This is a genomic window from Meiothermus sp. QL-1, assembly GCF_003351145.1.
In the GTDB taxonomy this organism is placed as follows: domain Bacteria; phylum Deinococcota; class Deinococci; order Deinococcales; family Thermaceae; genus Meiothermus.
This window is the reverse complement of sequence record NZ_QQSV01000013.1, coordinates 1-54,081: the sequence shown is the minus strand read 5'-3', so window position 1 is coordinate 54,081 and position 54,081 is coordinate 1. Positions and strand designations below refer to the sequence as shown.

At 66.3% G+C, this 54,081-nt stretch carries 59 protein-coding genes and 2 pseudogenes (1 of these 61 only partly in view); 41 read left to right on the top strand and 20 right to left on the bottom strand.

The window, feature by feature from the left end; translation table 11 throughout:
* Positions 1 to 156 carry the 3' end of a glycoside hydrolase family 125 protein gene (locus DV704_RS11445; RefSeq protein WP_114799711.1) on the top strand. 1,536 nt of this gene lie to the left of the window's left edge, so only the last 156 of its 1,692 coding nucleotides appear in the window; its start codon lies beyond the left edge, outside the window; it ends in the stop codon at positions 154 to 156.
* On the opposite strand, the gene meaB is transcribed toward DV704_RS11445, so the two are convergent.
* The 4 genes from meaB to DV704_RS11425 all read right to left on the bottom strand — a co-directional run bounded on the left by meaB (position 153) and on the right by DV704_RS11425 (position 2,678).
* On the bottom strand, positions 153 to 1,076 hold the full coding sequence (meaB, locus tag DV704_RS11440) for a methylmalonyl Co-A mutase-associated GTPase MeaB (RefSeq protein ID WP_114799710.1): 924 nt from the start codon (positions 1,074 to 1,076) through the stop codon (positions 153 to 155). The two genes, DV704_RS11445 and meaB, sit on opposite strands and share 4 nt — an antisense overlap.
* The gene (locus DV704_RS11435) at positions 1,073 to 1,450 is read right to left on the bottom strand and encodes a RidA family protein (RefSeq protein ID WP_114799709.1); all 378 of its coding nucleotides are present in this window, start codon (positions 1,448 to 1,450) and stop codon (positions 1,073 to 1,075) included. Before DV704_RS11435 ends, meaB begins: the two co-directional genes overlap by 4 nt.
* 2 nt (positions 1,451 to 1,452) lie before the next feature.
* Positions 1,453 to 1,887, bottom strand: coding sequence for a hypothetical protein (locus tag DV704_RS11430; protein ID WP_114799708.1), 435 nt, complete (start codon positions 1,885 to 1,887; stop codon positions 1,453 to 1,455).
* A gap of 206 nt (positions 1,888 to 2,093) precedes the next feature.
* Positions 2,094 to 2,678, bottom strand: coding sequence for a GNAT family N-acetyltransferase (locus tag DV704_RS11425; protein ID WP_233498344.1), 585 nt, complete (start codon positions 2,676 to 2,678; stop codon positions 2,094 to 2,096).
* A gap of 63 nt (positions 2,679 to 2,741) precedes the next feature.
* On the opposite strand from DV704_RS11425, the gene DV704_RS11420 reads away from it, so the two are divergent.
* From DV704_RS11420 to DV704_RS11375, 10 genes are all read left to right on the top strand, one after another.
* Complete coding sequence (locus DV704_RS11420; protein ID WP_199489985.1) at positions 2,742 to 3,395, top strand: M23 family metallopeptidase; 654 nt, start codon at positions 2,742 to 2,744, stop codon at positions 3,393 to 3,395.
* Between the two features lie 32 nt (positions 3,396 to 3,427).
* Complete coding sequence (locus DV704_RS11415) at positions 3,428 to 4,870, top strand: NAD-dependent succinate-semialdehyde dehydrogenase (protein ID WP_114799706.1); 1,443 nt, start codon at positions 3,428 to 3,430, stop codon at positions 4,868 to 4,870.
* Between the two features lie 99 nt (positions 4,871 to 4,969).
* Entirely contained in the window at positions 4,970 to 6,943 is a 1,974-nt protein-coding gene (gene tkt / locus DV704_RS11410) for a transketolase (protein ID WP_114799705.1), read from the top strand.
* 9 nt (positions 6,944 to 6,952) lie between these two features.
* Positions 6,953 to 7,651: a 2-phosphosulfolactate phosphatase gene (locus DV704_RS11405; RefSeq protein ID WP_233498343.1), complete on the top strand. Its 699-nt coding sequence runs from the start codon at positions 6,953 to 6,955 to the stop codon at positions 7,649 to 7,651.
* Positions 7,652 to 7,661: 10 nt separating this feature from the next.
* The gene (locus DV704_RS11400) at positions 7,662 to 8,411 is read left to right on the top strand and encodes an HAD family hydrolase (protein ID WP_114799703.1); all 750 of its coding nucleotides are present in this window, start codon (positions 7,662 to 7,664) and stop codon (positions 8,409 to 8,411) included.
* Entirely contained in the window at positions 8,412 to 8,714 is a 303-nt protein-coding gene (locus tag DV704_RS11395; RefSeq protein ID WP_114799702.1) for a Dabb family protein, read from the top strand. It begins immediately after the preceding gene.
* A complete protein-coding gene (locus DV704_RS11390; RefSeq protein ID WP_114799701.1) occupies positions 8,711 to 8,998 on the top strand; it encodes an annexin VII in 288 nt (95 codons plus the stop codon). Before DV704_RS11395 ends, DV704_RS11390 begins: the two co-directional genes overlap by 4 nt.
* 8 nt (positions 8,999 to 9,006) lie before the next feature.
* Positions 9,007 to 9,291, top strand: coding sequence for a hypothetical protein (locus DV704_RS11385; protein WP_114799700.1), 285 nt, complete (start codon positions 9,007 to 9,009; stop codon positions 9,289 to 9,291).
* A 3-nt stretch (positions 9,292 to 9,294) separates the two neighbouring features.
* Entirely contained in the window at positions 9,295 to 10,125 is an 831-nt protein-coding gene (locus DV704_RS11380) for a class I fructose-bisphosphate aldolase (protein WP_114799699.1), read from the top strand.
* Between the two features lie 105 nt (positions 10,126 to 10,230).
* A complete protein-coding gene (locus DV704_RS11375) occupies positions 10,231 to 11,592 on the top strand; it encodes a DUF3422 family protein (RefSeq protein ID WP_114799698.1) in 1,362 nt (453 codons plus the stop codon).
* A gap of 7 nt (positions 11,593 to 11,599) precedes the next feature.
* On the opposite strand, the gene DV704_RS11370 is transcribed toward DV704_RS11375, so the two are convergent.
* Together DV704_RS11370 and DV704_RS11365 are read right to left on the bottom strand one after the other, a co-directional pair.
* A complete protein-coding gene (locus tag DV704_RS11370; RefSeq protein WP_114799697.1) occupies positions 11,600 to 11,803 on the bottom strand; it encodes a DUF2892 domain-containing protein in 204 nt (67 codons plus the stop codon).
* Positions 11,804 to 11,843: 40 nt separating this feature from the next.
* Complete coding sequence (locus tag DV704_RS11365) at positions 11,844 to 12,323, bottom strand: TlpA disulfide reductase family protein (RefSeq protein WP_114799696.1); 480 nt, start codon at positions 12,321 to 12,323, stop codon at positions 11,844 to 11,846.
* A gap of 239 nt (positions 12,324 to 12,562) precedes the next feature.
* Here DV704_RS11365 and DV704_RS11360 point away from each other — a divergent pair, with 239 nt between their 5' ends.
* From DV704_RS11360 to uvrB, 21 genes and pseudogenes are all read left to right on the top strand, one after another.
* A complete protein-coding gene (locus DV704_RS11360; protein WP_114799695.1) occupies positions 12,563 to 13,003 on the top strand; it encodes a thioredoxin fold domain-containing protein in 441 nt (146 codons plus the stop codon).
* Positions 12,996 to 13,460 (top strand): thiosulfate oxidation carrier protein SoxY, encoded by a 465-nt coding sequence (gene soxY / locus DV704_RS11355; RefSeq protein ID WP_114799694.1) that lies wholly within the window; start codon positions 12,996 to 12,998, stop codon positions 13,458 to 13,460. Before DV704_RS11360 ends, soxY begins: the two co-directional genes overlap by 8 nt.
* Before the next feature lie 15 nt (positions 13,461 to 13,475).
* Positions 13,476 to 13,796 (top strand): thiosulfate oxidation carrier complex protein SoxZ, encoded by a 321-nt coding sequence (gene soxZ / locus DV704_RS11350; protein ID WP_233498342.1) that lies wholly within the window; start codon positions 13,476 to 13,478, stop codon positions 13,794 to 13,796.
* A gap of 10 nt (positions 13,797 to 13,806) precedes the next feature.
* Positions 13,807 to 14,595, top strand: coding sequence for a sulfur oxidation c-type cytochrome SoxA (soxA, locus tag DV704_RS11345; protein ID WP_114799692.1), 789 nt, complete (start codon positions 13,807 to 13,809; stop codon positions 14,593 to 14,595).
* Positions 14,596 to 14,604: 9 nt separating this feature from the next.
* The gene (soxX, locus tag DV704_RS11340; protein ID WP_114799691.1) at positions 14,605 to 15,183 is read left to right on the top strand and encodes a sulfur oxidation c-type cytochrome SoxX; all 579 of its coding nucleotides are present in this window, start codon (positions 14,605 to 14,607) and stop codon (positions 15,181 to 15,183) included.
* Positions 15,184 to 15,244: 61 nt separating this feature from the next.
* Positions 15,245 to 16,945 (top strand): annotated as a pseudogene (gene soxB, locus DV704_RS11335) (thiosulfohydrolase SoxB); the annotation flags it as partial.
* Between the two features lie 18 nt (positions 16,946 to 16,963).
* Positions 16,964 to 17,530, top strand: a complete 567-nt coding sequence (gene soxX / locus DV704_RS11330; protein ID WP_114799728.1) for a sulfur oxidation c-type cytochrome SoxX — start codon at positions 16,964 to 16,966, stop codon at positions 17,528 to 17,530.
* A gap of 2 nt (positions 17,531 to 17,532) precedes the next feature.
* Positions 17,533 to 18,333, top strand: coding sequence for a sulfur oxidation c-type cytochrome SoxA (gene soxA / locus DV704_RS11325; protein WP_114799689.1), 801 nt, complete (start codon positions 17,533 to 17,535; stop codon positions 18,331 to 18,333).
* A gap of 11 nt (positions 18,334 to 18,344) precedes the next feature.
* Complete coding sequence (locus DV704_RS11320; RefSeq protein WP_114799688.1) at positions 18,345 to 18,776, top strand: rhodanese-like domain-containing protein; 432 nt, start codon at positions 18,345 to 18,347, stop codon at positions 18,774 to 18,776.
* Between the two features lie 12 nt (positions 18,777 to 18,788).
* On the top strand, positions 18,789 to 19,652 hold the full coding sequence (locus DV704_RS11315) for a translation initiation factor 2 (protein WP_114799687.1): 864 nt from the start codon (positions 18,789 to 18,791) through the stop codon (positions 19,650 to 19,652).
* A 99-nt stretch (positions 19,653 to 19,751) separates the two neighbouring features.
* Complete coding sequence (locus DV704_RS11310) at positions 19,752 to 21,032, top strand: FAD-dependent oxidoreductase (protein WP_114799686.1); 1,281 nt, start codon at positions 19,752 to 19,754, stop codon at positions 21,030 to 21,032.
* Between the two features lie 50 nt (positions 21,033 to 21,082).
* Positions 21,083 to 22,387 carry a sulfite dehydrogenase gene (soxC, locus tag DV704_RS11305; RefSeq protein ID WP_114799685.1) on the top strand — a complete coding sequence of 435 codons (1,305 nt, stop codon included), beginning with the start codon at positions 21,083 to 21,085 and terminating at the stop codon, positions 22,385 to 22,387.
* Positions 22,384 to 22,953, top strand: a complete 570-nt coding sequence (locus tag DV704_RS11300) for a c-type cytochrome (RefSeq protein WP_114799684.1) — start codon at positions 22,384 to 22,386, stop codon at positions 22,951 to 22,953. Before soxC ends, DV704_RS11300 begins: the two co-directional genes overlap by 4 nt.
* A 9-nt stretch (positions 22,954 to 22,962) precedes the next feature.
* Entirely contained in the window at positions 22,963 to 23,688 is a 726-nt protein-coding gene (locus tag DV704_RS11295) for a Rieske (2Fe-2S) protein (RefSeq protein WP_114799683.1), read from the top strand.
* 29 nt (positions 23,689 to 23,717) lie between these two features.
* On the top strand, positions 23,718 to 24,959 hold the full coding sequence (locus DV704_RS11290) for a YncE family protein (RefSeq protein WP_114799682.1): 1,242 nt from the start codon (positions 23,718 to 23,720) through the stop codon (positions 24,957 to 24,959).
* Positions 24,960 to 24,962: 3 nt separating this feature from the next.
* Complete coding sequence (locus tag DV704_RS11285; RefSeq protein ID WP_114799681.1) at positions 24,963 to 25,631, top strand: cytochrome c biogenesis CcdA family protein; 669 nt, start codon at positions 24,963 to 24,965, stop codon at positions 25,629 to 25,631.
* A 109-nt stretch (positions 25,632 to 25,740) separates the two neighbouring features.
* A pseudogene (gene purN, locus DV704_RS11280) lies at positions 25,741 to 26,331 on the top strand (phosphoribosylglycinamide formyltransferase); the annotation flags it as partial.
* An 18-nt stretch (positions 26,332 to 26,349) separates the two neighbouring features.
* Positions 26,350 to 27,456 (top strand): PLP-dependent aspartate aminotransferase family protein, encoded by a 1,107-nt coding sequence (locus DV704_RS11275; RefSeq protein ID WP_114799679.1) that lies wholly within the window; start codon positions 26,350 to 26,352, stop codon positions 27,454 to 27,456.
* 18 nt (positions 27,457 to 27,474) lie between these two features.
* A complete protein-coding gene (locus tag DV704_RS11270; protein WP_233498341.1) occupies positions 27,475 to 28,503 on the top strand; it encodes an agmatine deiminase family protein in 1,029 nt (342 codons plus the stop codon).
* Entirely contained in the window at positions 28,500 to 29,378 is an 879-nt protein-coding gene (gene aguB / locus DV704_RS11265) for an N-carbamoylputrescine amidase (protein ID WP_114799678.1), read from the top strand. The genes DV704_RS11270 and aguB overlap by 4 nt, the downstream gene beginning before the upstream one ends.
* Before the next feature lie 53 nt (positions 29,379 to 29,431).
* Positions 29,432 to 31,444 (top strand): excinuclease ABC subunit UvrB, encoded by a 2,013-nt coding sequence (uvrB, locus tag DV704_RS11260; RefSeq protein ID WP_114799677.1) that lies wholly within the window; start codon positions 29,432 to 29,434, stop codon positions 31,442 to 31,444.
* 10 nt (positions 31,445 to 31,454) lie between these two features.
* Here uvrB and DV704_RS11255 read toward each other — a convergent pair whose 3' ends face one another.
* The 3 genes from DV704_RS11255 to DV704_RS11245 are packed head-to-tail and all read right to left on the bottom strand — an operon-like array spanning position 31,455 to position 32,746.
* On the bottom strand, positions 31,455 to 31,706 hold the full coding sequence (locus DV704_RS11255) for a metal-sensitive transcriptional regulator (RefSeq protein WP_114799676.1): 252 nt from the start codon (positions 31,704 to 31,706) through the stop codon (positions 31,455 to 31,457).
* Positions 31,707 to 31,709: 3 nt separating this feature from the next.
* Positions 31,710 to 32,072 carry a rhodanese-like domain-containing protein gene (locus tag DV704_RS11250; RefSeq protein ID WP_114799675.1) on the bottom strand — a complete coding sequence of 121 codons (363 nt, stop codon included), beginning with the start codon at positions 32,070 to 32,072 and terminating at the stop codon, positions 31,710 to 31,712.
* Positions 32,069 to 32,746 carry a thioredoxin family protein gene (locus DV704_RS11245; protein WP_114799726.1) on the bottom strand — a complete coding sequence of 226 codons (678 nt, stop codon included), beginning with the start codon at positions 32,744 to 32,746 and terminating at the stop codon, positions 32,069 to 32,071. Before DV704_RS11245 ends, DV704_RS11250 begins: the two co-directional genes overlap by 4 nt.
* Before the next feature lie 95 nt (positions 32,747 to 32,841).
* On the opposite strand from DV704_RS11245, the gene DV704_RS11240 reads away from it, so the two are divergent.
* The gene (locus tag DV704_RS11240) at positions 32,842 to 33,201 is read left to right on the top strand and encodes a rhodanese-like domain-containing protein (protein ID WP_114799674.1); all 360 of its coding nucleotides are present in this window, start codon (positions 32,842 to 32,844) and stop codon (positions 33,199 to 33,201) included.
* Between the two features lie 4 nt (positions 33,202 to 33,205).
* Here DV704_RS11240 and DV704_RS11235 read toward each other — a convergent pair whose 3' ends face one another.
* The 4 genes from DV704_RS11235 to DV704_RS11220 form a co-directional block, all read right to left on the bottom strand.
* Entirely contained in the window at positions 33,206 to 33,826 is a 621-nt protein-coding gene (locus DV704_RS11235; RefSeq protein WP_114799673.1) for an MBL fold metallo-hydrolase, read from the bottom strand.
* Positions 33,823 to 35,676, bottom strand: a complete 1,854-nt coding sequence (dxs, locus tag DV704_RS11230) for a 1-deoxy-D-xylulose-5-phosphate synthase (protein WP_114799725.1) — start codon at positions 35,674 to 35,676, stop codon at positions 33,823 to 33,825. Before dxs ends, DV704_RS11235 begins: the two co-directional genes overlap by 4 nt.
* A gap of 72 nt (positions 35,677 to 35,748) precedes the next feature.
* Positions 35,749 to 36,420, bottom strand: a complete 672-nt coding sequence (locus tag DV704_RS11225; protein WP_114799672.1) for a hypothetical protein — start codon at positions 36,418 to 36,420, stop codon at positions 35,749 to 35,751.
* Between the two features lie 29 nt (positions 36,421 to 36,449).
* Positions 36,450 to 37,112 (bottom strand): PspA/IM30 family protein, encoded by a 663-nt coding sequence (locus DV704_RS11220; protein ID WP_114799671.1) that lies wholly within the window; start codon positions 37,110 to 37,112, stop codon positions 36,450 to 36,452.
* A 63-nt stretch (positions 37,113 to 37,175) separates the two neighbouring features.
* Between DV704_RS11220 and DV704_RS11215 the strand changes: the two genes are divergently transcribed.
* Positions 37,176 to 38,186 (top strand): polyprenyl synthetase family protein, encoded by a 1,011-nt coding sequence (locus tag DV704_RS11215; protein ID WP_114799670.1) that lies wholly within the window; start codon positions 37,176 to 37,178, stop codon positions 38,184 to 38,186.
* Here the strand turns inward: DV704_RS11215 and purD are convergent, their stop codons facing one another.
* Genes purD through gatB form a run of 4 tightly spaced genes read right to left on the bottom strand, consistent with a single transcriptional unit; the run spans position 38,187 to position 42,521 of the window.
* On the bottom strand, positions 38,187 to 39,431 hold the full coding sequence (gene purD, locus DV704_RS11210) for a phosphoribosylamine--glycine ligase (RefSeq protein ID WP_114799669.1): 1,245 nt from the start codon (positions 39,429 to 39,431) through the stop codon (positions 38,187 to 38,189).
* Between the two features lie 14 nt (positions 39,432 to 39,445).
* Positions 39,446 to 40,078 (bottom strand): histidine phosphatase family protein, encoded by a 633-nt coding sequence (locus tag DV704_RS11205; RefSeq protein WP_114799668.1) that lies wholly within the window; start codon positions 40,076 to 40,078, stop codon positions 39,446 to 39,448.
* 14 nt (positions 40,079 to 40,092) lie between these two features.
* Positions 40,093 to 41,100 carry a phosphoribosylformylglycinamidine cyclo-ligase gene (gene purM / locus DV704_RS11200; protein WP_114799667.1) on the bottom strand — a complete coding sequence of 336 codons (1,008 nt, stop codon included), beginning with the start codon at positions 41,098 to 41,100 and terminating at the stop codon, positions 40,093 to 40,095.
* Entirely contained in the window at positions 41,097 to 42,521 is a 1,425-nt protein-coding gene (gene gatB / locus DV704_RS11195; protein ID WP_114799666.1) for an Asp-tRNA(Asn)/Glu-tRNA(Gln) amidotransferase subunit GatB, read from the bottom strand. The genes purM and gatB overlap by 4 nt, the downstream gene beginning before the upstream one ends.
* A 42-nt stretch (positions 42,522 to 42,563) precedes the next feature.
* Between gatB and DV704_RS11190 the strand changes: the two genes are divergently transcribed.
* The 7 genes from DV704_RS11190 to DV704_RS11160 all read left to right on the top strand — a co-directional run bounded on the left by DV704_RS11190 (position 42,564) and on the right by DV704_RS11160 (position 50,490).
* Positions 42,564 to 43,127: a cob(I)yrinic acid a,c-diamide adenosyltransferase gene (locus DV704_RS11190; protein ID WP_114799665.1), complete on the top strand. Its 564-nt coding sequence runs from the start codon at positions 42,564 to 42,566 to the stop codon at positions 43,125 to 43,127.
* A 13-nt stretch (positions 43,128 to 43,140) separates the two neighbouring features.
* Positions 43,141 to 45,825, top strand: coding sequence for a PD40 domain-containing protein (locus DV704_RS11185; protein WP_114799664.1), 2,685 nt, complete (start codon positions 43,141 to 43,143; stop codon positions 45,823 to 45,825).
* 42 nt (positions 45,826 to 45,867) lie between these two features.
* Complete coding sequence (locus DV704_RS11180) at positions 45,868 to 46,689, top strand: sugar phosphate isomerase/epimerase (RefSeq protein WP_114799663.1); 822 nt, start codon at positions 45,868 to 45,870, stop codon at positions 46,687 to 46,689.
* Positions 46,690 to 46,885: 196 nt separating this feature from the next.
* Positions 46,886 to 47,701 (top strand): carbohydrate ABC transporter permease, encoded by an 816-nt coding sequence (locus DV704_RS11175; RefSeq protein WP_114799724.1) that lies wholly within the window; start codon positions 46,886 to 46,888, stop codon positions 47,699 to 47,701.
* Positions 47,694 to 48,506 carry a carbohydrate ABC transporter permease gene (locus DV704_RS11170; protein WP_114799662.1) on the top strand — a complete coding sequence of 271 codons (813 nt, stop codon included), beginning with the start codon at positions 47,694 to 47,696 and terminating at the stop codon, positions 48,504 to 48,506. The genes DV704_RS11175 and DV704_RS11170 overlap by 8 nt, the downstream gene beginning before the upstream one ends.
* 20 nt (positions 48,507 to 48,526) lie before the next feature.
* Positions 48,527 to 49,822: an ABC transporter substrate-binding protein gene (locus tag DV704_RS11165; protein ID WP_369911252.1), complete on the top strand. Its 1,296-nt coding sequence runs from the start codon at positions 48,527 to 48,529 to the stop codon at positions 49,820 to 49,822.
* Positions 49,823 to 49,878: 56 nt separating this feature from the next.
* Positions 49,879 to 50,490: a lysophospholipid acyltransferase family protein gene (locus DV704_RS11160; protein ID WP_114799660.1), complete on the top strand. Its 612-nt coding sequence runs from the start codon at positions 49,879 to 49,881 to the stop codon at positions 50,488 to 50,490.
* Here the strand turns inward: DV704_RS11160 and galE are convergent.
* Genes galE through DV704_RS11145 form a run of 3 tightly spaced genes read right to left on the bottom strand, consistent with a single transcriptional unit; the run spans position 50,459 to position 53,833 of the window.
* Positions 50,459 to 51,445, bottom strand: coding sequence for a UDP-glucose 4-epimerase GalE (galE, locus tag DV704_RS11155; protein ID WP_199489984.1), 987 nt, complete (start codon positions 51,443 to 51,445; stop codon positions 50,459 to 50,461). The genes DV704_RS11160 and galE overlap by 32 nt on opposite strands.
* Positions 51,446 to 51,466: 21 nt before the next feature.
* Entirely contained in the window at positions 51,467 to 52,414 is a 948-nt protein-coding gene (locus DV704_RS11150; RefSeq protein ID WP_114799658.1) for a UDP-glucuronic acid decarboxylase family protein, read from the bottom strand.
* A complete protein-coding gene (locus DV704_RS11145) occupies positions 52,415 to 53,833 on the bottom strand; it encodes a UDP-glucose/GDP-mannose dehydrogenase family protein (RefSeq protein ID WP_114799657.1) in 1,419 nt (472 codons plus the stop codon). It abuts the gene before it with no gap.
* Positions 53,834 to 54,081: the final 248 nt, after the last annotated feature.

Below are 54,081 nucleotides of genomic sequence, written 5' to 3'. Positions count from 1 at the left end.
GCGGAGGAGGCCCTTGGGGTGCTGGCCCAGGCCCCCCTGGACCAAGGGTACGTCCCCGAGTCGTTCGACCCCGAGACCGGAGAGGTGCGCACCGGGGCCGGTTTTGCCGCCATGGCGGGGTGGGTCGCCTACGCCCTGGCAGCCAGGCGCCCCTAGGGGATTTTTTGGGAGAGACCCAGGAGCTGCATGGCGGCCTCCTCTGGGCTCAGCTCCCCTCGAGCCACCCGGGCGATGAGCGCCTGGCCCTCTCGGGTCTTGCGCCGGCCCCACTCCTGGATGACGCTTTCCACCTCGAAGCGGGCCCGCTCGAGCCGGTCGGCCTCGAGCAGCCGGTGGGCCACCAGGTGCTGGTGGTGGGCCTCTATGGCCTCAAAAAGCTCGGCGATGCCCTCGGCCCTGGGGGCCACCGCGGTGAGGACGGGGGGCTTCCAGCCGCCTGGGCGGGGCGGGGCCAGCTCCAGGGTGGCCTTCAGCTCCTGCACGACCCGCTCTCCGCCCGGCAGGTCGAACTTGTTCACCACGAAAACATCGGCGATCTCCATCACCCCGGCCTTGAAGGCCTGCACCGCGTCCCCTGCTGCTGGGGTGAGCACCAACACGGTGGTGTCAGCCACCCGGGCGATGTCCACCTCGCTTTGGCCCACCCCCACCGTCTCCGCGAAGATGCGGTCGAAGCCGAAGGCCTCGAGCAGCGCCAGCGCAGCCACAGTGGCCCCTGCCAGCCCCCCCAGGGCCCCCCGGCTGGCCAGCGAGCGGATGAAGACCTTGGGGTCCTGGTGGTGGCGCATCATGCGGATGCGGTCGCCCAGGATGGCCCCTCCGGTGAAGGGGCTGCTGGGGTCCACCGCCAGCACCGCCACCCGCTCGTCCCGCCGGCGGGCCTCCTCGATGAGCCGGTCGGTCAGGCTGCTCTTGCCGGACCCCGGGCTTCCGGTCAGGCCCACCACCCGGGCCTTGCCCCGCCCCCGCAGCCGCTGCAGGAGGGCCTGGCCCTCAGGGTAGCCCGCCTCCACCAGGGTGAGGGCCCGGGCCAAGGCCCGCACGTCCTGGGCCAGAAACCGCTCGTAGAGGTTCATAGCAGGGCGATGCAGGCCACCTCGACCCTCACATCGCGCGGTAAGCGGGCCACCTGCACGGTGGCCCGGGCCGGGTAGGGCTCCTGCACGTACTCGGCGTAGACCCGGTTGAAGGCGGGGAAGTCGTTCATGTCGGCCAGGTAGCAGGTGGTCTGCACCACCTTGGCCCAGGAGGTGCCAGCGGCCTCCAGGACCGCCGTGAGGTTCTGCATCACCTGGCGGGTTTGGGCCTCTACATCGCCGGCAACCAGCTCGCCTGCGGGGTTGAGGGGAATCTGGCCCGAGCAGAACACCATGCCCCCGGCCACGATGGCCTGGCTGTAAGGGCCGATAGCCGGGGGCGCTTTAGGGGTTTGTACCGGTTTCAGGCTCATGCCTAAAGCTTATACCAAAGCCCCGGGCGAGTAGCCGAGCTGGAGGGCGGGGTGGCCTGGGGCAGCTCAACCTCGAGGCCCAGATAGGCCAGGGGGGCGTTGGACTCGAGGTCGGCGGCCATCACCAGGTAGTCCAACTCGGCCAGCGTCCACAGGTGCACGCCCTTGGGTAGGGAGAAGGGGCTTTTCCCTTCCAGCACGAGCAGGATGAAGCGATGTGCGGGGTAGGGGTGGGCTTCCAGCCTCTCCTGCAGGGCTTGAGGGTGGGCGGGGGCCTGGGCCTCGAGCTGAATCCGATAGAGGAGGCCCGAGGGGGAGCGGGCCCTCACACAGGCCTGGTCTGGCACGAGGGCGGCCACCCAGTGGGGGCAGCGGTTCAGAAGGCCCGCCACGTAGCGCAGGAGGCCCTTCTGGAAGCGGGTGGGGTCGTCCGGCATACCGTTCATCCTACTAAGCGACCAGATGGGGCGTGGATGAAAGCTGCCTTCACGTCCCCTTAGCCTCGGCCCCCGCCTTGTGGATAACTCTGTGGATAACCCTGCCGTTCCTGTGGATAACCCTGTGGGCAACCCGGTTCGGGGGGGGTTCGAGGAAGGGGACGTTTCCGTGCCTGTGCAGCTTTTGGTCCTGGGTGGGCGTGAAACTAGAGCTGCTTTACCCAGAAGACCATGGGCTTGAGGCTTTCCTGGGCCTCGCTCAGGTCCTGCCAGGCGAAGTAGGCGCGCAGGTCGGGGCGTCGGGTGTAGCCCCGGCGTTGCCAGAAGCCGTCCAGGGGTACGTAGTCCGGGGGTCTTAGAGGATGGTCGGCCGGCCGCTCCACCGCGCAGAAGGCGACCTGGCGGTAGCCCAGGGCCCGGGCCCGTGCCTCTCGCCGCCTAAAGAACTCCACCCCTATTCCCCGCCCCCGGTAGGCGGGCTCCAGCACCGACTCCCCGAAGTAGTACCAGGCCCCGGGGTCCAGCCCGGCGGCTACAAAGGGGGCTTGGAACTCGGCCTCGGCCTCTCTTAGCGGCAAGGCGGTGGAAGCCCCCACCACCCGCTCGCCGTCGCGCACCACCACCAGGGTGCTTTCGGGCAGGGCCACGAACTTGGCCAGGTAGCGCGATTCGTACTCGAGGCTTCCCTGGTACAGGTAGGGCCATTCGCGGAAAATCGCCATGCGCAGCCGGGCCAGCTCGGGGATGAGGGGCTCGAGCTCGGCGCCTTCTAGCACTTCCACGCGAACCATCCACCCCAGCATAGCGCAGGGGGCCTTTATGCTTTCTTCACGCCGAGCCGGCAGACTAGAGGTATGCTCTTCATGCTCCTTTTCCTCCTCGGCCCTCTGGCCCTGGCCCAGGTCCTCGAAGCTGATAAAGAGCCCGGCCGGACCTGCAATCCCCCACCTCTTCCTGCCCCCCGTACCGAGGCGGAGCGCCAGGAGCGGGCGCGTTGGGCCCACTACCGCGACAAGCTGCAAGGGTACCTGCAGCTTCTGCCCCCTACCCCCGATGCTCGCTTGCTGATGCCGGTGCAGGGGGTGCGGGTGCGGCAGGTGGCCGACACCTTTGGCGCGCCCCGCGAGGGCTGGCGCCGGCACGAGGGCCAGGATATCTTTGCCCCCCGGGGCACCCCGGTCTACTCGGCCACCAGCGGCTTTGTTTGGCGCATCGGGCGGGGGGAGCGGGGTGGGCTCTACGTCTTCGTGGTGGGGCCTGGGGGCAGGCGCTACTACTACGCCCACCTCGAGCGCTACGCCCCTGGCCTGAGGGAGGGGCAGCGGGTGAGCCCGAACACCCTGCTGGGCTTCGTGGGCAACAGCGGCAACGCCCGCTCTACCCCGCCCCACCTGCACTTTGGGGTGTACGCGGGCAGCCGCCGCACCTGCGACTACCAGGTCATCAACCCCCTGCCCCTCCTGACAGACCGAGACTGGGGCCAGATGACCCCAGCCCGCAGGCGCTAGCCCCAGCGGTTATGCGGCGGTATGCTGAAGGCATGGTCAAAGACCTTGCGGTGCCTACCCAGGCCTATTTGGGGGGCCAGTGGTACGCGGCTCCCCGTACCTTTCCGGTTCGCAGCCCCTACAGCGGCGAGGTGCTGGCCGAGGTGGCCGACTGCGGCGAGGCTGAGGCCCGGCTGGCCGCCGACACGGCGGTGGAGGCCTTCAGGACCTGGCGGAAACTCACGGGCTTTGAGCGGGGTCGGATTCTGCGCCGCTGGAACGATTTGCTCATAGCCCACCAGGAGCCGCTGGGCCGCCTAACCGCCCTTGAGATGGGCAAACCCATCACCGAGGCCAAAGGCGAGGTGCTCTACGCCGCGAGTTTCGTGGAATGGTGCGCCGAGGAGGCCCCCCGCATCGGGGGTGAGCTCATCCACCCCCGCTTTTCCCACAAGCGGCAGATGGCGGTCTACGAGCCGGTGGGGCCGGTTTACGCGGTCACCCCCTGGAACTTCCCCACCAGCATGATCACCCGTAAGGCCGCCCCGGCCCTGGCCGCGGGCTGCACCGTCATCGTCAAGCCTGCTGAGCAGGCCCCCCTCTGCGCCTTGTACCTGGCCAAGCTCTGGGAGGAGGCGGGGGGGCCTCCGGGCACCCTGCAGGTGCTGCCGGCCGCCGACCCGGTGCCGGTCTCGCGGGTCCTGATGGAGGACCCGCGCATCCGCAAGATCACCTTCACCGGCTCCACCCCGGTGGGCAAGCTCCTCTACCGCCAGGCTGCCGATACGCTGAAGCGCATCTCTTTGGAGCTGGGGGGCAACGCGCCCTTCATCCTCTTCGAGGACGCCGACATCGAAAAAGCGGTGCAGTTCACCCTGCTCTCCAAGTACCGCAACACCGGCCAGACCTGCATCACCACCAACCGCATCTATGTGCACCGGCGGCTCGAGGCCGACTATGCCCAGGCTCTGGCCGAGGCGGTGAGCCGGCTCAAGGTGGGCGACCCCCTCGACCCCAGCACCCAGATTGGCCCTTTGGTGGAGGAGCAGGGGTTGCAGAAGGTGGTGGCCCATGTGGAGGACGCTTTGGCCAAGGGGGCCCAGGTGGCCACTGGGGGCAGGCCGCTGGGCGGTCTGTTCTACGCCCCTACGGTCCTCACCGGCATAAAGCCCGGCATGCGCATCCTGGAAGAGGAGACCTTTGGCCCGGTGGCCCCCCTGATGCCTTTTGAGGACGAGGAGGAGGTAATTGCCTGGGCCAACAACACCGAGTACGGGCTGGCGGCCTATATCTGGACCCGGGACCTGGGCCGGGCCTTCCGGGTAGCAGAGGCCCTCGAGTATGGCATCGTGGGGGTCAACGACCCCGTGCCGAGCGCCATGGGGGCCAATCTGCCCTTCGGCGGTTATAAGAGTTCGGGCCTGGGCCGCGAGGGGGGGCGCTGGGGGGTGGAGGAGTTCCTCGAGACCAAGCTCATCTCCATCGCGCTGCCTTAGGCATAAGGAACTCTTATAAAAAGGGGGAGAACCCGGCTTGAAGGTTGGGTTTTCCTCCTCCTACACTGGCTTCAAGTTCTGTCTTGTGAAAGGAGACACATGGCGACCACCCTAAGCGCGATCGAGGCCCGGGCCATCACCGCCATACGGATGCTGGCGGCGGACGCAGTGGAGCAGGCTAAAAGCGGCCATCCCGGGATGCCTTTAGGCATGGCCCCGGTGGCCTATGTGCTCTGGACAGACTTCCTCAAGCACAACCCTACCAACCCCCACTGGCCCGACCGCGACCGCTTCGTGCTTTCGGCGGGGCACGGCTCCATGCTCCTGTACGCCCTGCTGCACCTCACCGGCTACGACCTGCCCCTGGACGAGCTCAAGCGCTTCCGCCAGTGGGGCTCCAAGACCCCCGGCCACCCCGAGCACGGCCATACCCCTGGGGTGGAGGTAACCACCGGGCCTTTGGGCCAGGGCATCAGCACCGCGGTGGGGCTGGCCCTGGCCGAGCGCAAGCTGGCCGCCGAGTTCAACCGCGAGGGCCATACCGTGGTGGACCACTACACCTATGTGCTGGCTTCGGATGGCGACCTGATGGAGGGGGTCTCGGGGGAGGCCTCCAGCCTCGCCGGGCACTGGGGGCTCTCCAAGCTCATCGTGCTGTGGGACGACAACCACATCTCCATCGACGGCCCCACCGCCCTGGCCTTCGGCGAGGATGTGCTGGCCCGCTACCAGGCCTACGGCTGGCATACCCAGCGGGTAGACGGGGAGGACCTGGCCGCTGTCCGGGCTGCCATCCGGGCTGCCCAGGCCGACCCGAGGCCCTCCATCATCGCGGTGCGCACGGTGATCGGTGCGGGTTCGCCCAAGGCTGGAAGCCACAAGGTGCACGGCGAGCCCCTGGGCCCTGAGGCCCTCGAGGCCACCCGGCAAAACCTCGGCTGGCCCCACCCGCCCTTCGAGATTCCCCACGAGGTCTACGAGCACTTCCGGGCTGCCGTCGCCCGCGGGCAGCGGCTCGAGGCTGACTGGAGGGCCCGGCTCCAGCGCTACGCCCAGGCCTACCCCGAGGAGGCCCGGGAGTTGGAGCGGAGGCTCAGGGGTGAGCTGCCCCCTTTGGACTGGGAACGGCTCATCCCCAGTTTTAGCGGGAAGGTGGCCACCCGCGCGGCTTCCGGCAAGGTGCTCGATGCCCTGGCCCCGGCCCTTCCCGAGCTCCTGGGCGGCAGCGCTGACCTCACCCCCTCCAACAACACCCAGGCCCAGGGAATGCAGCCCTTCTCGCGCGAGAACCCCACCGGCCGCTACCTACACTACGGGGTGCGCGAGCACGCCATGGGGGCCATCCTGAACGGGCTCAACCTGCACGGGGGCTACCGGGCTTATGGGGGCACCTTCTTCGTTTTCTCCGATTACATGCGGCCGGCCATTCGCCTGGCGGCTCTTATGGGCACCCCCAGCATCTTTGTGCTGACCCACGACTCGGTAGCGATTGGAGAGGACGGCCCCACCCACCAGCCCATCGAGCACCTGGCCAGCCTCAGGGCCATGCCGGGTCTTTGGGTCATCCGTCCGGCGGACGCCCTCGAGACCGCCTACGCCTGGCGCATGGCCCTGGAGCGCAAGGAGGGCCCCACCGCGCTGGTGCTCACCCGGCAGGCGGTGCCGGTGCTGGACCGCACCACCTTGGCCGGGGCCGAGGGCACCCTCAAGGGGGGGTATGTCATCTCCGAGCAGGAGGGAGCCCGGGCGGCCATCGTGGCCACCGGGAGCGAGGTGGCCCTCGCACTAGAGGCGCAGAAGCTTCTGGCCCAGGAGGGGGTCTTGGTGCGGGTGGTGAGCCTGCCCTGCTGGGAGGCCTTCGAGGCCCAGCCCCGCCAGTACCGCGAGGCCGTGTTGCCCAAACACCTCCCCACGCTGGCGGTGGAGGCTGGGGCTAGCCTGGGCTGGGAGCGGTACGCCGATGCCGTGCTGGGCCTCGACCACTTCGGGGCCAGCGCCCCTTACCCCACCATCTACGAGAACCTCGGCTTCAGGCCCGGGGCGGTGGTGCGGGCGGTGCTGGAGCTCTTGTAGGAGGCTGCCGTGAGGGTAAGGGTTCACCCGCTTCCCCTGGATCCTCTCCCTTCTGCGGAGGTGATGATGGTGGTGGATGTGATCCGGGCCACCAGCACCGCGGTGATGTTCCTGGAGGCCGGGGCAGGGGCCTTGTGGCTCACTGCGAGCCTGGAGGCTGCGCGGGCCCTCAGGCAAAATGGCGAGCTTCTGGCCGGTGAGGTGGGGGGCCTGCGCCCGGAGGGTTTCGACTTCGGCAACAGCCCCCGCGAGGCGTTGGGGGCCGAACTGAAGGGGCGTACCCTGATCCACGCCACCACCAACGGCACTAAGGCAGCCCACAAGGCTGCCCAGGTGGCCCGGGAGGTGCTCCTGGCTTCCCTGCTCAACGCCCCCTCCGCGGTGCGGCTGGCCGCCAGCCTGGGCAGGGAGGTGGCCATCCTCTGCGCAGGTAAGGAGGGGCAGGTGGGCATGGACGACCTTTACACCGCCGGGGTGCTGGCCCAGGGGCTTGTGGCCGAGGGGTTCGAACCGGTGGGGGATGGGGTGCAGATCGCCCTGCACCTGGCCCAGAAACCCGCGCTGCCGGTGCTCAGGGCCTCCGAGGCGGCCCTGGCCCTGGAGCGGGAGGGGCTGGGTGAGGATGTGGATTTCTGCGCCCGGCTGGGCTTTTCCGAGCGGGTACCCCGTCTTCTGGAGCGGCGTGGAGAGGCCCTGATTTTCGGTTAGGGGAGGGGGCATGCAGGCGCTTATCTTCGACGTGGATGGCGTAATTGCCGAGACCGAGGAGGGCCACCGCATGGCCTTCAACCGAGCCTTCGCCGAGGCGGGTCTAGAGATTGAGTGGGACCGCGACCTCTACGAGCGGCTCCTTTGGGTGACCGGGGGCAAGGAGCGCATCGCCCACTACCTCTACCACTGCCCCGAGTGCCCCAAGCTTTTGGACACCGACATCGCTCGGCTGCACCGGCGCAAGACCGAGATTTACAACCAAATCGTTGAGGCCGGCGAGGTGCCCTTCCGCCCTGGGGTGCTGAGGCTCTGGCGCGAGGCCCGCGAGCGCGGGGTACGGCTGGCGATTGCCACCACCACCTCGCTGCCCAACGTGGAGGTGCTCTTGAAGCAGGCTGGGGAAGAGGTGCGGGGCTGGTTTGAGACCATCGTGGCGGGGGACATGGTGCCCCGAAAGAAGCCCGCTCCGGACGTGTACTTAGAGGCGCTGAAGAACCTGGGCATTGCGCCGGAGGAAGCCCTGGCCATTGAGGATTCGCAGAACGGGTTAATTGCCGCCCAGAAGGCGGGAATTCCCACCCTTATCACCTACAGCTACTACACCCGTGGGCAGCGCTTCGAGGGGGCTCTGGCGGTGCTGGAGCATCTGGGAGAGCCCCACCAGCCGGCCCAGGTGTTGAGCGGGCCCGTGGAAGGGGCGGTGGTGGTTACGCTCGAGCTACTGCAAGACTGGCACGGTCGGTTTGTGAGGGCCTAAATGGTGCGCCACCTGATCGTCTTCAACACCGAGGCCTCGGAGGAGGAGGTGCTGGCAATGTTCCGCCAGGCTCGTGCGGTGCTGGGCCAGATCCCGGGGGTGGTGGGCTTCGAGCTGGGCAAGGCGGTGGGCGATGCGCCCCGCTACCGCTGGCTGTTGGTGGTGGATTTCGCCGACGAGAGCGTGATTCCCCTCTACCGCGACCACCCCGTGCACCAGCAGTTCGCCAATCAGGTCTTCAGGCCCCTAGCCCAGGACCGCCTGACCACCGACTTCGTGCGGCTCTACCCGGAGGTCCCATGACCGCCGAGGCCTTCCGCCGCCTGTCCTACGCCGAGGCCGAGCCCCGGGCGGAACGGGTGTTGGTGGACGGCTACGGCGAGGGTCTTATCCTGCTGGGTACCGGCGGCTACTACGGGCTTTACTACCTGTTCGGGGCGTTGGGACTGCGCGAGCCTATTCCCTCGCACCCCCCCGACTGGGTGGAGGGCCCCCGTGCCAGCCCAGAGGAATTCAAAGCGCCCTTCCAGGTGGTTGCCTGGCTCGAGCAAAATGGCTACAACCTCTTCGTGAACGAGAGCAAATAGGAGGCTCTATGTCCACCACCGCCCGTGAGTATGACGAGCTCACTTACCGCGAGGCCCGCAAGCGGGCCATTCGGCAGATGGTCGACGGCTTTGGCGAGGCGCTGGTTCTCAGGGACCAGCACGGCTACTGGGTGCTTTACTACTTCTACTGGAGCCAGGAGCCCCCACCGGAGGCCAAGCCCCACTGGATGGAGGGGCCGGTGCAGGACCCAGCCAGCTTCCGCCCACCCTATGTGGTCAAGACCTGGATGGAGGAAAACGGCTACGAGAGCTTCCAAAACGACCTGGACTAGCCCATGGTAGAGCCCCGCCTGAACCGCCTTTTTGCTTCCGATGGCCGCTGCTTGGACGTGGCGGTGGATCACGGTGTCTTCGGAGAGCTCTCCTTCCTTTCTGGCATCGAGAACCTGGGCCAGGCGGTCAGGACCCTGGTGGAAGCGGGCCCCGATGCCATCCAGCTGGCCCCCGGCCAGGCCCGGCTTTTGCAGGCGATTCCTGGGAAGGAAAAGCCGGCCTTGGTGCTGCGCACCGATACCACCAACGTCTATGGCCCGGCCCTGCCGCCCCTTCGTTTTTCCGAGCTTGTGGAGGGTGTTATTGAGCTGGCGTTGCGGCTGGACGCGGCCTGTGTGGTGGTCAACCTGCTTTTTTTGCCGGGCGAGGCAGGGCTTTACCGCGACAGCCTCAAAAACGTGCAGCGCCTCAAAGCCGAGGCCGAGCGCTACGGGATGCCCCTGATGGTAGAGCCTTTGGCGATGCAGCCGGGCCGGGGCGGCTATGAGGTGGATGGCGATGTGAACAAGATTGTGCCCCTGGTGCGCCAGGCGGTGGAGCTGGGGGCTGATGTGATTAAAGCCGACTTCACCACGCACCTGGAGGACTACCACCGGGTGGTGGAGGCTGCCTCGGGCAAGCCGGTGCTGGTGCGGGGGGGAGGCAGGGTAGACGACTGTACCCTGCTGGAGCGCACTTACCAGGTGCTGCAGCAGGGGGCGCGGGGCATTGTGTATGGGCGGAACATCATCCAGCACAAAAATCCCAGGGGCATGGTGCGGGCCCTGATGCAAATTGTGCACCAAGGGGCCAGCCCAGAGGAAGCCATGGGAGTACTGGCATCCCTGGTATAGTGCTCTTTCCAGACCGGCCTGGCTGCCATAAACTGCCGGAAGGCCTCCCGGCTGACCGGGAAGCAGAAAACCCCAACAATAATGCCAAGCAGGGAGGGCAGCGGGATGACTCGCACTACCGAAATCTACCGTGAAGTAGGCGTGCTGCCGCCGAACGACCCCTTGCGCGTCCAGCTTCACAACGAGCTGCATGCCAGGCCCACCCCCCGCATCCGCCTGCCCGCCCTGGTGGTGCAGGTGGCGGTTCGGCACGTGGGGGCCACGCGTGAAGAGGAACTCGAGCACCTGCGCCGCCTGGCGGGCCAGGGGGAGCTCGAGCTCGACCAGCTCGCCGGCACCTACCTGCGCCTGCGGCTGGCTGGGGGCTCGTTACGCTGGGAACGGCACACCGAGTTCAGCACCTATACCCTGGTGCAGGGCTTGCCGAGCCTCGAGCCCAGCCACGAAACAGACCTGCTGCAACACCTCATCGTGGACCCTGCCTGGCTCCGCGATATCCCGGGCCGTACCCTCTCGGCGGTCAAGCTCATCATGCTTCTGGGCCCGGTGGAGCAGGCGCTGGAGCTGGCCCGGCCTTGGTTCGGCGGAAACCCGCTGGTGGCCTCGGTGATGGGCCGGGGCGGGCATAGCTGCGCCGTGACCGACTTCCGCCTGCGCCAGAGCGGCTTCGAGCGGATGGTGGTGGTAGCCCCTCCTGGCACCAGCGAGACCCGCGCAGGCCGCATAGCTGCCCGGCTTTTGGAAATCGAGGCCTACCGCATGATGGCCCTTTTGGGGTTTCCGGTGGCCCGGGGATTGCGGGAGATGCTCTTCGAGTCGGAGCAGGCCCTGGCCCAGATCACGGCCCGCATCCGCGACGCCAATCAGGCCGATGCCGAGCTGCTGGATGAGCTCGAGGCCCTGGCGGCTCGAGTGGAGCACGTCATCGCTGAGCACAGCTACCGCTTCAGCGCCACGGAGGCCTACCACAACCTGGTCAAAGCCCGCCTGGCCGAGCTGCGCGAGACCCCTATTCCTGGTACCCAGACCATCGGAGAGTTCCTGCAGCGCCGCTTCAGCCCGGCCATGGCCACCGTAGAGTCCACCGCTCGTCGGCTCGCAGCCCTTTCCCAGCGCATCGAGCGGGCTGGGGCGCTTTTGCGTACCCGCGTGGACATCGCCCTGGAAACCCAGAACCAGGAGCTCCTGAACAAGCTCCGCCGTGGTCAGGAGATGCAGTACCAGCTCCAACGCACCGTGGAGGGCCTATCCATCGCAGCCATCTCCTACTACGTGGTGGGGCTCTTGTACTACCTCTTCAAAGGTGGGGAGAAGGCAGGCCTTCCCATCTCGCCCGAGCTGGCCGCAGGGCTGGCGATTCCTGTGGTGCTCCTGGGGGTGTGGTGGCTAACCCGCCGGATCCACCACCACCTCACGCGCCACCTTACGGAGCCACCCCCCAGGGGAGGGGGGACCCATCGGGTTTAGCCCTGGGTTAGGTGGTCTTGCCCCGGGTGTTTATCTTGAGCACCGACCAAAGGGGGCAGAAGCTGAGCGTGGCGGTCACCAGCAGGGCCACGCCCAGAATGCCAAAGAACCAGGCCCACCCACCGCTGGAGCCAAAGAAGGCGATGAGCAGGAACACCACCGCCAGGACGTACCGCACCAGCCTTTCCGTGCTGCCGATGTTGGGGGTCATAGCCTCCCTCCTTTTCTAGACGCCCTCATTTTACAAAACTCTACTCGTAACCTGCCAGGGCTAGGTCATCCTTTAGCGACTCCACCTCTACCCGGCCTGCGTAGAGGTTGACCACTCTGCCTTCCTTATCGAGCACAAAGGTCCAGGGCTGGCCTAGCACCCTGTAGCGGTTGGCCACCGCCACGGGACTATCCCCGCCCGGCAGGGCCACCAGGGGAAGGAAGCGGGGGTAGCTCCTCATATACTCCCGCACCACCGCTTCCGTGTCACGGGGTTCGCGGCTGATGACTACAAAGGGCACCCGGTATTCCTGCGCCAGGGCGTGCAGCTTGGGGAACTCAGCCCGGCAGACCGGGCACCAACTGGCCCAGAAGGTGATGACCACTGGCTTGCCCTTGAAGCTGGCCAGGGTGTAGACCTTTCCCTCTAAATCGCGCAGGCGAAACTCAGGGGCCACCTGGCCCGGGGTGGCGGCGTAAGCTAGGAGGAATAGGGAAAGGGGGATGGCCCAGTATTTCATACGGGTACCTCTCTTTGGCTGTATTCACCTACCCTACTTAGTAAAGTAAAGCACTGGCGATAAAAAAGCAAGCTCCATACGAGTTTTTGTGAAGACTTATCTTTAGTTATAACGTGGATTCTAAAATCTTATAGACAAAAAACCGTGTCCTGGACTATTCTCTCCTTGTGCTTCCAAACCGGCGACCTCTTGACGGGAATACCCTTAGCCCCTATGCTTAGAAATGCTCTAAACTTACCATGCGAATAATTACCATTACGCTGGCAGTGTGGGGTCTGATTTCGGCTGCGGCCGGCCAGAACGTAGATTTTGACCGCTGGTATCCCCACCCACAGGCCAGCCAGTATGCGCAGGCATATGGGCGCATCCTGATGGTCTACTTTTGGAGCCATGGCTGCCCTTACTGCGAGCAGATGAACACCTTTGTGCTTTCAGACGAGTCTGTTTCGCGCGTCCTGGCCCGCCACTACGTGGTCTCCAGTGTGGACGCGCGCAGCCCAGAAGGGCAGGCCCTATCCCGTCAGTTGCGGGCTTTTGGAACCCCTACTTTTGTCTTTCTCGTACCTGAGGGGGGTACGTGGAAAGAACTGGGTCGCTTCTTCGGAAGCCGTACCCGGGCGCAATTCCTGCAGGAGTTGAAGCAGGTTTGCGTCAGATCAGGAGGTGAAGTCTGTGAATAGGAGGCGGTTTCTAAAAGCATCGGCAGCCACTGTGGCGGCCAGCGTGTTGGCCGCACAGGTGGGCGCTCTGGCCCAAGGAGCTTTGGAGGGGGAAGACCTTGCCAACCTGGAAAAGGGCCTGCAGGCCCACTTGGGCAAGGGCTACAAGGACCTGGTGCCCTCCAACGCCATCAAGCTGACTGCGCCCCAAATTGCCGAGTCGGGGGCCAACGTGCCGGTGGAGATTGAGGTCAACCTGCCGGCTGAGCAGGTCAAGGCCATCCACTGCTTCTGCGACAAGAACGCCAATCCCCTGCTCTTTAGCTTCCAGCTCCTGGGTGGAGGGGTGCAGCCCTACTACGCCACCCGGGTGCGCGTGGCCGAAACCGCGCCGGTGCGGGCGGTGGTGGAGACCAAGGACGGCAGGCTGCTGGTGGCCTCCCAGGGCGTGCGCGTGACGGTGGGGGGCTGCGGTTAGAGAGGAGGTTTGCAGATGAACATCCTGATTCGTTTCAACCCGGCTAGGCCCAAGGCAGGCGAGGAGGTTCGCATCCAGGTGGTCATTCAGCACCCCATGGAGCCGGGCACCCGCCGGGATGCTAGTGGCAAGCTGATCCCGGCCGACCACATCAACGAGCTCACCGTACTTTTCGATGGCCAGCCCATCGCCGTGGTAAAGCCGGGGCCGGGCACCAGCGCCAACCCCCTTTTTGCCTTCAAGATGAAGGCGGCCAAGGCTGGCCAGATCAAGGTAGTGGCCAAAGACCTCGCCGGCAAGAGCGGGGAGCGCACCGCCGACCTCGCCCTAGCCTAAGGGTGCGGCTATGGGTCGCTTCTGGCGTCTACTGGGGGTGGTGCTCCTGGGGCTGCTCTCCTTTCCAGCCCTGGCCCAGGAGGATGACCCGTACAAGGAAGCCGAGAAGCAGAAGCAGCAGCTTTTGGAGCAGAGCGGGGGCATCCTGCCCAGCGACCTCTTTGTGCAGCAGGGGGAGGAGCTTTTCAAGGCCAAGCGGGGGCCCAAGCAGGCCAGCCTCGAGGCCTGCGACTTTGGCCGGGGGCCGGGGCGGCTGGAGGGGGTGGTGGGCCGCCTGCCCCGTTACTTCTTTGACACCCGCAGGGTGGAGGACCTCGACTCCCGCATTCGCACCTGCATGATCCAGCTTCAAGGCTTCAAGCCGGAGGAGATCAAGCGCAGCGAGGTGGTGGCCATTGCCTTCTACATCGCCTCGCTCTCCAACGAGCAGGTCATGTACGTGCGCCCCCTCGTGCCGCAGGAAAAGCGGCTTTACGAGCTGGGCGAGAAGCTCTTCTACCTACGGGCAGGCCCGCGGGATATGGGCTGCGCCACCTGCCACGTGACCTATGTGGGCCGCCGGGCGGGGGTGCTACCCTACTCTGACCTTCTGGGCGACAAGCGGGTGGCCAGCCACTGGCCGGCCTTCCGCTACTCCAACGACCAGGCCTGGACCATGGCCGACCGCATCCGGGCCTGCTACGCCAACCTGGGCATGCCCGCGCCCGACTTCTACTCTGAGCCCATCATCGCCCTGACCCTTTTCATGAACGCGCAGGCCCGGGGAGCTCGGATGGACCTGCCGGGGTTCATACGTTAGGAGGTAGAGATGCGTCGCCCTCAGTTGCTCCTGGTATCTTTCCTCCTCTTGGGCCTGGCCAGCGGCCAAACCGATGCCACCTACATCACCCCCGAGCTGCAGCGTCTAATCCAGGCTGGGGGCCAGTCCTACGCCAGCACCCTTCTGAAGCAGGCCCCCGACCAGGCCCTCTGCTCTATTCACCGCAACCGCTTGCCCCCCGAGGTGCTTGGCCCCTTTATCGAGGCCCAGCGCCGGCTCATCAGGTACCCTGCCGATGGGAAGCTGATGGGCGACTGGAAACGGGGCGAGGCCATCTACAACACCCTGGCTCGAGGCAACTGCTTCTCCTGCCATGTGGGCTCGCCTACCAACATTGGCGGAAACGTGGGGCCCAGCCTGGAGAAGTACGGGCAGCGGGGTACTTCTGAGGCAGTCCAGCGGTACACCTACGAGGTGATCTACAACACCTGGGCCTACTTCCCCTGTACGGTGATGTACCGCTTTGGGGTGGGAGGGCTTTTGAAGCCTGAGGAGATCGCCGATGTGGTGGCCTATCTGCTGGACCCGGCCTCGGACTTCAACACTCGGCCAGCGCTAAGACGCTGATAGCGCAAAGCGCCAAAGTGCATCCACCGCGTGCTGTGGGGAAAAGGGGGGTTTTACGACCAGACGCGAGCTCACAAAGCTTCTCCTGGCCATGGGCCTGACCTCTCCAAAGGCTGTGGCCCAGGCCATGGACCGCCCCGAGCAGCTTTACCAGGTGCCGCCCTTTGGGGATGTCACCCTGCTTTTCAACACCGACATGCACGCGCAGCTGCGGCCCCACTACTTCATGGAGCCGCCCAACCTGCTGGCCCCCACGCCCCTGGAGGGGCGGCCTGGGTATCTGGCGGGCGAGGCCATGCTGCGCTACTACGGCTTTAGGCGGGGGAGTCTGGAGGCCTACCTCTTTTCCTCGGTGGACTTCGTGGCCCTGGCCCAGCGCTTTGGGCCCATGGGCGGGGGGGCCTATGTGGGCACCCTGATTCGACAGCAGCGGGCCATGGCTGGGGAGAAGCGCACCTTGGTGCTTGATGGGGGGGATACCTGGACCAACTCCGGCATCTCCCTGCTGACCCGGGGCCAGGTGATGGTGGACTGGATGAACCGGGTGGGCTTCGACCACATGGTCTTCCACTGGGAGTACACCCTAGGCCGGCCCCGGGTGGAAGAGCTGGTGAAGGAGCTCAAGGCCCAGGTCATCAGCTTCAACATCGTGGACGACCTCTTTGGCGATCCCATCTACGAGCCCTACCGCATTCACGAGGTCGGGGGCTACAGCCTGGGGATCATTGGCTCCACCTTCCCCTACGTGAAGGTCTCGCACCCCGAGGAGTTTTCGGAGGGGCTTTCCTTCGGGGTGCGGGAGCACGAGCTCCAGCGCTACGTGGACGAGCTGCGGGGCAAGGGGGTGGATGCCATCGTGCTCCTCTCCCACAACGGGGTGCCGCTGGACTCCGCCATTGCTGAGAAGGTGAAGGGGATAGACCTGATCCTGACCGGCCACACCCACGACTACACCCCCCGCCCAGCCCGCTTTGGCAACACCTGGCTGGTGGCGGGTGGGGCGGCGGGCAAGGCGGTGATCCGGGTGGACCTGAAGCTCAGGAAGGGGGGTATCGAGGAGATTCGCCAAACTGTGCTGCCCGCAGCCAGCAACCTGATCAAACCCGAGGCCGACCTGGTGGCCTTCGTGGAGCAGGCCTATGCCCCTCACAAAGCCTACCTGGACGAGGTGCTGGGCACCGCGGGCACCCTGCTTTACAAGCGCGACTCCACCTACTCTACCTTCGACGAACTCGCAGGCCGGGCTATCCAGGCTTTCTACCCCGAGGTGGAGGTGGCCTTCAGCCCAGGCACCCGCTGGGGCACCGCCATCCTGCCAGGGGAGTCCATCACCATGGACCGGCTTTTGGCTTATACCGCCTTTACCTACCCTGAGGTCTACGTTTTCAAACTCAAGGGTGAGCGGCTTCTGGCCGTGCTGGAGGATGTGGCGGCCAACGCCTTCAACCCCGACCCCTTCTACCAGCAGGGAGGGGATATGAGCCGGGTGTACGGCCTGGCCTACGACCTGGTGGTGAACGCCCCTTCCGGTCAGCGTATCCGCAATGTGGCCGTGCGGGGGCGGCGGCTTGACCCCAACCGGGAGTATGTGGTGGCTTCCTACGGGGGGCGGCTGCAGAGGGCCGGCACTCTTCTGGAGAAGTACGCCCCGAAGCCTGTTTACGAGATCCTGGCCGATTACATACGCCAGGTCAAAGTGGTCAACATTCCGCCCCGCCCGAGCATGCGGGTGCTGGACCATCGTTATGTGTTGCCGAGCTAAGGAGGTTGTACGGACGTGTTGAGGAAAAGGCTCCTGTTTTGGCTTTTGGCAGCATTGCTGGGGGTGGCCCTCTCGCAGCAAAGCCCCTTCCAGCAGCGGGTGAACCAGGTCATTCAGAGCGGGGGGGCTGAGTTTCAGAAGAGCATGCAGCAGGACCCCGACCAGGCCCTTTGTTCGCAGTACCGCGACAAGCTTCCCCCCGAACTGGTGCCGGCCTTTCTGGAGCGGCAGAAGAAGCTTATCAAGTATCCTGCCGACGGCCGGCTGATGGGAGACTGGAAGAAGGGCGAGGAGCTTTTCACCAACCCCCGCAAGGGCAACTGCTACGCCTGCCACACCGGTGATCCGCGGGAGCCCGGGGCGGGCAATATGGGGCCCGGGCTGGTGGGCTACGGTGCTCGCGGCACCAGCGAGGCCGTGGTGCGTTATACCTACGAAAAAATCTACAACGCCTGGGCCACCATGCCCTGCTCGCTCATGTACCGGGCCGGCTACCACGGGATTCTGACCCCGGAGGACACCGCCCACATCGTGGCCTTCCTGCTCGACCCGGCCTCGCCGGTCAACGCCAACCTCAAGAGGTGAGTATGCGCAAGAATCGCTTGTATCTCGTGTTGGGGCTGGCCTTGCTGGGGATTGGGCTGGGCATTGCCTTCACCCAGGGCCAGCAGCTCGACCCCTACAAGGAAGCCGAGCGCCAGCGGGAGCTTTTCCGCCAGACCGCGGGGATTCTGCCCGGCGAGCTCTACGCAGCGCAGGGCGAGGAGCTCTTCTATGCCAAGCGGGGGCCCAAGCAGGCCAGCCTCGAGGCCTGCGATTTTGGCCTGGGCCCGGGGAAGCTCGAGGGTGCCCTGACCCAGCTTCCCCGCTACTTCGCCGATACCAGGCGGGTGGAAGATCTGGAGACCCGCATCGTGAGCTGCATGGTGCGGCTCCAGGGCTTCAAAATGGAGGAGATCAAGCGGGATGAGGTCAAGGCCCTGGTGGCCTACGTGGCCTCCAAATCGAGCGAGATGCCCATTAACGTGGTGCCCCGCACCTCGCAGGAGGTTGCCATGTACAACCTGGGGCGGGAGCTTTGGTTCCACCGGGCCGGCGACCGCGACATGAACTGCTCGATCTGCCACGACGCCTACGCAGGCCGCAAGGTGCGGCTCTCGCCGGTGCGCAGCCCGCGCCAGGGCCTCTCCAACGAGTGGCCGGCCTACCGCTTTGAGGCCGACAAGCTCTACACCCTGCAGGACCGCATTGCTTTCTGCTACGAGTCGGTGGGCATCCATCCGCCCGCTTACTACTCCGAGCCCTACATCGCTCTCTCCATGTACATGCTGGCCGAGGCCACCAAGGGCCGGAACCGGTTCACCGAGATGCCGGGCTTTACCCGGTGAGGGAGGGATGTATGCGTAGGGGCCTTGCACTGCTGGTGCTCTGGGGTGGCCTCGTGTTTGCCCAGGAGATGACCCCAGGTGCCCTGCTGCAGATGGGGGCCTTTATCAAGAAGGTCAACCCGGCTAGCTACCTGCTCTATGTGGCCGAGGCCAAGGACTACGTGGAGGTCTTCGAGCCCTTTATCCTGGACGTGCGTACCGCTGAGGAGCGCTCGAGGGGCTTTATCCCGGGCTCGGTGCACATCCACATCGGCCAGCTCCCAGACCGGTTGTCCGCTTTGCCCAAGGACAAGACCAAGCCCATCCTGGTCTACTGCGGCACCGGGCATGTGAGCGCGGTGGCTGCGGCCTACTTGCGGGCCTTGGGGTACACCGAGGTCAAGAACCTGAACGGAGGTTACCGGGCCTGGCTCGAGCAGGGCCTTCCGGTGGAAAGACCTTGAAGGGGTGGTGGAATGAAACTACGCTTGCTGGCTGCCTTTGCTCTACTGTGCTCTTTTTCGCTGGCCCAGTCCCTGGAGACCACCCTCCGGGGGGTGAGCCTGGCCGAAGCCCAGGGCCGGGTTGAGGCGGCCCTCACCGCGCAGGGCCTCAAGGTGGCCCGGACGCTGAACCTGGGGGGCCAGGTCAAGAACTTTAAGGCCGACTTCCCCGACTACCTCCTCATGGTTCTGGAGCCCGAGGAGGGCACTTTGGCGGCGATACAGGAAAACTTCATGACCGCCATCATCCTGCCCCCCACGGTCTACCTTCACACCGCGCGGCGGGGGGCGGTGACGGTGGGCACCTTTGACCCCGACCTGATGTTTGGGATGCTGGGGGTCAAGAACACCAAAAGCCGCCTGCTGGGGGCCAGGCTCAAGGCCGTGATCGCCAGCGTGGGCCTGCCCTACAGGGTGGCCCCAGCCATGATGCCCGACCCCCGCTCGGGGATGATGCCGGCCATGCTCTACCGGGTGGAGGGCGGCAACCCCGAGGAGCTGGCCTTGCTTATCGAAAGCGAGCTAGGGAGCAACGGCCTGAACGTTCTGCCCGCGGTGAGGATGGGCAACGTAATCGGCATCCACCCCTGCAAGAGCGAGTGGGCCTACCAGATGTTCATGACCCAGCCGGCGGGGGGGTTCGCTGCCCCCTGCCGCTTCTTCGTAATGCCCATGCCGGGTGGGGCCCTGGTGGGGGCCATTGAACCCATGCTGATGGGCATTATGCCAGGGGTGGCCCAGAGCCAGCCCACCATGGCCATGCTGCAGGAGGCAAAGCGGGTGATGAGCCAGATCCTGGAGGCTGTGGGGGGGCAGCCCTACCGTCCGGGCCAGTGAACTCTCTTGGGGAGAATCTGATAAGCTTATGACAAGCTCAAGCAGGCAGGAGGCATCGCGGGGGTATCCCCGATACGCTTGGGCTGTCTGGGAGGAACTATGAGCAAGGTAACGCGGCGGAAGCTCCTGAAAGCTGGTGTGGCGGCGGGTGCAGCGGTAGCGGGCAGCGGCTTCGCACAGGAATTCTTCAGCAAGCCCTCCAGCGTGCTGGGGCCGGCCCGGGGCAACCGGGTGGTGATCATCGGTGGGGGCTGGGGCGGGGTGAGCACGGCCCGGCACCTGCGGCGCAAGAACCCCAACATCGAGGTGGTGCTCATCGAGAAGAACCCCGCCTTCATGTCCTGCCCCATGAGCAACCTCTACCTGGGTGGGGTAAAGGACCTGGACTTCATCGTCTTTGACTACGCCAACGTGGCGAAAGCCGGGGTCACCATCGTCAACGAGCGGGCCATCGAGGTCAACCGTGCGGGCCGCTATGTGCGCACCACCAGTGGCATCATCTTCTACAACTACCTGGTGGTCTCGCCTGGCATCGACTACATGTACGAGGCCATCCAGGGCTACAGCGAGGTCAGGCAGTTCCTGCCGGTGGGCTTCAAACCCTGGGAGCACATCGCCCTGAAGCGTCAGATCGACAACTTCGAGGGGGGCGATATCGTGCTGGCTATTCCTCGCCCTCCCTACCGCTGCCCCCCGGGCCCCTACGAGCGGGCCGCTTTGCTGGCCTACTACCTCAAGACCAACCGCATCAAGGGCAAGGTGATTGTACTGGATGCCAACCCTGGTCCCATCTCCAAGGGGCCGGGCTTCACTGCGGCCTACAACGACCTGTACAAGGACTACATCCAGTACATCCCCCAGGCTGAGGTCACGGCCATCGACTACGGCAAGAAGGAGGTCAAGACCCCGCTTGGCGAGTTCAAGTTCGACCTGGCCAACATCATCCCCCCCATGAAGGCGGGCGAGATTGTGCGCACGGCCGGGCTCGGCGACCGCTGGGCCAATGTGCGCCTGCCCACCTTCCTTTCCGAGGTAGACGACCGGGTCTACGTGATTGGCGACGTAATCGGCAACGCGCCCTTCCCCAAGAGCGGTCAGGTGGCCTACAACGATGGCAAGATCGTCGCCGAGCACATCGCCCAGCGGATTGCCGGCAAGCGCCTGGACGAGATTCCTAACCCCCTTCCCGACAACGTCTGCTATAGCTTCGTGAGCAACGAGGAGGCTATCTGGGTCTCGCACAAGCACGACTGGGACGCGGCGGCCCGCCAGGTGCGCCAGCAGTCCACAGTGGACAACAACCGGTCTAAGCCCAACGGGGCCCTCGGCCTCGAGTGGGCCCGCGGTCTTTGGAGCGACATGTTCGGCCCTGGGGCTTGAGCCGGGGGCCGGGGTGGGGCCAGGCCCCACCCTCTTCGTGAGGACGTGGGATGAATCGACGCAAGCTGCTGCAACTCTTGAGCAAGGGCGCGGCTGCGGGGGCTTTTGTGAAGCTTTCCGGCGGTCTGGCCCAAGGAGAGAAGTTCTCGGAGAAGGCTTTCGAGCCCATGCGGTTTTTGGGGGCCGAGCTGCGGGAGTACGGCGAGCGCAGCGAGTTTGAGAAGCATGTAATCCGCTACATCTCGCCCAACCTGCGCACCCGCCACTCGGGGGCCAACTTTACTCCCCTGGACAAGCTCGACGGGGTTATCACCCCAAGCTCGCTCCACTTCGAGCGCCACCACGGGGGGGTGCCCACCATCGACCCCGCTGAGCACCGGCTGGTCATCCACGGGATGGTAGAAAGGCCCCTCATCTTCACCCTGGCCGACCTCAAACGCCTGCCCTCGGTGACCCGCACCCTCTTCATCGAGTGCGCGGGCAACGGGCAAAACGGCTACCGCAACCCCCCCGACATGACCCTCACCGCCACCCGCAGCCGCGGGCTGGTCTCCAACTCCTCCTGGACCGGGGTGCCGCTGGCCATTCTCCTGAAGGAGGCCGGCATCAAGGAGGGGGCCCGCTGGCTGATTCCCGAAGGGGCCGACGCGGCGGCCTACACCCGGAGCCTGCCTTTGGAGAAGGCCCTGGACGATGTGCTGGTGGCTTACGCCCAGAACGGCGAGGCCCTGCGCCCTGAGCAGGGCTACCCCTTGCGGCTGGTGGTGCCGGGCTGGGAGGGTAGCATCATGGTCAAGTGGCTCCGGCGCATCCAGGTGACGGACATGCCGGTGATGAGCAAGGACGAGACCTCCGAGTACACCGACACCATGGCCGATGGCAAGATCCATGCCTTCACCTGGATCATGGACCCGCAGTCCATCATCACCTACCCCTCGGGGTTGCAGCAGATCGAGCGCGGCTTCCACGAGATCCGCGGCCTGGCCTGGAGCGGGCACGGCCGGGTCGTCCGGGTAGAGGTTTCGCTGGATGGGGGCCAGACCTGGCGGCGGGCCAGCCTCGAGCCCTCTCCAGACCCCCTCTCGGTGGTGCGCTTCAAGCTGCCATGGGTTTGGGATGGCAAGGAGACCGTGATCATGAGCCGGGCCTGGGATGAAAAAGGCAACGCCCAGCCCACCCAGGAGGAATTCTTCGCCCGCTGGGCCCGCAACAACCGCTACCACTACAACGCTATCCAGGCCTGGCGCATCCAGACCGACGGCAAGGTGGTCAACGGTGATAAGACCCTTTCGGCCTCGTTGGCCCCGCGGCGGCTGGGGGCGGTGGGCTTGGGTGGTTGTGGGGGTGAGTCGTGAAGCGTTTGCCTCTGCTTCTCCTGGCCCTGGGCCTGCTGGCCTGGGTGCTGGCCCAGCCGGTGGGCCAGGGCCGCTACCGCATCGGCACCCCCCTTACCCCGCAGGAGGTTGAGCGCTGGAACATCCGCCCCTCTATTCTGCCCGATGGGCGCGGCCTGCCCCCGGGGGAGGGCACCGTGGACGAGGGGGAGAAGGTCTACAACGCCCAGTGCCTGGGCTGCCACGGGGCCAACGGCCAGGGGGGGGTTTTCAACCGGCTGGTGGGTGAACCTTTCCCGGTGACCAAGGACGTGGACCCGGTGGACTTCGTAATCGGCAACTACTGGCAGTACCCCACCACCCTCTTCGACTACATTCGCCGGGCCATGCCCTTCCAGGCCCCGGGCACCCTCACCGACGACGAGGTCTACGCCCTGGTGGCCTACCTGCTCTACCAGAACGGTATCATCGATGGCTCCGAGCCCATGAATGCCCAGACCCTGCCCAAGGTGCAGATGCCGGCCCGGGCCCTTTTGGAGCTCGACCCCACCACCCAGAAGCGCTTCCCTTGGATTAAGCTTCCCTAGAGGTACCCGATGAATCGCCGAAACTTTCTCGACCTTTTGAACCGGGGGGTCTCCCTGGGCTTGCTCCTCAAGCTTTCCCCCTTGGGGATGCTCGAGTTCGTCCGGGCCCAGACCAGCGCCACCAACTTCCAGCGGGCCCTTCTGGTAGACAAAGAGGGTAAGCCCTTCAAGCTCAGCACCCTCAGGCCCCATGAGCCCTTCGTCTTCCCCTACCCCTTCGCCGGTACCCCCAACATCCTGGTAAACGTGGATGCCGAGCTTTCTCCGGTGGAGGTGCGAATGCCCGATGGCAGGAACTACCGCTGGCCGGGGGGGGTGGGCCCCCGCAGGAGCGTGGTGGCCTACACCAGCATCTGCAACCATGGCTACAGCTACGCTGCCCCCAACCTAGGGGCCATGGGCTACTACAAACCGGAGGGGAACCGGGGACCCCGCCTGGTCTGCTGCGCCCACCTTTCCTCCTTTGATGTGACCCGTGGGGGCGAGGTGAGGGGCGGCCCTGCCCCCCACGCCTTGGCCGCGGTGGTCTTAGAGCACGATGCCGCCAAGGACGAGACCTACGCGGTGGGCTTTTTGGGCAACCCCCAGTTCGATGAATTCTTCCGCGCCCAAAGCCAGAACCTGCGCGACCTGTTCCGCACCGTGGCCCGGGCGCGGGAGGAGGTGACCCGGGCCACGGTGATCCCGTACGCCGAGCACACCCGGGTGCCCACAAGCTGTCCGGTGGTGGGATAAGTGTTTGTTTTCGGGTCCACGGAGGGGCTATGCCAGAGCTCAACCGTCGCACGGTGCTGAAGACCCTGGGTGCGGCTGCAATCGCGGCAGCCCAGCCTGCCCAGCAGGGGCGGGCTCAGGTCGGTTCGGTAGTCTGGTCGGACTACGTGGTTTTCCTCAACGCCAATGCCAAGGCCTTCATAGTGGACACGCGTACCGACCAGGTGGTGGCCAGCCTAGACACTGCTCGGGGGGCTACCCTAGGCAGCATGACCCCCGATGGCACCAAGGTCTATGTGAGCGGGGCCGGCGAAGGGGAGACCCGGTTGGTGGTGCTCGATATGCGGAACCTGCGGGTGGCCAAGGTGCTGGAAACGGGCAACCGTCCCAAGCACGGCCTGGTGAGCCCCGATGGTAGGCGGGTGGGCGTGGACCACTGGGGGTTGAGCGAGGGCAAGCTTCGGCTGGTTTTCATTCGGACTAGCGACGATAGCATCGAGAAAACCATAGAGATACCTGTGCAGAACCAGCCCAAGGGCGTAACCTCGATGCACAACGCCTGGAGCTGGGACAGCCGCTTCTTCTATACCCTGGACCGGGTGGACGACCGCCTGGTGGTAGTGGACACGGCAGACTGGTCGGTGCGTACTTTTCCCTCCCCCAGCGTACCCCACTATCCTTGCATTAGTCCCGATGGCAAAGAGCTCTGGCTCATCCATGAGGGCAACGCCCAGGTGAGGCCTGGTATCGTGGTCTACGACCTGACCCGGCCCGACCTACCGGTGATAGCCCGTATGGAGATGCCCTTGATTGGAGAAGATGCGGTGGAGGCCCACCACGGGAATTTCACCCAGGATGGCCGCTACTTCATGGCCCTCAACCGTGGGCCTGGCAACAACCTTCGAGGCCGGGAGGTGGCCTTCTTTGGTGCCCGTACCAAGCGCTTGGTGCACCGGCTGAGCTGTGCCAGCACTGGGGTGGGCCACGCTTACAACACGCCCGATGGTCGCCGGGCTATTGCCACCAACTACGGCAACAACGTAATCACCGTAATTGATATCCCGGGCCTGCGTACTCTCAAGGACCTGGTGATTGGCAAAGGTCGGATGGGCCATGTAGTTTTCACCAAGGACGGGCGCTTTGGTTATCTTTCTAATGCGGATGGTAACCTTTACAAGTTGGATATGCGCTCGCTCGAGGTGGTCAAGACCATTGAGACCGGTCTGACCAGCGGTGGTGGTCAGGTGATCAATGTTTGGACCAACATCTTCGAGGAGCTGCCTCGAGCCTAGTATATGACCCTCAGCCTCCCCATTGCCTTTTTAGCAGGCGTGCTCTCCTTCCTCTCGCCCTGCGTACTGCCCCTGGTGCCCACCTATTTGCTCTACCTGGGGGGCCAGCAGGGGCGGCCGCTCAGGAATGCGGTCTTCTTTGTGCTGGGCTTCTCGACCATCTTCTTCCTCCTGGGGCTGCCCTTTACTCTTCTGGGGGGACTGCTCTTTGAGTACCGCGACCTGCTGGGGCGGGTGGGGGGGGTGGTGCTCATCCTGCTCGGGCTCTACATGCTGGGCCTCCGGCCTAGGTGGGGGGTCAACCTGCGCTACGAGGGCCCCACCGACCGGCCCTGGGGAGCTTTCGTGCTGGGGGTGGTGCTGGGGCTGGGCTGGACCCCCTGCATCGGGCCCATCCTGGGGGGCATCCTGACCCTGACGGCCACGGGGGAGGGGATTCACCTCCTGCTGGCCTACATCCTGGGGCTGGCGGTTCCCTTTCTACTGGTGGCGCTGTTTGCCGACCGGGCTCGAGCCTTTCTGCGCCGCGCCGCCCGGCTCTCCCACGCGGTGGAGATTGTGGCCGGGCTGGTGCTGATTGCGGTGGGGCTTTTGCTGCTTACCGGCACCTACACCCAGCTCAACAGCTTCTTCCTCCGGATTACGCCCGAGTGGTTGCAGGAACGGCTCTGAGCGCTTTTCCGGTGGTATGTTGGGGGCATGACCAGCCTGAGGGACACCCCAACCGGGGAAGAGCTCGCATGGATGCCGGCCTGTCCAGTGTATGGGATTGGAGAGCGGAATGAGCTATTTTCCGCTTGACCGGCCTGCACGCCTGGCGGTCTTTGCCTCAGGGCGGGGCAGCAACCTAGAGGCGCTGCTGCGGGCCTTTCCCTGCGGGGACTCCTTGGGCCAGGTGGTGCTGGTGGTCTCGGACAAGCCCCAGGCCCCGGCCCTGGAGAGGGCCTTGCGGGCGGGGGTAGAGGCGGTGCACATTCCCTGGAAGGGCCGGGCAGGGTTTGAAGAGGCAGCCCACCGCCTGTTGGAGGCGCGCCGCATCGACCTGGTGCTGCTGGCCGGATTCATGCGCATTCTCTCGCCCGAGTTCGTGGCCCGTTGGTACGGCCGCCTCCTGAACATCCACCCCTCGCTGCTGCCCGCCTTCCCCGGGCTTCACGCGCAGCGCCAAGCGCTGGCAGCAGGGGTTTCGGAGAGCGGCTGTACCGTGCACTTTGTGGACGCAGGGGTGGATACCGGGCCCATCGTTTTGCAGCGCCGGGTACCGGTGCTGCCTGGGGATACCGAGGAGAGCCTTGCCGCCCGTATTCTAGCCGAGGAGCACCGAGCCTATCCCGAGGCCGTCCGGCGGGTGCTCAGGGGCGAGGCCAGGCCTTAGGGTAGAATCGGCCCCATGGACAACCCCCGCAGGCTCAGGCCTGCTTCCTGGCTGGTAGCGGCGGGCCGCCCATCTCGCCCGGGCGAACCCCTCAACACCCCTTTGGTTCTGGCCTCCAACTACCTGCGCGGGGAGGCCCGGGCCTATGCCCGCAGCGACGGCACCCCCACCTGGGAGGTGCTGGAGGCTATTGTGGGGGGGCTCGAGGGGGGCCAGGCGGTGGCCTTTGCCTCCGGGATGGCGGCGGTGGCAGCGGTTTTTGAACTCCTTCCGCAGGGGGCGCGGGTGGTGCTGCCCGAAAGCTGCTACCAGGGGGTGACGAACCTGGCTTTGGCGGGGGCTGCCCGGGGTCGCTGGCGGGTGAGGCAAATTTCGCTGGAGGATACCGAGGCTTGGGTGAAAGCCGCGGCCGAGGCTGAACTGCTCTGGCTCGAGACCCCTTCCAACCCGCTTCTGCGGCTGGCCGACCTGGAGGCCATCTGTGCTGCCGCCCGGCTGAGGGGCGTCTGGGTGGCGGTGGACAACACCTTCGCCACCCCGCTCAACCAGCAGCCTCTGGCCCTGGGGGCCAGCTTCTCGGTGCAGTCGGCCACCAAGCTCATCGGGGGCCACTCCGACCTGCTGGCGGGGGTGGTTAGCGTCCGAGACGAAGCCTTGCTGCAAGCCCTGCGCCAGGTGCGGGAGCTGAACGGGGCTGTCCCTGGGGCTTTAGAGGCCTTTCTGGCCGCCCGGGGGGCCCGCACTTTGGCGCTGCGGCTGGAGCGGGCCCAGCACAACGCCCAGGTCCTGGCCGAACGGCTGGAGCAGCACCCCCGGGTAGCCCGCGTGCACTACCCGGGCCTGCCCTCCCACCCCCAGCATGCCCTGGCCCGAAGGAGCCTCAAGGGCTTTGGCACCATCGTTGCCTTCGAGCTGCGGGGCGGGGTGGAGCGGGCCGAGGCCCTTTGCGCCCGGGTTCAGCTCATCCGCCACGCCACCAGCCTGGGTGGGGTGGAGTCGAGCCTCGAGCGCCGTGCAGCCATCCCCGGCCAGGAGCATCTTCCGCCCACCCTCATCCGCCTGAGCGTGGGCATCGAGGATGTGGAGGACCTGTGGGCCGACCTCGAGGCGGCCTTGGCCTAGTGCTATACTCTTTTCTTTGTGGAGCAGACCCTTACCCCCCGGGCCCTGGGCTTCCGCATGCCGCCCGAGTGGGCCCCCCACGCCGCCACCTGGACGGCCTGGCCCTACGACGACGAAAAGTGGCTGGGCTATTTGGAGCCGGTGCGGGCCGAGCTGGCCGAGTTCGTGAACACCCTGGCCCGCTTCGAGCGGGTGGAGCTGGTGGTGCACGACGAGGAGTCGGAGCAGGATGCTAAAAACCGCCTTTCGGGTAACATCCGTTTCCACCGCATCCCCCACGACGACCTCTGGCTGCGCGACTCGGGGGCCACTTTCCTGACCCGACCCGACCAGGAAGGGCTGGCGGGGGTTGCCTGGGAGTTCAACGGCTGGGGCCAGAAGTACCCGGCCGAGCGGGATAGAAACATGCCCGAGCAGATGGCCCGTCGCCTGGGCATCCCCCTCTTCCGCCCTGGAATCGTGATGGAGGGGGGAGCGCTGGAGGTCAACGGCCTGGGGCTTTGCCTAACCACCCGGCAGTGCCTCCTTTCGCCCAAGCGCAACCCCCATCTGCACGAGGAGGAGCTCGAGGACTACCTGCGGCACTACCTGGGGGTGGACACGGTCATCTGGCTGGGTGAGGGCCTGGAGGGCGACCACACCGACGGCCACATCGACACCCTAACCCGCTTTACCGCCCCCACCACCCTGGTGACCTCGGTGGCCCTGGACCCCGACGACCCCAACCACCGCCCCTTGCAGGAGAACCTCGAGATTCTGCAAAGCCTGGGGGGCTTCCGCATCGTCGAGCTGCCCCTGCCCAGGAACCCCCGCTACCTCGGGACGGAGCGCCTGCCCCTTACCTACGCCAACTTCTACATCGCCAACGGGGTGGTGCTGGTGCCGCAGTACGGCGACCCTCACGATGAAAGGGTGCTGGAGATTCTGCGGCCTTTGTTCCCGGGCCGCACGGTGCTGGGGCTAAAGAGCCGCTACCTGATCACCGGCGGGGGTAGTTTCCACTGCATCACCCAGCAGCAGCCGGTGGGAGAGGGGAGGAGGCCATGACCCGGCTGGCGGTGGTGCAGATGGCCATGCAGCCCGAGCGCGAGGCCAACGTAGAAAAGGCCTTGCAGATGGTGCGGCAGGCCGCGTCCATGGGAGCCCAGGTGGTGCTGCTGCCGGAGCTTTTCGAGAGCCTCTACTTCTGCCAGGTGGAGCGCGAAACCTACTTCGCGCTGGCCCACCCGGTGGAGGACCACCCCTTCCTTCCCCGGTTTCAGGCCCTGGCGCAGGAGTTTGGCCTGGTGCTGCCGGTTTCCTTTTTCGAGCGGGCCGGCCAGGCCTACTACAACAGCCTGGCCCTGATTAGCCCAGAAGGCGAGATACAGGGCGTCTATCGCAAGTCCCACATCCCTGACGGGCCCGGCTACGAGGAGAAGTACTACTTCAACCCGGGGGACACCGGTTTTCTGGCCTTCACCACCCCTTACGGCAAAGTGGGGGCAGGCATCTGCTGGGACCAGTGGTACCCCGAGTGCGCCCGCAGCCTGGTGCTTCAGGGGGCCGAGATCCTGCTTTACCCCACGGCCATTGGCTCCGAGCCCCCCGAGGCCGGGGGCATCGACACCAAGGAAATGTGGCAGCGGGCCATGATTGGGCATGCGGTGGCCAACCTGTGCTACCTGGCCGCGGCCAACCGGGTGGGCACCGAGGTGGTGGAGGGGCATGTCCAAACCTATTACGGCTCCTCCTTCATCGCCGATTACATGGGCAACAAGCTGGCCGAGGCCGGCCGCAGCGAGGAGACCATCTTGCTGGCCGAGCTGGACCTGGAGGCGGCCCGCCGCTTTCGGGCCGGCTTCGGTTTCTTTCGCGACCGCCGCCCCGACCTCTACGGGCCCCTGCTCACCCTGGATGGCCGGACCCGCCGGCCCTCTTAGGGATTGTATTCTGGCATAAGCAGAAGGCCGCCCCAAGGGGTAGGCTGGTGCGTATGTTCCGCTACCGAGGCCCCGAACCCAAAGGCGACCAGCCCCAGGCCATCGAGGCCCTGGTGGAGGCGCTGCAAAACGGGGAGCGCTATGTCACCCTCCTGGGGGCCACCGGCACGGGCAAGACCGTGACCATGGCCAAGGTGGTGGAGCGGCTGCAGCGCCCTGCGCTGGTGCTGGCCCCCAACAAGGTGCTGGCGGCCCAGCTTTCGCAAGAGTTCCGGGAGCTTTTCCCGGATAACGCGGTGGAGTACTTCATCAGCTACTACGACTACTACCAGCCCGAGGCCTACGTGCCGGGCCGGGACCTCTACATCGAGAAGGACGCCTCCATCAACCCCGAGATTGAGCGGCTGCGCCACTCCACCACCCGCAGCCTCCTCACCCGGCGGGATGTAATTGTGGTGGCCTCGGTTTCGGCCATCTACGGCCTGGGGAGCCCCGAGGAGTACCGCAGGATGAGCCTGGTGGTGGAGGTGGGGCAGACCTACCCCCGCGAGGCCCTCTTGGAGCGGTTGGTGGAGCTGCAGTACCAGCGGGGCGACCTGCAGCTCGAGCCGGGGCGTTTCCGGGCGCGGGGGGAGGTGGTGGAGGTCTGGCCGGCCTACGAGCAGGAGCCCCTGCGGATTGAGCTTTTCGGGGAGACCATTGACCGCATCACGGTGGTGCACCCCGTCATGGGAACGCGCCTTAGGGATCTGCCGGGCTTCGTACTTCTGAGCGCCACCCACTACGCCACCCCAGAGTGGCGCCTGAAGCAGGCCATTCCCGAGATTCGCCGGGAGCTCGAGGCGCGCCTGCGCTACTTCGAGGCCGAGGGCAAGCTTTTGGAGGCCCAGCGCCTCAAGGAGCGCACCCTTTACGACCTGGAGATGCTGGAGGTGATGGGCACCTGCCCTGGCATCGAGAACTACGCCCGCTTCCTCTCCGGCAAGGCCCCGGGAGAGCCGCCCTACACCCTGCTGGACTACTTCCCCGAGGACTACCTGGTCTTCCTGGACGAGTCGCATGTGAGCGTGCCGCAGCTGCGGGGCATGTACAACGGCGACTACATGCGCAAGAAGACCCTGGTGGACTACGGCTTTCGCCTGCCAAGCGCCCTGGATAACCGCCCCCTGCGCTTTGAGGAGTTTTTGGAGCGGGTGGCCCAGGTGGTCTTCGTTTCGGCCACCCCAGGGCCCTTCGAGCTCGAGGTCTCGGGGCGGGTGGTGGAGCAGATCATCCGCCCCACTGGGCTTCTGGACCCCTTGGTCACGGTCAAGCCCACCCAGGGCCAAATCGAGGACCTGATGGCGGCCATCCGTCAGCGGGCCGAGCGGGGCGAGCGCACCTTGGTCACCGTCCTCACCGTGCGCATGGCCGAGGAACTCACCGCCTACTTGGTGGAGCACGGGGTGCGGGCCCGCTACCTGCACCACGAGCTGGACGCCTTCGAACGCCAGGCCCTACTGCGCGACCTGCGGCTGGGTTACTTTGACGCCCTGGTGGGAATCAACCTGCTCAGGGAGGGGCTTGATCTGCCCGAGGTCTCGCTGGTGGCCATCCTGGATGCCGACAAGCAGGGCTTCCTGCGCTCGGAGCGCTCGCTCATCCAGACCATCGGCCGGGCGGCGCGGAACGCAGGGGGAGAGGTCTACCTGTACGCCGATACCCTTTCGGAGGCCATGCGGGCAGCCATCGAGGAGACCCGGCGCCGCCGCGCCATCCAGGAGGCCTACAACCGTGAGCACGGCATCGTACCCAAAACCGTGGAGAAGTCGGTGCGCAAGGTGGTGCGGCCGGAGAACTACGAGTCCGAGGCGGTGGAGGCCGCTGTGGACGACCCAGCGGTCCTGCAGAGCCTGCTGGAAGAGCTGGAGAGCGAGATGTGGGCCGCTTCTGAGGCCCTCGACTTCGAGCGGGCCGCGGCCCTGCGCGACCAGATGCGCGCCCTCGAGGCCCGCCTGAGAGGCCTGCCCGAGCCCACCAGCGCGGGCAGGCCCCGGCGCCGTCGCCGGCGGGATAGGCCGTTTTGAACCGAAACCCCTACCGGCGCAGGAGCCGCACCATCTCCACCACCGGCCCCGGGGTTGCCTGGCAGTGGACCAGGTAGGCCTCCAATATCTCTTCCCCCACCGAGTCCAGCGCGCTTTTTACCCCGCTCAGGAGGGTCAGGATTTCCGGGCAGGAGCGGTCCTCCTCCACCATCCTCTGCAGGCCCCGCACCTGCCCTTCCAGCCGGCGCAGCCGGTGCACGATGCGGGTCTTGTGCTCGGGTTCGAAGAAAGGAGCAGACATAGCCTAGCGGGCAAGGGGGTACCGGCGGGCCATCCAGGCCTGGATGCCGCCGTGCACCATCCGCAGGTTCTGATAGCCCCGGCTCATCAGGTACTGTACTGCTGCGCCGCTGCGGTTCTGGGTGTTGCAGTAGATGTAGACCTCGCGGTCCTTGGGCACTTTGCTCCACCAGCGCTCGATTTCCTGCAAGGGCCAGTTGACCGCCCCCTGCACATGCCCCTGGGCGAACTCCTGGGGGGTGCGCACGTCGATGATGAAGACCTTGGGGTTGCCGAGCACTGCTCTTAGGTCCTCCACGCCGACGATGCGGGGCTGGGCCAGCCCGAGCCCCAGACCCAGGAGAGCCAGGAACAGCCACGCCCTCATGCCATGACCCCCGTACTGGCTTTGATGGCCGCTTCTACGAAGACCCGCTCGGGCTGGCCGCCCAGGATGCGCTGCTGGGTGGTGCCGGTGATGATGGTGTCGGGCACGCTGGAGATGTTGTAGCGGCGGGAGAGGATGGGAAACTCGTTGGCCTCTACCCCTTCGGCGATGATATGGGGGTTGTGGTAGGCCAGCTTGTAGGTGGCCAGCACGGCCTGGGGGCAGTAGGGGCAGGTGGGGGTTACGAAGGCCTGCATCCGCACCGGGCTGGTGACCTTCTGCAGCTCGGCCTGCGACTTTTCCCCAAGCCGGCTCTCCCCGGTGCCCAGCATAAGGAGGGTCTCGAGCAGGGTGCTGAACTCGTACCCTGCTGGCAGGCCCAGGAAGCGGATGTTGTGGCGGCTCGAGCCCTTTTCCCGCAGCAAAACCGTGGGGGCGTAGCTGAGCTCCAGGGCTTGGGCCTCGGGATCGGAGTTGATGGAGCGCTGCTCCACGCTCAGGTTAGGGTTCAGGGCCGCCACCTCCCTAAGCAAGCCCAGGGTTTCCTCCTGCAGCCCCACCTCCTGCCCGGGCAGGGTGATGCCCGAGGTGGTAAAGACCACCATCTCCACCGGCTTTTGGATGGGGGCCAGCATGCTGCGCACCTGGGATTGGATCTTCTCGTCTAAAAACATCGCACGCTCCTTCACCGGGGCAAACCCCCGATTGCTCCCATTATACCCCCAGGGGATATATGGGGCAAGGGCAGGCAGCCCCTAGACTGGAGGCGATGTTCGGCTGGCTTGGAAAACTCCTGGGGTTGGGTGCCCGCGTCCCCCGCATCAGCCCCAAAGAGGCCCAGGAAAAGCTCCGGGCGGGCGCCATTATGATCGATGTGCGCACGCCTTTGGAGCGGAAGCTCCTCAAGATACCCGGTTCGCAGGGCCTGCCCCTGGCCGAGCTGCCCAAGCGCTGGGAGAGCCTGCCCAAGGACCGCCCCATCATCTGCCAGTGCGAGAGTGGTCAGCGCAGCCTGCGGGCCGCCGAGTTCCTGGCGGAAAAAGGTTTCGAGGTCTACAACCTGGCCGGGGGTATCTCGGCCTGGGAGGCGGCCGGCTTGCCGGTGAAGAAAGGGAGTATCCAGCGTTAGCGGCTCAGGTCAGCCTTTCCGCCAGCGTCCGCACGGCCCCAATGGTGGTAGGGGGGCCATGCCCCACGAAGACCGCCTCAACCTCGAGCCGGGCGATTTTCTCCACCGTGCGCCGTGCCTCTCGGGTGTCGTGGTTGACCAAGGCAGGGGGGGGCTGGGGGCCCCGGGGGCCCACCCGCAGGGCGTCGCCGGCAAGCAGAACTCCCTGGCGCAACAGCCCAATCTGCCCTGGGGTGTGGCCCGGTAGGTGGACCACCCGCCACCCCAGGACCTCCTCGGCCTCCTCCACAGGGCGCAGGGCCTCCTCGGGAAGTGGCTGGATGCGGTTGGCTATGTAGTCCCCCAGCCAGGGGATGGGAAGAAAGGCGGGGCGGCGCTGCCGCCCGCTGAGGTAGGGGATATCCAAAGGATGGGCGTAGATGGGTAGGCGGTAGAGCTCCCAAAGCAGCCGGGCCCCGCCTGCATGGTCGAGGTGGTGGTGGGTGAGGAGCAGCGCAGCGGGCCGCACATCCCCCAGCAGGCGGAGGAGCTTGCGGCTTTCCTGGGGCATGCCGCTGTCTACCAGGAGGGGGCCGGCTGGGGTGTCCAGCAGGTAGGCCCGGGCGAACAGGGGGAGGATCCTCATCCGCTGGGGACCCTGGCCCCCACCCCCATCCCGGCCAGCGCAGCGCGGATGGCCGGGGCGTCGATGCCGGCCTCGCGGTGCATCCGGGGGATGGAGCCGTGGTCAAAGAAGCGGTCGGGTAGCCCCAGCACGCGTATGTCGGCTTGGAGGCCCATCTCGTTCAGGGCTTCCAGCACCGCGCTGCCGAAGCCCCCCATCCTTTGGTGGTCCTCGGTGGTAACCAGCTTGTACCCCTCCAGCACCAGCCGTTTTAGCATCACCCGGTCCAGCGGCTTGATGAAGCGGGCGTTGATTACCCCCACCTCGGGGTCGTCGCCAGCGGCCTCCAGGGCGTACTTGAGGGTCTTGCCAAAGGCCAGGATGTAGGCCTGGCGCCCCTCCTTCAGCACCTCCCACCGGCCCCATTCGATCTCGGGCCAGCTCCCTTCCGGGGCTTTCTCCACGTTGTCGCGGGGATAGCGGATGGCGATGGGCCCGCCCAGCTCCAGGGCCTTTTTGAGCATGGCCCTGAGCTCCAGGGCATCCTTGGGGGCGGCAATCTGCAGGTTGGGGATGGTGCGCAGGTAGGCGATGTCGAAGACCCCGTTGTGGGTGGCCCCATCCCCCCCCACGATGCCCGCCCGGTCGATGGCGAAGACCACCGGCAGGTTCTCGATGGCAATGTCGTGGATTACCTGGTCGTAGGCCCGCTGCAAGAAGGTGGAATAGATGGCCAGGATCGGCTTCAGCCCCCTGAGGGCCATCCCGGCGGCGGTGGTGGCGGCCACGTCCTCGCAGATGCCCACGTCCAAGTACCGCTCAGGGTGGGTCTGGGAGTAGCGCACCAGGCCCGAGCCCTCCCGCATAGCGGGGGTAATGACGAAGAGGCGGGGCTCCTGGTAGGCCAGCTCGGTTACCGCATCGCCGAAGGCCGCCGACCAGGAGTAGCCCTTGCTCACCTTGACCGGGTTGTGGGGGTCGAAGCCGGGGGGGCCGTGCCAGTAGATGGGGTCCTCCTCGGCCACCCCGTAGCCCTTGCCTTTTCGCGTCACGGCGTGGAGCAGGGTGGGCCCCTCGAGGGCCTTGATCTGCTCCAGGAGGTGGATAAGCCCCGGTAGGTCGTGCCCGTCCACCGGCCCCACGTAGCGGATGCCCCAGGCGTAGAAGGGGTTTTCCTGGTGCAGCATCAGCTTGGCCGCCTCTTTGGCCCGGTCCACCAGGTCAAAGAGCCTGGGCGAAATCCCCTCCAGAATCTGGCGGCCCCACTTCTGGGTATCCTGCACCCACTTCTTGGTCTGGTACTCGCGGAAGTAGCGGTTGAGGGCCCCTACGTTTTCGGAGATGCTCATCTTGTTGTCGTTCAGGACCATGATGAGCCGGGGTTTCCGCTCGCCGATAACGTTCAGGGCTGCCAGGGCCATGCCGCCGGTGAGGGCGCCATCGCCGATCATGGCCACAATGTGGTAGTCCTGGCCCAGGGTGTCGCGGGCGATGGCCATGCCCAGGGCGTTGGCCAAAGAGGTGGAAGCGTGCCCCACGGTTATGGCGTCGTGCTCGCTTTCGGAGACCTTGGTGAAACCCGAGATGCCCCCTTCTTGGCGGATGGTGTGGAACACCTCCTTGCGTCCGGTGAGGATTTTGTGGGCGTAGGCCTGGTGGCCCACATCGAAGAGAATGCGGTCGCGGGGGGAGTCGAAAACCCGGTGCAGGGCCACGATAAGTTCTACCGCTCCCAGCGAGGAGGCCAGGTGGCCGCCGTTTTGGGCGCAGACCCGAATAATCTCGCTGCGCAGTTCCTCGACGAGCTGGAGGAGTTCCTGGATGGAGAGGTTTTTGAGGTCTTGCGGCTGGTTGACCTTGGATAAAACCACGTCCGCCTCCAATCTTCAGCTAAGCATCAGGTATTGGAGTGCAAAAAGCCGTGCTCCAGGGAACAAACCCACCTAGCGGAAGTTCCGGTCCACCAGCGAGAGCCCGCCCTGCTCGGAGAAGTTCATCGAGGTGAATATTTCCCCCACCCCAGGGAAGAACCAGACCTCGAAGTTCTCGCGCAGGCTGGGGTTCCTGGGGTCGCGGTACTCCACCGCGATGCGGAAGACCTCGAAACTGCCGGCCGGCACGCTCACGTTGGAGCGGCCCAGCACCGTGTAGCTGTACTCCAGCACCCGGTCGCTGACCCGGGTGACCTGGTTGTTCACCCGCAGATCGATGACCTCGCGGGTCTGGCCGCCCCAGCGGGCCCCCACGGCGAAGCTGGCCTGGGGGGGATACTCCTGGATGGGAGGGGTGTAGCGGGCCACCTGGATTTTGTCAAAGTCCTCGATGCCCCAAAGCCGCACCCCGCTGGCGTCTACCTGGCGGTAATAGGAGCGCTCGAGCCCCCGCCCGCTCAGGCGGTAGCGGATGACCGACTGGCCTTCGAAGACGGCGGGCCCGATGACCGAGAGCCGGATGGGGGGATCGCCGATGGAGGCCCTGAGGGGCAGGTAAATCCAGTCCAGCCCCGGTTGGGCCGGGTAGAACTCTGCTGGTCCTTGGATAAGGGGGACGTTGGCTGGGCTGCTGCGCGGGGCGCAGGCTGCCAGCAGCAGGAGAAGGGTCCAGAGAAGCCGCATCGCCCTAGTTTAACCCCAGGGCGTGCGGCCTAGGCCAGGCCCAGCTCCCGCTTCAGGCGGTTCAGGTCTTCCTCTACCTGGCGGTTGGCGTCCAGGCGCTCGAGCTCCTTCTCGATGTCGTTTCTGTCCAGCTCGGCCAGGGCCTTGTGTTTGTCCTCCATGGCTTCTATGCGGCGCTCCATCTCGTCGAAGGCCTCCACCGCGCTGTGGGCGTCTACTTTGGACTCGAAGCGGCGCACCGTCTCGGCGGCCTCCACCCCTTTCTTGCGGGCGATGAGCAGGGCTTTGCGGGCCTCGGACTCCTGGATTTTGCTTTCCAGGGCCTTGAGCTGGGTGGTGAGCTGGTTGACCAGCGCCTGCTGCTGGGCCACCTGCTGGGCGAAACCCTCGGCCAAGGCCTGGGCCTGCTGCTTGCGCTTGAGGGCCTCCCGGGCCAGGTCCTCCCGCTCGGCCTTGAGGGCCTCGGCGGCCTTGCGCTCCCAGGCTGCGGCCTGCTCGGCGTAGCTTTGCTGTTCGCGCTCGAGCTTCCTGAGTTCGGCCATGGCCTCGGCCACCTCCATTCGGGCCTCCCGCAGAGCAGCGCGCATGTCCTCCAGCGCTTGCTCGATGATCTTCTCGGGGTCTTCGGCCCGGCGAATCAGGTCGTTCAGGTTGGCCCGAATCAGGCGGGAGAGTCGCTCCAAAATGCCCATGCTCTCACCTCAAAGCCAAGTCTAGCGCACCGCTCCCTGCCGCACCAGGGTAGTATCTACTCCATGACCACCGCCCTTTCCCCAGCCGAGGTGCGCGAGGCCATCCAGGCTCACCTGCTTGGCTGGCTGCCCCGGCCCGAGGCGGCCTCTCGCCCTGAGCTGGCCGAGTATGCCCGGATGCTGCGCGACTACCCCGAGCGCGGCGGCAAGATGCTGCGGGGCACCTTGCTGGTGTATACCGGGCTGGCCTATGGGGCCGAGCTTCCCCATCTCCTGCCCCCCGCAGCGGCCCTGGAGCTTTTCCAGAACTGGGCCCTAATCCACGACGATATCGAGGACGCCTCCGACGAGCGGCGGGGCCGGCCCGCCCTGCACAAGCTCTATGGGGTGCCCCTGGCTTTGAACGCGGGCGATGCCCTGCACGCCCTGCAGTGGGCCCTGCTGGTCCGGGCCGGGGTGTCTCGGGAGGTGCTGCTGGAGTTTGCCCGTCTGGTGGAGCTTACCGCCCAGGGGCAGCACCTGGAGATGAGCTGGATGGCCCAAGGGCGCTTTGACCTGGAAGAGGCCGACTACCTGGAGATGGTAGGGCAGAAGGCGGCCTACTACACCGCGGTGGCCCCACTGCGGCTTGGGGCCTTGGTGGCCGGGGTGGAGCCCCCAGGGGCTTTTGAGGCCGGGGGGATGCTGTTGGGCACAGCCTTTCAGATTGTGGATGACGCCCTGAACCTAAAGGGCGATCCGGCCAAGTACGGCAAGGAGATTGGGGGCGATGTGTGGGAGGGCAAGCGCACCTTGATTCTCCTGCGCTTTTTGCGCCAGGCCCCGCCGGAGGAGCGCTTGCGGGCCGAGCGGCTGCTGGCCATGCCCCGGGCACAAAAGCCAGCGAGCGAGGTGGCCTGGCTGCACCGCCGCCTGCTCGAGACCGGGGCCGTGGAGTACGCCTTGGGGGTGGCCGAGGGGATGCTCGAGCGGGGGCTGGCGGCTCTTTGGCCGGTATTGGAAGGGGCCCCCCGGCAGGCCTGGGGCCTGCGGACCCTGGAGCTTCTGCGGGGCCTGGTCCGGCGGGAAGGCTAGCTACCACAGGGCCTTCCGCCCGATGTCCCTGCGGAAGACGGCGTGTTCGAATTCGACCGCTTCCACCCCGGCGTAGGCTCGCTGCAAAGCCTCTTTCAGGTCCTGCCCCAGCCCCACCACATTCAGCACCCTTCCCCCGTGGGTCACGAGCCCCTGGGGGCTCCTGCGGGTGCCGGCCTGGAAGTAGAGCACCCCTTGGGGCGGCCTGGGGGGCAGGCGCAGGGGCAGCCCCTTGTGGGGGGCGTCGGGGTAGCCGGGGGCGGCCATGACCACGCAGGCCGAGGCCATGGGGCGCCAGGTGGGCTCGAGCTCATGCAGCCGCCCCTCCACCACCGCCAGCGCCAGCTCGACCAGGTCGGTCTCCAGCAAGGGCAGCAGGGCCTGGCACTCCGGGTCGCCGAAGCGGGCGTTGAACTCCAGCACCATGGGGCCCTCGTCGGTCAGCATCAGCCCGGCATAGACCACTCCCCTGTACACGATGCCCTCGGCCCGCAGACCGTCCACCAGCGGCCGCAGGATCCGCTCCTCGACTTCCTTGAGCACCCCGGGGGCCAGAGGGTAGGGGCAGATGGCCCCCATACCCCCGGTCATGGGCCCGGTGTCGCCGTCCAGCAGCCGCTTGTGGTCCTGCGAGGGCAGCAGGGGTCTTATGGTGACCCCGTCGGTGAGGGCCAGCACCGTGACCTCGGGGCCCTCCAGGTAGCTCTCAATCACCACCTCCCCCCGCTCCGGCCCCGATAGGATGTTCAGGACCGCCTGGCGGGCCTGCTGCAGCTCCGTGGCCACTGTCACCCCCTTGCCCGCGGCCAGCCCCGAGTCCTTGACCACGATGGGAACCCCCACCTGTTCCAGATAGGCCAGGGCCTCGAGCGGGTCGCTGAAGCTCCGGTGGCGGGCAGTGGGAATCCCGAGCCGTTGCATAAGCCCCTTGGCGTACGCCTTGGAGCCTTCAATCATGGCCGCCTTCTGGGTGGGGCCAAAAATGCGCAGCCCCCGGGCCTGGAAGGCATCGGCAATTCCTTCCACCAAAGGGGCTTCTGGCCCCACCAGGGTCAGGTCGATGCCCTCCGAAAGCGCCCAGTCCGCCAGCCAGGCCACATCGCCATCCCAGGGAATGCACTCGGCCAGCTCGGCCATGCCAGGGTTGCCCGGGGCGGCGTAGAGCTGGGTAACCCGGGGGGACTGCGCCACCTTCCAGCACAGGGCGTGCTCGCGCCCTCCAGAACCGACCACCAGAATTTTCACGCCGCTCAGGATAACTAGGAAAGGACCACCTCGTCCATGAGCCCCTCGGCCCAGGCCTCCAGATGGCCCACATCCCCCACCGAGAGCGCCAGCCCCTCGGGATAGAGGAGGCGGGTGATGGAGGTGTTCTGGATTTGGAACCTGCGCCAGGCCCCATTGTCCAGCCCCAGCACGATTTTGAGCGCGGCCCGAATCACCCCCCCATGGGTTACTACCAGCAAGCGACCATCGGGCAGGTCTCCTAGAAAGGCCTCCACCCGCGCGGCCAGGTCGGCCATGCTCTCTCCCCCGGGGCGCCTGGTGTTCCAGGGGTCCTGCTGGATGGCCCGGTGGAACTCCGGGTAGCGCAGCTCGCTTTCGCTGCGCAAAAGACCTTGCAGCTCTCCAGCGTAGATCTCGCGGATGCGGGGGTCGTAGACGGGGGTGAGACCCAGGGCCTCGGCGATGGGTTTGGCGGTTAGGGCCGCCCGCTGCAGGTCGGAGCTGTACAGGCCGTCGAAGGGGTGGCGGCAGGCGGCCAGCCGCTCAGCCACCCGGTAGGCTTGGCGCAGCCCCTCGGGGGAGAGGCCGACGTCGTAGTGACCCTGGAAGCGCCCTTCGGCGTTCCAGGGGGTTTCTCCGTGGCGCACCAGCCAGAGCTCTTTCATAGGAGGGCAGGGTATCAGGCGACGCGGACCCCTGACCCCTCCATGATATATCCCACCGGGTAGGCCTGGGGTAGTAGGGCCCGGGCCCGGGCGGCCATGGCTGGACTTAGCACCAGAATGTAACCAAGACCCATATTGAAGACCCGGTACATCTCGCCCTCCTCCACCTGGCCGGCCTCCCGGATGAGCTGGAAGATGGGGGGGATGGGGAAGCTGCCCCGCTGTATCTCGGCCCCGAGCCCCTCGGGCAGTACCCGCGGCAGGTTCTCGTAGACCCCCCCGCCGGTGATGTGGGCCATGGCCCGGATTTCGACCCCCTCCCGCTGGAGCAGGCTCACCTCCTCCAGGTAGCAGCGGTGCGGCTCTAGCAGGGCCTCAGCCAGCGAGCGGCCTTCAAGCTCACCTCGAGGCGCCTCCAGGTCCCACCCAGCGAATACCCGGCGGGCCAGGCTGTACCCGTTGGTGTGGAGCCCCGAGGAGGGCAAAGCCAGCAACACGTCCCCGGGCTGCACCTTTGTGCCGTCTACGATTTGCTCCCGCTCCACCACCCCCACGATGGTCCCGGCCAGGTCCAGCGCCCCTTCCTGGTAGACCCCCGGCATCTCGGCGGTCTCCCCGCCCAAAAGGGGGATGCCCACCGCCCGGCAAGCCTCGGCCAGCGAGGCCAGCACTGCAGCGAGCACCGCTTCCTCCAGCCTGGCGCTGGCGATGTAGTCCATGAAGAAGAGGGGCCGCGCCCCCTGGACCAGCAGGTCGTTCACCGCGTGGTTGACCAGGTCAAAGCCCAGGCCCTCGTAACGGCCGGTCTGGGCGGCCAGCAGGGTCTTGGTGCCCACCCCGTCGGTGGAGGCCACCAGCACCGGTTCGCGCAGGCCCCTGAGCTCAGGGACCGCCAGCATGCCCCCAAAAGCGCCCAGGCCGCGGATCACCCCCGGGGTATAGGTGGCCTCGATGCGCCGGCGGGCGGCCTGCAGGGTGCGGGCCTTCCGCTCGATGTCAACGCCGGCTTCCTGGTAGTTCAAAGCTCCACCCCCAGCATCTCCCCCAGCATTCGCTTGACCACGTCGGCTTTGGCCGTGCCCCGGGTCTCCCGCATGATAGGTCCCACCAGGGCGTTGGCGGCCTTGAGGTTCCCCGCACGCACCTGCTCCACCACTTTGGGGTTTTCCGCCACCACCCGCTCTACGATGGGCCTGAGCGCGCCCTCGTCGGCCACCGCCCGCAGGCCCCGCTCCTCCACCAGCCGCACCGGGTCAGCCCCCTGCATAACCTCCGGCAAAAGCTCCGAGAGCACCCGGTTGGTGATCTCCCGCCGCTCGAAGAGGGCGGCCAGCCGGGCCAGGTTCTGGGGGGTGAGGGCGGTGGCCTGCACCTCCAGGCCCTGCTCGTTGAGGTAGCCGGCCACCTCAGCGTTGAGCAGGTTGGCCAGGGTCTGGGGGTTGCCCGTATAAAGGCCCAGGGCCTGGTCGAAGAAGCGGGCCAGGGAAGCGTTGTAGGCCAGAATTTCGGCGTCGTAGGGGCGCACCCCGGCCCTCACGTAGCGGGCGTACTTCTCCGCCGGTAGCTCGGGCATGGCGGTTTTGAGCCGCTTCAGCCAGGCCTCGTCCACCACCAACGGAGGCAGGTCGGGGTCGGGGAAGTAGCGGTAGTCGGCCTCCTCCTCCTTGAGCCGGAGCACGTAGGTCTTGCCCGCGGCCTCGTCCCAGCCCAAGGTGGCCTGGGTCACCGGGCGGCCGCTGCGGAGGAGCTCCTGCTGGCGCCGGATCTCGTACTCCAGGGCCCGGGCTACGCTTTTGAAGGAGTTGAGGTTCTTGATCTCCACCTTGGTGCCCAAAGGCGCTCCCACCCGTCGAACCGAGACGTTGACGTCGGCCCGCATCTTGCCCTCTTCCGGGTTGGCATCGGAGATGCCCAGGGTTTGGGCGATTGAGCGAATGTGGACGAGGAAGCTGCGGGCCTCCTCCGGGGTGCGGAGGTCGGGTTCGGTGACCATCTCGATGAGAGGAGCACCGGCCCGGTTGAGGTCGATGAGGGAGTAGGGGGCCCCTTCGGGATGGATCGACTTGGCCGCGTCCTCCTCCAAGTGGATGCGGCGGATGCGCACCCGCCGGCCTTCCACCTCCAGGTAGCCGTCCTTGGCGATGGGCAGGTCGTACTGGGAGATTTGGTAGTTTTTGGGCATGTCCGGGTAGTAGTAGCTTTTGCGGTGGAACTGGGTCCAGGGGGCAATCTGGCAGTTGAGGGCCAGGCCGAAGAGGATGCCAAACTCCACTGCCTGGGCGTTGACCACCGGCAGCACCCCTGGAAGCCCCAAACAGACCGGGCAGGTGCGGGTGTTGGGCGCCTCGCCGAAGTAGTCGGCGGCACACCCACAGAACATCTTGCTCTGGGTCTTGAGGTGGAGGTGGATTTCCAGCCCCACCACGGCTTCGAACTCGGACATACCCCGAACATTATAGGCAGCCTGTAGGGGTAGAGTGGGGGTATGAAGATCTACACCCGAACCGGCGACCAGGGGGAGACGGGGCTGTACGGGGCCGAACGGGTGGGCAAGGACCACCCCCGGGTAGAGGCCTATGGCACCGTGGACGAGGCCAACAGCGCGATTGGGCTGGCCCGCTCCCTTCTGCCCCCGGCCCACCGCGACATCCAGGCCGACCTGGAGTACCTGCAGAACGCTCTCTTCGACCTGGGGGCCGACCTGGCCACCCGGATGGGCAGCCCCTATGAGCGCAACCTGGTTCGGATGGAGGCCGAGGATGTGGCCCGGCTCGAGGCCCTGATCGACCGCTACCAGGAGGAGGCCCCCCCCTTCCGGGGCTTCGTCCATCCTGGCGGCCACCCCGCGGCGGCGGCTTTGCACCTGGCCCGCACCATCGCCCGCCGGGCCGAGCGGCGGGTGGTGGCCCTCATGCGCCAGGAAGCGGTCAACGCCGAGGCTTTGCGCTACCTCAACCGGCTTTCGGACCTGCTCTTCACCCTGGCCCGGGTAGTCAACTGGCGGGAGGGGGTGGCCGAGGAGGCCTGGCTGGTCAAAAAGCGGCGCTAGCTATACTGGGCCCATGCACCGCTGGCTTTCCCTGGTGCTGCTGTTTTCCCTGGGCTGGGCCCAGTTCAACCCCACCCAGGCCTGGTTCACCCTGCGCACCGAGCACTTCGACATCCACTACCACCAGGGCCTGGAGCGGGTGGCGGCCGAGGCCGCGTTGCACGCCGAGCGGGCCTACGCCCTGCTGCGGGAAGAATTCGAGCCGCCCCCCAACCGGCTCAACCTGGTGCTGGGCGACGTGGGCGACGTTCTCAACGGTTTCGCCGACCCCACCCAGAACCTGGTTGGTATCTACACCGCGCAGTTCCGCATGGCCGACTGGTTCAACCCGCGCCTTTCCTCCTGGTGGGAGACGGTTATCTTCCACGAGGTGGCCCACCTTTTCGACCTGACCCAGGTGCGGGGCCCCCTCAGGGAGTCGACCCGTATCTTCGGCCAGCTCCCGGCCCAAAGCGCCATCAAACCCTTCCCCTTCGTGGAGGGGACGGTGCTTTACCTGAAGTACAAAAAGCTCGGGGCCTCGCGGCTGAACGATGCCACCACCCGCATGGTGCTGCGGCAGATGGTTCTCTCGGGGCGCTTTCCCAGCCTGGACGAGATCCGCCAGGCCTACAGCCGCACTACCTGGCCCCCGCTGGGCCTGCTGGCCTACAACTATGGTGCTTGGCTGGTGAAGTACCTGGAGGTGCGTTTCGGCCCGGACGCCTACCGCCGCTTCACCGAGGCCAACGCTGGGATGCTGGCTCTCAAGGACTTCAACGAGCCCTTTGTCCGGGCTTTTGGGCTCTCGCTGGACCAGCTCTATGCCGACTTTTTGCGCTGGCTTCCGGGAGAGTTTGCCGAGGAGATAGCCCGGATTCGCGCCCAGGGCCTTACCCAGGCAGAGAAGCTTACCCACCTGGGTTTCTACAGCGAGGGGGCCACCGATTCAGCGAGTGGCCTGGTCTATGCCCAAAGTTCACCGCTGCGCAGCGGGCTACGCCTGGTGGCAAACGCCCAGGACCGTGAGCTTTTGAGCGGTTTGGCCCGCCACCCCGAGTGGTCGCCGGATGGGCGCTACCTGCTCTATGTGGCCTCTCGGCGCGAGGGGCGGTACCACCTGAGCGACCTCTACCAGTACGACCGCCTGGAGGGCCGGGTAAAGCGCCTTACCCGGGAGGAGCGGGTGTATTACGCCCGCTATGCCCCCGACGGCAAGAGCATCTTTTTGGCCAAGAACACCCCGGACGGCTCCACCGAACTGGCCCGCTACTTCATCGACCTGGAGCGCATCCAGCCGCTGCGCAGCTTTCCTCACCAGGACGGGGTCATCCACTCCTTTGCGGTGGCCCCAGACGGCAACACCCTGGTGCTCGCTTTGCTGCGGCGGGGGGGGTTCCAGGACCTCTACCGCTATACCCTGGCCACGGGGGCGCTGGAGGCCTTGACCCAGGACAGAAACGTGGAGGCCGACCCGGTCTTCAGCCCCGATGGGCAGTACGTGATCTATAGCAGCGACGCAGGGGGGGTGTACAACCTCTACGCCTACCGCTTGGCCGACGGCGCGGTTTTTCAGGTGACCAACCTGCTCACCGGGGCCTACCAGCCGGCCATAGCCCACACCCGCCAGCAGATCATCTTTAGCGGCTACGACGAGACGGGGTACAACCTCTACCGAATGCCCTACGACCCCTCGAGCTGGCGGCGGGTGGAGCTTTCCCGCGAACCCCTGCCTCCCTTCCAGCCCCCAGCGCCCGCCCAGGGGGAGCCCTACAACCCCCTGGCCTACCTGCGGCCGCTTTACTGGTTGCCCCTGGGGCCGGAGGGGCCGGGGGTCTCGTTCGGGGCGGCCGACCCGGTGGGCCTTCACGCCTATGCGCTGCGGCTGGGCTTTGGTGGGGGCCTGGGGGGGGTCTTTTACGGCCTTACCTACCAGTATGCGGGGCTGGGGTTTCCTTTGCAGCTCCGCCTGCTGGGGGCAATGGGGCAGGATGCCCAGGGTGTGGGCGCTTTGTTCCCCACCCCAGAAGGCGGCCTGGAGCTGCAGTACACCCGCACCAGCCTGCTCGAGCCTGCCCTTGACCCCACCCGAAACACCGTGACCCACGCCTTCACCCTGGGGCTTTCCGCCGGCCAGCAGAGCGCGGCGGACCTCTCCCGCAGCCTGGCCCGCTTGCGCCTGCTGGGCACCGCTTTCCTGCGGGAGGGCAGCCCGGACTGGCGCTACCGGGTGCAGGGGGCCTTTGGGCTGCAGTTTCGTCTGCCGCTGGAAGCCTCGCATGTGATTGGGCTGCGGGTGGGGGGTGGTCTGACCACCTCGCCTTTGGCCTACGACGCCTTCGACCTGGGGGTCTCCCCCTTGGTGCTGGGGGAGAGGCCGGTGCTCTCGGTGCGGGGGTATGGGCCGGGGCGGCTGGTGGGGGCCCAGGCCCTGGTGGGCTCGCTCGAGTACCGCCTGCCGCCCCTGGCCATCGAGCGGGGCCTGGGCAACTGGCCCCTCTTTTTCGATGACCTGAGCCTCTCGCTCTTTCTGGACGCCGGGGTGGCTGGCTCGCCGCTGGACCTCTCCCAGGTCCGTTTCTCCTTAGGCGCAGAGCTGCGGCTGGGCCTGACCCTGTTCTACCTGGCCCCGGGCTCGAGCCTGGCCGTGGGGGCTGCGCAGGGCCTGGGGGAGGTGGGGCCCCGGTTCTACCTGGGCCTGGTGCTCCCGGGCCTTTAGGCCTTACCACGGGCTGACAGGGGGCCCGTAGCCTTGCTGCGTATGGAAAAGCCCCTGCCCGTCCTTGGTCTGGCCCTCCCCGGCGAGCTTTTGCCCGCCTACCGCGACTGGCTCTGGGAGCACGGGGGACGCGACCTGGAGATTCAGGACCCGGCCCGCCCCGAGGTGCTGGATGGCGACTGGAAGCCGCGGGTGGCCCAGCTCAGGGAGCTTTTGGCAGGCTACCCCGGGCGGATTGGCATCCACGGTCCCTACGATGGCCTCTGGATGGCCTCCTCCGACCCCTACGTGCGGCGGATGGTGGCTGAGCGGTACCGCCAGGGGCTCGAGTTCGCCGCGGAGCTGGGGGCCAGCCACATGGTCATCCACAGCCCCTTCCTCTTCTTCGGCCACCCCCAGATGGTCCATGCGCCCTCGAACGGGCTGGCCCGCGAGCTCGAGTTCGCCCATGACACCCTCGCCGCCGTGCTTCCGCTGGCCCGCGATTTGGGCCTAACCCTGGTCATCGAGAATGTCCGCGACACCAACCCCGCCCCGCTGCTGGTCCTGGTGCGCTCCTTCGACTCGGAGCACGTGCGCCTCAGTCTGGATGTGGGCCACGCCTATTTGATGCAGCAGATTGGGGGACCCTCCCCCGACCAGTGGGTGCGGGAGGCGGGCCCCCTGCTCGGACACCTGCACCTGCAGGACAACGATGGCCTTCTGGACCGGCACTGGCCCCCAGGGGAGGGGGGGATTCGTTGGGGGGCGCTTTTCCGGGCGTTGGCGGAGCTCGAGGTTCGCCCCCGGCTCATCCTGGAGGTGCGGCACGAGCGGCTGGCCGAGGCCGCGGCCTGGCTGGTGGGCCAGGGTTTGGCGCGCTAGAGGGTGTTGGGTCAGTAGGGTGTCAGGTGGGGCTTGAAAAAGGCCTGATGCGCCCGGGGGAATCTTTACCGAGAGAGGAGCCGCCGTGTCGGTTGAGCGACGAGAGACCCCCCAAGCGCCTTCCTGGCCCAGGCTGCACCTGCGGTGGGGCGAGGGCCTCGAGGCTGCCCTGCTGGTGGTGCCGGGCGTGGCCCTGATGCTTCTCTTCATCGTCTGGCCCACCCTGTCGGCCTTCTGGCTTTCCTTTCACCGAGAAAACCTCCTGGGCACCAGCCGGGAGTGGGTGGGCCTGGCCAACTACGCCGAGATGCTCAAAGACCCCGCCTTCTGGCGCTCGGTGGGGGCCACCTTCGTCTTTGCCGCCATCGTGGCCCCGGTGCAGCTGGTGCTGGGCCTGGTGGCGGCGCTGATGGTGGCCCGGCCTTTTCCGGGGGTGGGGTTTTTTCGCACCCTTTTCTTCCTGACCACCGCGGTGCCCACCGCGGTGGCCGCGGTGGCCTGGGGCTGGTTCCTGCACCCGGTGGGGGGAACGGCGAACCGCTGGCTTGAAGCCCTGGGCCTTCCCCGCCAGCCCTGGCTCACCAGCCCCGAGCTGGCCCTGCCCACCCTGGCCGTGGTGACCGCCTGGGCCGGGGTAGGCTTCACCGCCATCCTGCTCACGGCGGGGCTGCAGCAGATCCCCGAGGAGCTCTACGAGGCCGCCCGCATCGATGGGGCCGGGCCCTGGACCCAATTCTGGCGCATCACCCTGCCCCTGTTGTCGCCCACCTTGTTCTTGGTGGCCCTTCTGGTTCTGCTCTCGAGCCTCACCGCCTTCGGCCAGATTCACCTGCTCACCCGTGGGGGGCCCATGGAGAGCACCACGGTCTGGATCTACCGGGTCTACCAGGACGCCTTCTTCAACTTCCGCTTCTACTACGCCTCGGCCCAGGCGGTGGCCCTCTTCCTGGTGCTTCTGCTGCTGGCGGCCTTGCAGTTCCGCTTCTTCGGACGGAGGGTGCACTATGGCTAGGCTGGCGCGGCCCTTGTTCTACCTGGGGCTGGCGGCGTACGCCTTCCTGCTGGTCCTGCCCCTGCTGAACCTGTTCGTGGCCAGCTTCAAGAGCGACGGCGAACTGTTTGCCCCAGGCTTCTGGCCGGCCAACCCCACCCTGGAGCCCTACCGGGAGGCCCTGCAGAAGTACCCCCTGGCCCGCTACCTGCTCAACAGCCTGGTGGTGGCGCTGGGCACCACCCTGGGCGTGCTGCTCGTCTCGGCCACCCTGGGCTATGCCCTGGCCCGCATCCCCTTCGCCGGGCAGAGTGCTTTGTTTGGCTTTGTGGTGGCCCTGCTGCTCATTCCCGGCGAGGTGACCTTTTTGCCGCTCTACCTGTTGGTGCAGCAACTCGGCTGGCTCAACACCTACACCGCCCTCATCGTGCCCTTCATTGCCTCGCCTTTGGGCATCTTTCTATTGCGCCAATTCATCAAGAGCCTGCCCCAGGACCTCTTCGATGCGGCCCGCATCGACGGGGCGGGGCATTTGCGCATGCTCTGGCACGTGGCGCTGCCGCTTTCGGCCCCGGCGCTCGGAGCCCTGGCCGCCCTGACCTTTTTGGGGTCCTGGAACATGTACCTCTGGCCTTTGGTCACCATCAACCGCAGCGAGATGATGACCGCCCAAATCGCCATCGCCCAGGTGCAGAACGTGGAGGTCACGAGCTGGAACGTGGTGGCGGCGGCTGCGGTTTTGGTGCTCCTTCCCACCCTAATAGCCTTCCTGCTCGCCCAGCGCCTCTTCATCCGGGGCATCGCCCTGGGCGGGCTGAAGGGATAAGGAGGCAGCCTATGAAAAAAATGCTCGTGCTGTTGGCGCTGGCCCTGGGGGGTTTGGCCCTGGGGCAGCAACGGGTCACCATCGACTTCTGGCACTCCATGGGCGGGGTGCTGGGCGAGGCCACCGAGGCTTTGGTCAGGGATTTCAACGCCTCGCAGAACCGGATTACCGTGCGTAGCCAGTTTGTGGGCTCCTACGACGACGGCCTTAACAAGCTCAGGGCCGCGCTCCAGGCCGGCGGGCAGGGGCGGCCCCATGTGATCCAGGTCTACGATATCGGCGCGCGTTTCATGGCTGACTCCGGCGCGGTGCTGCCGCTGGAGGACCTGGCCCGGGCCAACAACTTCGACCTCTCCCAGTTCGTGCCCCAGCCGCGCAACTACTACACCGTGGACGGCAAGCTCTACGGCCTGGCCTTCAACAGCTCCAACCCCATCCTCTACTTCAACGCCCAGGCCCTGGAGCAGGCCGGCATCCCCTACCGCAACACCTGGAGCCTGGCCGACCTGGAGGAGGCGGCCCGCAAGCTCACCATCAAGGATGCCTCGGGCCGAACGGTCCGTTTTGGCCTGACCATGCCCATCGATAGCTGGTTCGTGGAGCAGTTCAGCTACAACTCGGGCCAGTTCTTCTGCAACAACGAGAACGGGCGTAAGGCCCGGGCCACCGAGGTCACCTTCAACAACCCCGCAGCGGTGGCCCTTTTGGACATGTGGGGCCGGCTGGTGCGGGAGGGGGTAATGGCCAACACCGGGCGCAACTGGGCCGACAGCCAGAGCCTCTTTGCCCAGGGCAACGCGGCCATCGCGGTCTACTCCACGGCCTCCCTGACCGGGGTTTTGCGCCAGATTGGGGGCCGCTTTCCCCTGCGCACGGCCTTTTACCCCTATCTGAACGAGCGCAACGGCACTGCAATTGGGGGGGCTGCGGTCTATCTGCTGCGCGGCTTCAGCGAGGCCGAGACCCAGGCCGCCTGGGAGTTCATCCGCTACCTCCTGCGCCCCGAGACCCAGGCCAAGTGGATTATCGGCACCGGCTACTTCCCGGTGGTAAAGGGGGTGGTGGAGCTGCCCAGCGTGCGCCAGGCCTACGTGCGCCAGCCCAACTACACCACGGCCCTCAGGCAGCTCGAGACCTCCAAGGTCAACACGGCCTCGGCGGGTTGCCTGATGGGCGGCTTCACCGAAATCCGCCAGATCGTGCAGTCGGCCATCGAGGAGACCATTCGGGGTAAGCCGGCCAAGCAGGCTCTGGACGAGGCCAAGCAGCGGGCCGACCAGGTGTTGGCCCGTTACAACGCCAGCGTGCGGCCCTGAGCTCGTTTTTGCCGGGGGTGGGGCCCAGGCCCCACCCTTTGGGTTAGGATGGCCGTATGCACCCCCCCTCCCTTGCGCCCCGCACCCTAAGGCAGCGCCTGGGCTTTTGGGCCCTGCGGCTTTTGGGCTGGACCCCGGTTCTGGCCCCCCCTCCGGGGCAAAAGTTCGTGCTGGTGGGCTACCCCCACACCTCCAACTGGGACTTCCTCTTTGCCCTCTTGTGGGGGCTGGCCTCGGGCACCCGCTTTCGCTGGGTGGGGAAGAAGGAGCTCTTTCCCCCCCTTCTGGGCTGGGTCATGCGGGGCCTAGGGGGGATTCCGGTGGACCGAGGGCGGGTAGGGGGCGATTTTGTGAAGCAGGTGGCCCGCCTTTTTGCGGGCTACGACAATCTCTGGGTGGTGGTGGCGGCTGAGGGGACCCGCAGCCGGGCAGCCCACTGGCGGACTGGGTTCTACTACATGGCCCTGGAGGCAAAGGTGCCCATCGCCCTAGCCTATCTGGACCGGACCACCCGGGAGGTGGGGGTGGGGGGGTATCTGGTGCCAACGGGCGACCTCGAGGCCGACTTCGAGCGGATTCGGGCTTTCTACCAGGGCAAAGTGGGGCTCAGGCCCGAGCGCCAGAGCCCCATTCGGCTCAAGCTGAGGACACCCGGGAATGACGGATAGCGAAGTTCCAGGCGGTGCGCACGATATCCACAATCTCCTGGTAGCGGGCCTCCCAGCCCAGGACCTTTTTGGCGAGGCTCGGGTCGGCCACCAGCACCGGTGGGTCGCCGGGGCGGCGAGGGGCCTCCTCGGCCGGCACCGGCCGGAGGGCCACCCGCTCCACCGCCCGGATGACCTCCCGCACACTGGTTCCCTGGCCGGTCCCGAGGTTGAGGGCCACCGGCTCACCCCCCTCCAGGAGGTACTGCAGGGCCCGCACATGGGCCGAGGCCAGGTCGTCGACGTGGATGTAGTCGCGGATGGCGGTGCCGTCCGGGGTGGGGTAGTCGGTGCCGAAGATTCTGACTGGGGGGCGGCGGCCCAGGGCGGCATCGATCACCAAGGGAATCAGATGGGTCTCGGGGTCGTGCACCTCGCCCAGCTCGCCCTCAGGGTCGGCCCCGCTGGCGTTGAAGTAGCGCAGCGCTACCCAGCGAAGCCCATGGCCTACCCCAAACCACTTGAGCATCCGCTCGCCCATGAGCTTGGTCTCGCCGTAGGGGTTGATGGGGGCCTGGGGGAAGTCCTCGCGAATGGGCACGGCGTGGGGGATGCCGTAGGTGGCGCAGGAAGAGGAGAAGACGATAGGTTGCACCCCCACCTCCACCATGGCCTCGAGCAGGTTCAGCATGTGGGCCACGTTGTTGCGGAAGTACTTGGCCGGGTTCTGCATGGACTCGCCCACGTAGGCGTAGGCGGCGAAGTGGATCACTGCCTCGATGCGGTAGCGCCGCAGGGCCTCCAGGATGGCAGCCTTGTCGGCCAGGTCAGCCTCCACGAAGGGCCCCCAGCGCACCGCCCAGCGGTGGCCGTAGACCAGGTTGTCGAAGACCACCGGGGTGAACCCGGCTCGGTGTAGGGCTTTTGCGGTATGGCTGCCGATGTAACCGGCGCCGCCAACGACCAGTACGTTCATAGTCAACCTCCGAAGCAAGGCTTAGCCCAGGGCCGGAGAACCCAGCACCTCCCGGAAGTACGCGATGGTGCGGGCCAGCCCCTCGCGCACCGGCACCCGGGGCTGCCAGCCCAGGAGGCGCTGGGCCAGGGTGATGTCGGGGCGGCGCTGCTTGGGGTCGTCCTGGGGTAGGGGCACGTGGACCAGGGTAGAACGACTCCCGGTGAGCTCGAGCACCAGCTGGGCCAGCTCGAGCATGGTGTACTCCTCCGGGTTGCCCAGGTTTACGGGTTCGGGGTAGTCCACCTCCATAAGCCGTCGGATGCCCTCGATTAGGTCGTCCACGTACTGAAAGCTGCGGGTCTGCCGCCCCTCGCCGTAGATGGTAAGGGGCTCGCCCTTCAGGGCCTGGGTGATGAAGTTGGTGACCACCCGTCCGTCCAAGGGGTCCATGCGGGGGCCGTAGGTGTTGAAAATGCGGATGATGCGCACCGGTATGCCCCGGCTGCGGTGGTAGGCCAGGGTCAGGGCCTCGGCGTAGCGCTTGGACTCGTCGTAGATTGAACGGGGACCGATGGGATTGACGTTGCCCCAGTAGCTTTCAGGCTGGGGATGGACCAGAGGGTCGCCGTAGACCTCGCTGGTGGAAGCCAGGAAGAACCGCGCCCCTTTGGCCTGGGCCAGCTCGAGCAGGTGTCGGGTGCCCTCGGCGTTCACCAAAAGGGTTTCGATGGGCAGCTTCAGGTAGCGGGGGGGGGAGGCTGGGGAGGCGAAGTGCATCACCCAGTCCAGCGGCCCCTCAACCGCCAGGGGTTTAGCCGCGTCGGCCTCGACGAAGCTGAAGCCGGGAAAGCCCGAGAGGTAGGCCACGTTTTGCCGCTGGCCGCTGGCGAAGTTGTCCACCCCCACCACCTGGTGTCCTTCACGCAGAAGGCGCTCGGCCAGGTGGCTCCCCAGAAAGCCTGCCACGCCGGTCAGGAGAATGCGCACTTAGCCCTCCGCCACCGCGCTGGGTGCTTGTACTTCCTCAGCCCCAGCCACCCCTACCCCCACGTAGCGGAAACCGGCCTGGACCAGCGCTTTTCTATCCAGGAAGTTGCGCCCGTCTACCACCAAGGGCCGGCGCATGATTTGAGCCAGCCCAGCCCAATCCAGCTCGCGGTAGTGGCGCCACTCGGTGACGAGCACCAGCGCATCGGCCCCCTCGGCCAGCTCGAGGGGGTCGTCCAGGTAGACGATGCCCAGGTCGGGGTAGCTCCGCCGGGCGTTCTCCAGGGCCACCGGGTCGTGGGCCCGCACCCGGGCCCCCCGTTCCAGCAGGCGGCGGGCGATGTCCAGCGCAGGTGCGTCGCGCAGGTCGTCGGTGTTGGGCTTGAAGGCCAGCCCCAGCAGGCCGATCACGCGCCCTTTGAGAATCTTGAGCTCCCGCTGCAGCTTCTCCACTATTCGCTCGCGCTGGCGGTAGTTGACCTCCCGCGCAGCCTGCACGATGGGCATAGCAAGACCGTACTCCTGGCCGGTGGCGATTAGGGCCGCGGTGTCCTTGCCGAAGCAGCTTCCCCCCCAGCCTACCCCAGCTTGCAAGAAGCGCGTGCCAATGCGGCTATCCAGCCCGATACCCCGCGCAACTTGGGTGATGTCGGCCCCCACCCGCTCGGCCAGGTTGGCGATCTCGTTGATAAAGCTGATCTTCACCGATAAGAAAGCGTTGGCCGCATACTTGATCAGCTCAGCCGAGGCCAGGTCGGTGGCAATCAGCGGTACCGCCTCCATGCGCTCGGGCCGGGGGGCGAAGGTAGGGGCGGGAAAGCTTTGCTCTACGAGGGGTCGGTATAGGTTGTAAAGCACCTCCAAGGCCCTAGGATCCTCAGCCCCCACCACAATCCGGTCGGGATAAAGTGAGTCGTGAATGGCCGAGCCCTCGCGCAAGAACTCGGGGTTGGAGGCCACGGCGAACGGGGCCCGGGCCTTTTTGCCGTTTCGGGCCTCGTAGGCCTCCTGTACCAAGGCCTCCACCCAGTTTCCGCTCCCAATAGGCACGGTGGACTTGTTCACCACCACCGCAAACCGGGGCCCCAGATGCTCGCCGATGCCTCGAGCGGCAGCCTGCACGTACTGCAGGTCGGGGCTGCCGTCCGGCAGGGAGGGGGTGCCCACCGCGATGAAGATGACATCCGCCTGGGGAACAGCCTCGGCGTAGCTTTCGGTGTAGCGAAGGTTGCTCCGGGCAGCCTGCATAAGTTCCTCCAGGCCGGGCTCGTAGATGGGGGCCTTGCCGGCCCGCAATAGGGCCAGCTTTTGGGGGTCCACATCCACACAGGTCACCTGATGGCCCAGGTAGGCCAGGGTAACCCCGGTGGTGAGGCCCACGTACCCGGTGCCAATTACCGCAACGTTTAGCGACTTCATCAGGGAATCCTCCGGCACGCCGCTGTTAGTTTACTATCCTTCTCTTCCCCTGCGGGTCCAGGTGTCACACCGCTACGCGAGAAGCGGCCACTTCACGCTCGAGCGTTACCGCTGCCACCCCCTTGACATCTTTTTGTGCATTTAGTACTCTTCTCGTTGCGCTTCCTTTTAGGGGCGCGGGGATCATGAAAAGCGGGCGGTGGAGCGGATAGCTCTAGCAGGGTCAAGATATGAGGGGCACACGGTGG

Excerpts from the sequence above, each read along its gene's own strand:
- meaB (WP_114799710.1), bottom strand. The coding sequence starts at position 1,076 with ATGAACCTCTACGAGCGGTTTCTGGCCCAGGACGTGCGGGCCTTGGCC.
- DV704_RS11435 (WP_114799709.1), bottom strand. The coding sequence starts at position 1,450 with ATGAGCCTGAAACCGGTACAAACCCCTAAAGCGCCCCCGGCTATCGGC.
- DV704_RS11430 (WP_114799708.1), bottom strand. The coding sequence starts at position 1,887 with ATGCCGGACGACCCCACCCGCTTCCAGAAGGGCCTCCTGCGCTACGTG.
- DV704_RS11425 (WP_233498344.1), bottom strand. The coding sequence starts at position 2,678 with ATGGTTCGCGTGGAAGTGCTAGAAGGCGCCGAGCTCGAGCCCCTCATC.
- DV704_RS11420 (WP_199489985.1), top strand. The coding sequence starts at position 2,742 with ATGCTCTTCATGCTCCTTTTCCTCCTCGGCCCTCTGGCCCTGGCCCAG.
- DV704_RS11415 (WP_114799706.1), top strand. The coding sequence starts at position 3,428 with ATGGTCAAAGACCTTGCGGTGCCTACCCAGGCCTATTTGGGGGGCCAG.
- tkt (WP_114799705.1), top strand. The coding sequence starts at position 4,970 with ATGGCGACCACCCTAAGCGCGATCGAGGCCCGGGCCATCACCGCCATA.
- DV704_RS11400 (WP_114799703.1), top strand. The coding sequence starts at position 7,662 with ATGCAGGCGCTTATCTTCGACGTGGATGGCGTAATTGCCGAGACCGAG.
- DV704_RS11395 (WP_114799702.1), top strand. The coding sequence starts at position 8,412 with ATGGTGCGCCACCTGATCGTCTTCAACACCGAGGCCTCGGAGGAGGAG.
- DV704_RS11390 (WP_114799701.1), top strand. The coding sequence starts at position 8,711 with ATGACCGCCGAGGCCTTCCGCCGCCTGTCCTACGCCGAGGCCGAGCCC.
- DV704_RS11385 (WP_114799700.1), top strand. The coding sequence starts at position 9,007 with ATGTCCACCACCGCCCGTGAGTATGACGAGCTCACTTACCGCGAGGCC.
- DV704_RS11380 (WP_114799699.1), top strand. The coding sequence starts at position 9,295 with ATGGTAGAGCCCCGCCTGAACCGCCTTTTTGCTTCCGATGGCCGCTGC.
- DV704_RS11375 (WP_114799698.1), top strand. The coding sequence starts at position 10,231 with ATGACTCGCACTACCGAAATCTACCGTGAAGTAGGCGTGCTGCCGCCG.
- DV704_RS11370 (WP_114799697.1), bottom strand. The coding sequence starts at position 11,803 with ATGACCCCCAACATCGGCAGCACGGAAAGGCTGGTGCGGTACGTCCTG.
- DV704_RS11365 (WP_114799696.1), bottom strand. The coding sequence starts at position 12,323 with ATGAAATACTGGGCCATCCCCCTTTCCCTATTCCTCCTAGCTTACGCC.
- DV704_RS11360 (WP_114799695.1), top strand. The coding sequence starts at position 12,563 with ATGCGAATAATTACCATTACGCTGGCAGTGTGGGGTCTGATTTCGGCT.
- soxZ (WP_233498342.1), top strand. The coding sequence starts at position 13,476 with ATGAACATCCTGATTCGTTTCAACCCGGCTAGGCCCAAGGCAGGCGAG.
- soxA (WP_114799692.1), top strand. The coding sequence starts at position 13,807 with ATGGGTCGCTTCTGGCGTCTACTGGGGGTGGTGCTCCTGGGGCTGCTC.
- soxX (WP_114799691.1), top strand. The coding sequence starts at position 14,605 with ATGCGTCGCCCTCAGTTGCTCCTGGTATCTTTCCTCCTCTTGGGCCTG.
- soxA (WP_114799689.1), top strand. The coding sequence starts at position 17,533 with ATGCGCAAGAATCGCTTGTATCTCGTGTTGGGGCTGGCCTTGCTGGGG.
- DV704_RS11320 (WP_114799688.1), top strand. The coding sequence starts at position 18,345 with ATGCGTAGGGGCCTTGCACTGCTGGTGCTCTGGGGTGGCCTCGTGTTT.
- DV704_RS11315 (WP_114799687.1), top strand. The coding sequence starts at position 18,789 with ATGAAACTACGCTTGCTGGCTGCCTTTGCTCTACTGTGCTCTTTTTCG.
- DV704_RS11310 (WP_114799686.1), top strand. The coding sequence starts at position 19,752 with ATGAGCAAGGTAACGCGGCGGAAGCTCCTGAAAGCTGGTGTGGCGGCG.
- soxC (WP_114799685.1), top strand. The coding sequence starts at position 21,083 with ATGAATCGACGCAAGCTGCTGCAACTCTTGAGCAAGGGCGCGGCTGCG.
- DV704_RS11295 (WP_114799683.1), top strand. The coding sequence starts at position 22,963 with ATGAATCGCCGAAACTTTCTCGACCTTTTGAACCGGGGGGTCTCCCTG.
- DV704_RS11290 (WP_114799682.1), top strand. The coding sequence starts at position 23,718 with ATGCCAGAGCTCAACCGTCGCACGGTGCTGAAGACCCTGGGTGCGGCT.
- DV704_RS11285 (WP_114799681.1), top strand. The coding sequence starts at position 24,963 with ATGACCCTCAGCCTCCCCATTGCCTTTTTAGCAGGCGTGCTCTCCTTC.
- DV704_RS11275 (WP_114799679.1), top strand. The coding sequence starts at position 26,350 with ATGGACAACCCCCGCAGGCTCAGGCCTGCTTCCTGGCTGGTAGCGGCG.
- aguB (WP_114799678.1), top strand. The coding sequence starts at position 28,500 with ATGACCCGGCTGGCGGTGGTGCAGATGGCCATGCAGCCCGAGCGCGAG.
- uvrB (WP_114799677.1), top strand. The coding sequence starts at position 29,432 with ATGTTCCGCTACCGAGGCCCCGAACCCAAAGGCGACCAGCCCCAGGCC.
- DV704_RS11255 (WP_114799676.1), bottom strand. The coding sequence starts at position 31,706 with ATGTCTGCTCCTTTCTTCGAACCCGAGCACAAGACCCGCATCGTGCAC.
- DV704_RS11250 (WP_114799675.1), bottom strand. The coding sequence starts at position 32,072 with ATGAGGGCGTGGCTGTTCCTGGCTCTCCTGGGTCTGGGGCTCGGGCTG.
- DV704_RS11245 (WP_114799726.1), bottom strand. The coding sequence starts at position 32,746 with ATGTTTTTAGACGAGAAGATCCAATCCCAGGTGCGCAGCATGCTGGCC.
- DV704_RS11240 (WP_114799674.1), top strand. The coding sequence starts at position 32,842 with ATGTTCGGCTGGCTTGGAAAACTCCTGGGGTTGGGTGCCCGCGTCCCC.
- DV704_RS11235 (WP_114799673.1), bottom strand. The coding sequence starts at position 33,826 with ATGAGGATCCTCCCCCTGTTCGCCCGGGCCTACCTGCTGGACACCCCA.
- DV704_RS11225 (WP_114799672.1), bottom strand. The coding sequence starts at position 36,420 with ATGCGGCTTCTCTGGACCCTTCTCCTGCTGCTGGCAGCCTGCGCCCCG.
- DV704_RS11220 (WP_114799671.1), bottom strand. The coding sequence starts at position 37,112 with ATGGGCATTTTGGAGCGACTCTCCCGCCTGATTCGGGCCAACCTGAAC.
- DV704_RS11215 (WP_114799670.1), top strand. The coding sequence starts at position 37,176 with ATGACCACCGCCCTTTCCCCAGCCGAGGTGCGCGAGGCCATCCAGGCT.
- DV704_RS11205 (WP_114799668.1), bottom strand. The coding sequence starts at position 40,078 with ATGAAAGAGCTCTGGCTGGTGCGCCACGGAGAAACCCCCTGGAACGCC.
- gatB (WP_114799666.1), bottom strand. The coding sequence starts at position 42,521 with ATGTCCGAGTTCGAAGCCGTGGTGGGGCTGGAAATCCACCTCCACCTC.
- DV704_RS11190 (WP_114799665.1), top strand. The coding sequence starts at position 42,564 with ATGAAGATCTACACCCGAACCGGCGACCAGGGGGAGACGGGGCTGTAC.
- DV704_RS11185 (WP_114799664.1), top strand. The coding sequence starts at position 43,141 with ATGCACCGCTGGCTTTCCCTGGTGCTGCTGTTTTCCCTGGGCTGGGCC.
- DV704_RS11180 (WP_114799663.1), top strand. The coding sequence starts at position 45,868 with ATGGAAAAGCCCCTGCCCGTCCTTGGTCTGGCCCTCCCCGGCGAGCTT.
- DV704_RS11175 (WP_114799724.1), top strand. The coding sequence starts at position 46,886 with ATGCTTCTCTTCATCGTCTGGCCCACCCTGTCGGCCTTCTGGCTTTCC.
- DV704_RS11170 (WP_114799662.1), top strand. The coding sequence starts at position 47,694 with ATGGCTAGGCTGGCGCGGCCCTTGTTCTACCTGGGGCTGGCGGCGTAC.
- DV704_RS11165 (WP_369911252.1), top strand. The coding sequence starts at position 48,527 with ATGCTCGTGCTGTTGGCGCTGGCCCTGGGGGGTTTGGCCCTGGGGCAG.
- DV704_RS11160 (WP_114799660.1), top strand. The coding sequence starts at position 49,879 with ATGCACCCCCCCTCCCTTGCGCCCCGCACCCTAAGGCAGCGCCTGGGC.
- galE (WP_199489984.1), bottom strand. The coding sequence starts at position 51,445 with ATGAACGTACTGGTCGTTGGCGGCGCCGGTTACATCGGCAGCCATACC.
- DV704_RS11145 (WP_114799657.1), bottom strand. The coding sequence starts at position 53,833 with ATGAAGTCGCTAAACGTTGCGGTAATTGGCACCGGGTACGTGGGCCTC.